We start from the raw sequence: 53,989 nt of genomic DNA on the forward strand, positions 1-53,989 counted from the left end.
GCGTCGTCATCACCGGCCGTCAGCTTCCAGACCTCCTTGAAGACGAGGCCGGCAACCGCACCGGCGCCGATGCCGAGCAGCAACCCGACAGGCTTGTAGGCCAGCTTCGAAACCTTGCCGCTCACCGGCGCCTCCCACGAACGATCAGAATGATGCCCACGACTGCGAGCGCTCCGGCAAAGACGAGGGAAATCGGAACCGGACTGTTCCGTATCTGTTCTCTCGCCTGGACGGTGAGGTCACGGGAACCGTTCTGATTGACCTTCTCGGCGGTCTGATCGGCCACCTCGTGAACCTTTCCGGAGACCACTCCAGCGGCGGCCGCGGCCGCACCGCGTACGCGCTCGGTGGCCTCCGCGGCCTGCGCCTTGACCTTCAGCTTGGTCTGCTCGACCTGCTCCTTGGCCCGGGCCTTGACGTCGGCCTTGGCGGCGAGCGCCTGCACGGTCTCGCCGAGCTCCGCCCGGTCCTGCCGGGTCCGGGCGCGCAGCTCCTCGATCGTCGGCTTGGGGGCCGGCGATCCGTTCTTCTCGCTCATCCGCGACTCCGCTCGCTGCTGACCGCGTGCTTGACCTCGTCGACGTCGGCCTTGACGCTCTCGATCGCGGCCGTGGGCTGAGGGGGAACGGCCTTGGTGACCTGGCTCTTGCCGATCAGGGCGAGGATGCCGGCGACCACAAAGAGCGCAGCCGTGATGATCAGCGCCGCCAGCCACAGCGGCAGGAACAGGTTGAACACGATGATGAGGGTGGCTATGAGTGCGCCCACCCCGTACAAGGCCAGCACACCGCTGGTGCCGAAGAGGCCGATGCCGATGCCGGCATGCTTACCCTTCTCGGCCAGCTCGGCCTTGGCCAATGCAATCTCGTCACGAACGAGCCGGCTGACTTGCTCACTCGCGCGTTGAACCAACTCGGCGGTGGACTGATCGGTGGCGCCCGTACCGGCGCGGCCGTTCAGAACATCGGCCATGGTGACCTCCCTTCCGTACCTCGGTGTATGCCCTGATCACCAGAGAGTCAATCCTCCTGCGGGAAACCCGCCACAACAGGTCACGCTCCCGGGCTCAAGACCGCGGCAAACCCGGCAGATCAGCCACAGGTCACGCTCCCGGGCTCAAGACCGCGGCAAACCCGGCAGATCAGCCACAGGTCACGCTCCCGGGCTCAAGACCGCGGCAAACCCGGCAGATCAGCTGCTAGCTGGGGTCACCGGTTTGCGGGCACCGGCACCGGCTCCTCCGGCCCGCCGAACGTCACGGCGCGCTCGTCGGCGTCCGCACCACCCGAGAACACCCGGGCGTCGTCGTCCGAGTCGCCCCGGGGCGCCGGGCGCAGGGTCTCGGCCACCGGCCTGGTCACGTTGGCCATGTCGGCCCGGTAGCGCGGCAGCGCCGTGCGCTGGTTCTCCCAGATGAACGTCACCAGGCGCTCGCGGACCAGGCAGCGCAGATCCCACAGCGACGGGGCGTCGTTCGCGCTGACCAGCGCTCGCAGCCGCACCATGCCGCCGACCGCCTCGGTCACCTGCAGCACACAGACCCGGCCGTCCCACAACTGCGAGCCCTCGCAGGTGGCGCGCAGCTCCTCGCGCAGCGGCTCGATCGCGGTCGACCAGTCGACGTCCACCTCGGCGGTGCCGAGCACGGCCGAGGACGAGCGGGTCCAGTTCTGGAACGGCTTGGAGGTGAAGTACGAGGTGGGCAGCAGCAGCCGCCGGTCGTCCCAGATCTGCACGGCCACGTACGTGAGGGTCAGCTCCTCGATGCGGCCCCACTCCCCCTCGACGACCACCACGTCGTCGACCCGGACGGCGTCGCTGAAGGCGAGTTGCAGACCGGCGAAGACGTTGCCGAGCGTGCTCTGGGCGGCCAGCGCCGCGATGACGCTGACGATGCCGGCCGAGGCCAGCACGCTGGCGCCGAGCGCCCGGATGCCGGGGAAGGTCATCAGCACGACGCCGAGGGTGAGCACCACGATCGTGGCCACCGTGATCCGGCGGATCATCACGATCTGGGTCTTGAAGCGGCGGCGGCGCAGGTTGTTCTCGACGTCGGTGCGCCAGTGCGCGAGTGCGGCGTCCTCCAGCACGAGGACGAACGCCGCGACCAGCCAGGCGAACGCGGCGATGAAACAGATCACCAGGGCGTGCAGCACGCCCTCACGGCCCGGGAAGTCGCCCGCCACCGCCCGCAGCGCCTGCTGTATCGCGAACAGGACCATCGTGGCGAGGAACGGCTTGTGGGCCGTGCGGGCCAGGTCGGCGGCGAGGTCCGACTTGCGGCCGAGCCGCTTGGTAAGCCAGTGCAGGACGCTGACCAGCAGGATCGCCAGCCCTATCGCGGCGACGACAGCGAGCAGGGCCTTCACAGTGCTGGGCACGTGTCTCTCCTTCGCAGGAAGAAAGTGCGGGTACCAGCGACCTAGCTTGCCCAGGTCACCGGCACCCGCAACTTTCCCGCACGAAGTTCAGAGGTTGCTCACACTTTCCGGTACTTGGCCTGTGCGAAGCAGTAGACGCCGAAGCAGGCGATGCCGAGCGCGATCAACGCGAGCAGCCACACGCCCCAGGAGTATCCAGCCAGCGTCTTGAGTGCCGCGTCGAGGCCGCGCGCCTTCTCCGGGTCGTAGTTCACCGCGGCCAGCACGACCAGCACGCCGGCGATGGCGTACGCGGTGCCCTTGGCCATGTAGCCCGCCTTGCCGAGCCGGATGATCGGCTTGCGCGTGGCCTGCGGCATCTCGCCGGTGTTGAGGTGCTTGGCGAACTTCTCTTTCCAGCCGTAGATGGCCATGCCGACGCCGACGCCGATCACCACGAGGCCGACGAAGCCGATCAGCCAGCGGCCACCGGTGTTGTCCATGATCGACGAGGTCTTGCTCTGCGAGTTGTCACCCATCGAGGCGTTCGAACCCTGCAGCACCTTGATGGCGATCCAGGCCAGGTAGAGGTAGAGGATGGCGCGGGCGCCGTTGAGCACGCGCTCGGCCTTGGCGGTGGTGTTCTGCTCGCCGCTCTCGCCGATGGCGGCCTCGAAGGCCTGCCAGAGGGCCATGGCGATCATGCCGACGGCGATGATGACGAGCAGCGTCTTGCCCAGGCCGTTGCCGGCCAGGGTCTGCAGCGCTCCGGACTGGTCGCTCTCCTGCGACGAGCCCTGGAACGCCACCTGGAGGGCGATCCACGCGAAGATCAGGTGGATGATGCCGTATCCGACGAAGCCGCCCCGGGCCAGATACTCGAGCGGCTTGCTGTTGGCGGCCCGCGAAGCGGTGCCTTTGACTTGGGAGGCGGCTGAGGTCATGCCCGGGAAAATGACCCGTCCCGCGTTTTTTCAAACCCGGGACGGGAACGTCGGCGTGTGCTAACCGCTAGTTGCGCGAGACCTGCAGGCCGATCTGGTCCTGGGTCACGCTGTCGAGGGACACCTGCAGCCCGGCGACCTCGATGGCCTGCTGGCCCTTGGTGAGGCTGATCTGCTCGCCGGCGACGTCGAGGGTCACGGTGTTGGCGTCGGCGCTGACGAACTTCGCCTCCACACCCAGGAAGCTGGCGCTGGCGTTGGTTTCCCGGTCGATCGTCACGGTGCACTGGTCGAGGCCGCAGTTGACGTTGTCACTGCTGCAGCCGGCGAGAAGCGCGCCCGTCAGGGCGGCCGAGGCGAGGGCGATGGCGAGGCGGGTGGGTTTCAACACCCTTCCAGCGTACGGGGGTGATGCGAGCCCTAAGCTGGGACGATGAGCGACGTCGATGTGCGCGACAACCCCTCGCAGAACCGCTTCGAGCTGACCGTCGACGGGGAACTGGGCGGCATGGCCGTCTACCGGATCCGCGACGGCGTCGTCGTCGTGACCCACAGCGAGATCGACCGGCGGTTCCGCGGCCAAGGCCTGGCCAACGTGCTGGCCCAGCGCACGCTCGACGAGCTGCGAGCCCGAGGCGCCAAGGTCTACCCGGCATGCCCGTTCTTCGCCAAATACGTCGCCGAGCACCCGGAGTACGACGACATCATCGAGGACTAGTTCACGCTCGCGCGCAGGGTGGTTCTCACACTCACGCACGGGGTGGTGCCCGTCTTCGCGCGTGACTAGCTCACGGGATATGGCTGGAGGCCGGTTGCCGACGGTCGAGCCCCCGCTGTGACCGCCGGCAACCGGAGTTGGTGAGCCGCGCCCTCTCAGGCCGCGAGCGGCTGCGGGGCCGGCGCCGGCACCCGCGTGCCCGCGATGAGTTCGGCCGCGGCCAGACCACAGGCCCGGGTCGCGCCGAACGTCGCGATGTGCACCGAGCCCAGCACCGTCTCGGGCAGGCCCATCTCGACCACGATCGCGTCGGGCCGCTGAGCCAGCACGGCGGCCAGCGTGTCGGCCAGCCAGGCGTGGCGGTGCACGTCGCGCACCACGAGCACCAGCGGGCGCCCGGCGGCGCCGTCGAGCACGGTCGCGGCCGGGTCGGCGCCCAGCTCGTCCTCGGTCAGGCGCACCGAGGTGGTTCCGGGCAGCAGCTCGTCGAGCGGCGCGCCGACACCCCAGGGCGTCTCGGCGCCGATCGCGATGTTGCGCGGCGGGGCGAACTCGACCACGTGCGGCGCCTCGCTCACCGGCAGCGCCGCGTCGGCCGACGAGGTGACCCGGACGGCGCGGCGGGCGGCCGCGAACCCGACCGTGTTGGTGTGGCTGAGCACGGCCACCTCGGGCGTCGCGTCGGCGATCGCGCGGGAGCCGGTGGCGGTCTGGGTCGCGGTGGCCCACCGGCCCAGGCGGCGGACCCGGGCCGCGGCGGAACGCAGCCGCTCCTCGGGGAGCTCACCCGAGCGGACGGCGGCCACGATGGCGTCGCGCAGCAGCACGGCCGTCTGCTCGTCGGCGTGGTCGCCGCCCACGCAGATCGCGTCGACCCCGGCCGCGAGCGCCTTGACGGTCGCACCGGCCAGCCCGTACCTCCGGCGTACGGCCTGCATCTCGATGCCGTCGGTGACGATCAGCCCGTCGAAGCCGAGCTCCTCGCGCAGCAGACCGGTCATGATCTTGTGGCTGAGGGTGGCCGGGAGTTCGGTGTCGTAGGCCGGGACGAGCAGATGCCCGGTCATGACCACCTGGACACCGGCCTCGATCGCGGCCCGGAACGGCACGAGCTCACACTCGGCCAGCTGGGCCCGGTCGCGGTCGATCAGCGGGACGTCGTGGTGCGAGTCGACGCTGGTGTCACCGTGACCCGGGAAGTGCTTGGCACACGCGGCGACGCCCGCCGCCTGAAGACCACGGATGAACGCGGCCGAGTGACGGGCGACCAGGTGCGGCTCGGCCCCGAACGCCCGTACGCCGATAACGGGGTTGTCCGCATTGCTGTTGACGTCCGCGTCGGGTGCGTAGTCGAGCGTGATGCCGGCGTTGGCCAGGTCGGCCCCCAGATCGCGGGCGACCTCCTCGGTCAGCAGCACGTCGTCGATCGCGCCCAGGGCCAGGTTGCCGGGCCGGGAGCTGCCGTGCCGCGACTCGAACCGGGTGACGTCACCGGCTTCCTCGTCGATCGCCACCAGCACGTCCGGACGCTCGGCCCGCAGTTGCGCGGTCAGCGCCGCGACCTGGGCCGGCGACTCGACGTTGCGGGCGAACAGCGCGACGCCGCCCAGTCCTTCGCCGAGCCACCGCCGGACCCAGTCGGGCGCGGTGGTGCCGACGAATCCCGGCTGAAGCACCGACGCGGCCAGTTCCGGCAATTCGCCTTGGTTCGGCATAGGCCCCCGTACCTCCGGTGACGTTTAGCGCGCTCGAGGGAGCGCACCCCCCGTTGTGCGGACCAATGGTCACACCCCGAGCCTGTTTCAGTCAACAAACCTTTCTATTAGCTTTGAGTGAAAGTCGGTCGATACGATGCGGGGGTGACCCTCTCCACGCTCGCCGCGGAAGGCGCCTCCGGCGTCGACTGGTCCGAGGTCCACGCCGTCCGCCTCTTGGGTGTGGCCCTGGCCTTCCTCATCCTGATCTGGGCCATCCGTCGCATGTTCGGCGGCAAGAAGTAGGGGTATCCGGAGCGGCATGCGCATCGGATACTTCCTCTCCTGCGAGGAATACGGCCCGGCCGAACTGCTCGAACAGGCACGCGGCGCCGAACGGGCCGGCTTCTCCGCCCTCTGGATCTCGGATCACTACCACCCGTGGGTCGACGCCCAGGGCAACAGCCCGTTCGTGTGGTCGATGATCGGGGCCCTGAGCCAGGCGACCTCGCTGCCGATCACCACCGCGGTGACCTGCCCGACGGTCCGGATCCATCCGGCGGTGATCGCCCAGGCCGCGGCCACCAGCGCGGTGCTCACCGGCGGGCGGTTCCGGCTCGGGATCGGCACCGGCGAGGCGCTCAACGAGCACATCTTCGGCGATGCGTGGCCGGAGGAGGACGTACGGCTGGAAATGCTCGAAGAATCGGTCGAGGTGATGCGCGGTCTCTGGGAGGGCGGCACCTTCTCGCACCACGGCAAGCACTACACCGTCGAGAACGCGCGGATCTACACGCTGCCCGAGAACCCGGTCGAGATCTACGTGTCCGGCTTCGGGCCCAAGGCGGTCGACGTGGCGGCCCGGATCGGCGACGGCTACGTCAGCACCATGCCCGACGGCGAGCTGGTGTCGCGCTTCCGCGACAACGGCGGAGGTTCGAAGATCGCGCAGGCCGGGTTCAAGGCCGCCTTCGCCGCATCCGCCGAGGAGGGCGCCAAGATCGCGTACGAGAAATGGCCGAACGCCGGCGTGCCCGGTGAGCTCTCCCAGGTGTTGCCCTCGCCCAAGCACTTCGAGCAGGCGTCGCAGCTGGTCACCGAGGAGATGGTGGGTGAGTCGTTCGTGTGCGGCAACGACCCGGCGGCCCACCTCGAAATGATCGACAAGTATCGGCAGGCGGGCTTCGACGAGGTGTACGTGGCCAACACCGGCCCGCACTATCAGGGCCTGTTCGACCTGTACGCCGATCAGATCCTGCCCAAGATCTCGTAGGCGTTTGCCCGTCATGTCCGCGGGGCACAATGGCCGCTCGATGAAGCTACCCGTCTACGGACCCCGCCTCCGCAAGGTCGCCCGCAAGCATTTCGGCTGGCCGTCGCTGCGTCCCGGCCAGTTCAAGCCGATGCGGGCCGTCCTGCGCCGCCGCGACGCGCTGGTCGTGCTGCCCACCGGCGCCGGCAAGTCGGCGATCTATCAGATCCCGGCCGTGCTGCTGCCCGGCCCGACCGTGGTGATCTCGCCGCTGCTCGCCCTCCAGCAGGACCAAATCGCGGCCCTCAACGAGCGGAACGATCCCCAGATCCGGGCCGTACGGGTGAGCTCGGCCGAGACCCCGGCCCAGCAGCGCGAGGCGATCCGGGAGATCCGCGAGGGCCGCGCCGAGTTCCTGTTCATCACCCCCGAGCAGCTCAGCGATCCCGAGCGGATGGCCGAGGTGCGCGCGCTCAAGCCCGGCCTGGTGGCCGTCGACGAGGCGCACTGCATCTCGGCCTGGGGCCACGACTTCCGCCCCGAGTTCCTCGCCCTGGGCGACCTGATCAAGGGGATCGGCCGTCCGCCCGTCCTGGCCCTGACCGCGACCGCCTCACCCCCGGTGCGCGACGACATCATCGAACGCCTGCAGCTGAACAAACCCGAGATCCACGTGTCGGGCCTGGACCGGCGCAACCTGTTCCTCGAGGTCGCCTACTGCCCCGACGAGAGCTACCGCTGGCGCAAGCTGACCGCCCTGCTCGACGCGGCGACCGGCCCCGGCATCATCTATGTCGCGACCCGCCGCTCGGCCGAGGAACTGGCCGCCCGCCTCAGCGAGTCCGGCTACCCGGCCGAGTTCTACCACGGCGGCATGGCCGCGGGCGCCCGCGAACAGAAGCACGAGGACTTCACCGCCGACAAGATCGGCATCATGGTCGCCACGTCGGCGTTCGGCATGGGCATCGACAAGCCGAACATCCGCTGGGTGGCCCACGTGGCCCTGCCCGACTCCCCCGACAGCTACTTCCAGGAGATCGGCCGCGCCGGCCGCGACGGCGACCCGGCCCAGGCCCTGCTGCTGTGGCGTTCCGAGGACGAGGCCATCCAGCGCTTCTTCACCGGCGGCGCCCCCGACGAGGTCGAGCTGCGCGAACTGGCGGCGGCGTTGCGCGCGGGCCCGGCGACCAAGACGGAGCTGAAGCAGAAGACCGGCCTGGGGCCGCGCAAGCTGGGGGCGTACCTGGGCCTGCTCGAACAGGTGGGCGCGGTGGTGACCGGCCGGGGCAGCAAACTGACGGTCCCGGTCTTCGCTCCCCTGCCCGCCGCGGCCGCCACGGCGGCGGTCAAGGAACACGAACGCCAGCAGACGGTCTCGCGCTCCCGGACCGACATGATGCGCGGCTTCGCCGAGACCAGAGCCTGCCGTACGCAGACCTTGCTGGCCTATTTCGGCGAGGCCCAGCCCAAGCCGTGCGGCCATTGCGACAACTGCGTCGAGGGCACAGCCATCGAGATCGAAACCGCCACCGCCGACGAGCCCTTCCCGGTACACGCCAAGGTCCACCACGGCGAGTGGGGCCCCGGCACGGTGATGGGTTACGAGGAGGACCGGATGACGGTCCTGTTCGACGAGGTCGGCTACAAGACGCTGTCGGTCCCGGTCGTCATCGAGAACGAGTTGCTCGCTGCCGGGTGAATCCACTGCGAACCTCCGCGTCAGCGGTTGGCGTATTCCGGCTGCGGTGCGGCGGCAGGCTCGGGGCGTGGCGGGCGGTCCTGTCCCCGGCGTATCCGGACTATGAGGGTGACAACCAGCAGCAGAGCGACGGCCAGCATGACCGTGCTGCCGGTCAGCGCGGTGCCGACCCGGTCCACCAAGGCGGTCCGGGCGGAGGCGCTGTCCGGGACGGCCGCGGCGGCGACCGAGACGAGCACACCGAGGCCGAGCGAGCTACCGACCTGGTGGAACGTGTTCACCAGACCGGACGCGGCGCCCGCGTCGGGGGCGTCGACCCCGGCCAGGCCGGCCGACGTCAGCGGCGCGAAGGCCAGGCCCTGGCCGATGCCGATGAGCACCATGGGCAGCGCGACCGCGACAAGGTAGCCGCTGCCGGCGCCGGCGCGGCTCAGCCACCCCATTCCGGCCAGGGTGAGCGCGACCCCGGCGATCAGGACCGGGGTGGCCCCGAAGCGGCCTACGAGGCGGTTCACCAGCAATGCGACGCCGAAGTTGACCGCGGACATGGGCAGGAAGGCGACACCGGCCTGCAGCGGGGAGAAGCCGAGCACGCCCTGCAGGTATTGGGTGGTGAAGAAGAAAAAGCCCATCATCGCGCCGAGGTACAGCATGCGGACCAGATAGGCGCCGGTGCGCTCGCGGCTGGCGAACAGTCGCAACGGCATGATCGGCTGCTCGGCGCGGGCCTCGTTGACCACCAGAGCGGCGAGCAGCAGGATGCCGATGATGAAGGCGCCGATGGTGGTCGGGGCGGTCCAGCCTGCTTCGGCGGCGTCGACGATGCCGAACACCAGCGCGGTCATGCCCAGTGTCGCGCACAGCGCACCGATCAGGTCGAAGCGGCCGCGGCGGCGTCCGGTCTCCCCGATGACCCGCAGGGCCAGCACGATCATGGCGGCGGCGATGGGCACGTTCAGGAAGAACCCGGCCCGCCAGGACACCAGGTCGGCCAGTACTCCGCCGACGACCAGACCGGCGCTGGCACCGATCCCGGCGACCGCGCTGTAGGCGGCGACGGCCTTGGCCCGCTGATGCCCTTCGGCGAAGCTAGCGGTCAGCAGCGACAGCGACGAGGGCGCGAGGATCGCGGCGCCGATGCCCTGCAGGGCGCGGGCGGCGATCAGCCACCAGGCGGTGGGGGCGACGCCGACCAGGAACGACGCCAGGCCGAACAACACGAGGCCGACGATGAACATGCGGCGCCGGCCGACGATGTCACCCGAACGGGCGCCGAGCAGCAGCAGACCGCCGAAGACCAGGGTGTACGCGTCCTGCACCCACGTGAGCCCGGTGGGCGAGAAGGACATGGCCGCCTCGATGCGCGGCAGACCGGTGAAGATGATCGAGTTGTCCAGGATCACCATGAAGTAGCTCAGGCAGATGATCGCCAGGATCATGGTCGGATGTGCGGGACGTGCGTTCGGCATGACTCCAGACAACCGCGAAAGCCGCAGGCCAGGGAGTATCGGCCTTGCCCGGTACTGGCATCACCCCCTTCACGCACAAGCACCCGCCGGCCGAGCGGAGAGCCCAGGCAGGTTGCAGGCGGATGGTGACCGCCGGAGATGTCCTTCGCAGTGGTGATGTCGTAATGGTTCGTCCTCCAGGAAACCGGTAGGGCGGTCTTTGTGGGAGTCACTGACGATCCAGGTAACGGCAGAACCTCCCAGTGCCACCCGGCTGCGCCGTACCGTCGAGATATGGACAATCGCAGCGAGACCCGCGACTTCCTCACCACCCGGCGCGCCCGCATCACCCCCGAGCAGGCCGGGCTGCCCGCCTACGGCAGCACCCGGCGCGTGCCCGGGCTGCGCCGCGAGGAAGCCGCCATGCTCGCCGGCGTCAGCGTCGACTACTACACCCGCCTCGAACGGGGCAATCTGAGCGGCGTGTCCGAAAGCGTGCTCGAAGCCCTGGCCCGCGCCCTGCACCTCGACGACGCCGAACGCGAACACCTCTACGACCTGGCCCGGCAGGCGAATCGCAGCCCGGCGCGCACCGCGCAGGCGGCCCGGCGCCGCCCGGCCCAGCGCGTGCGCCCGGGTGTGCAGCAGCTGCTCGACGCCATGACCGGCGCCCCGGCCTATGTGCGCAACGGCCGGCTCGACATCCTCGCCTCCAACGCGCTGGGCCGTGCGGTGTTCTCGCCCGTCTTCACCGACGAGGCGCGGACCCCCAACCTGGCCCGCTTCGTCTTCCTCGACCCCGCCTCTCAGGACTTCTACCGCGACTGGGAGCAGCTCGCCGAGGACGTCGTGGCACTGCTGCGCGGCGAGGCCGGGCGTGACCCGTACGACCGCAAACTCACCGATCTCATCGGCGAGCTCACCACTCGCAGCGAGTTCTTCCGCGGTTGGTGGGCCGCGCACAACGTGCGCCTGCACCGCAGCGGCGTCAAGAAGCTGCACCACCCCGTCGTCGGTGACCTCACCCTGACGTACGAGGCCATGGAGCTCACAGCCGACCAGGGCTTGCGCCTCAACGCCTACAGCGCACCGACAGGTTCAGCGGATCACGATGCCCTCGAGCTGCTGGCGAGCTGGAGTGCTACAGCCGCCGTCGAGCGTGCCTGACACGCGGTGACAGGCCACGGCAGCGGTCCCACCGGAGCCGGCCGACCAGGGCACCTCTCGGGCGATCCGGCCGGCCAGGTGCGGCGGATCAGGCTTCGGGGATTGGCCGGCCGAACGACTCCAGGGTGACGGCGGTGGGCTCCGGACCGCCGCGCTTGCCGGTCTCCAGGCCATCGATCGCGTCGAGCTGCTCGGCGGTGAGCTCGAAGTCGAACACGTCGAAGTTCTCGGCGATGCGCTTCGGGTTGGTCGACTTGGGAATGACCTGGCGGCCCTGCTGGAGGTGCCAGCGCAGCATCACCTGGGCCGGGCTCCTGCCGTACGCCCGGGCGATCTCGCCGATCACCGGGTCTTCCAAAGTGCTGCGATGGCCGCTGTCGCGATAGAACGTGATGCCACCGATCGGCGCCCACGCCTGAGTGAGAATGCCGTGCTTCTCGCCGTACGCCTGCACCTCGCGCTGCTGGAAATACGGGTGCACCTCGATCTGGTTGACCGCGGGCACAACCGTGGCCTTCTCGAGCAACGCGGTCAGGTGCTCGACCATGAAGTTGCTGACCCCGATGGCGCGGACCTTGCCGTCGGCCAGCAGCTTCTCCAGCGCCCGGTAGGCGTCGAGCGTCTTCCCGAACTCCGACGGCAGCGCCTGGTGCAGGATCAGCAGATCGATCACGTCGACGCCGAGCTTGCCGGCGCTCTTGTCGAAGCCGTGCAGGGTCTCGTCGTACCCGTAGTCGCTGATCCAGATCTTGGTCTCCAGGAAGACGTCGGCTTCGGCCTCGGCGATTGCCTCGCCCACCTGCCTTTCATTGCCGTACGCGGCGGCGGTGTCGACGTGCCGGTACCCGGTCGACAAGGCCGCCTCGACGGCGGTGACGGTCTCGTCGGGCGGGGTCTGGAAGACGCCGAAGCCCAGCGCGGGCATCTCGACGCCGTTATTGAGGGTGTAGTGCTCCATGACGGTCCTTTCAGCGGCGGCGCGCGGCCGGCTGCAACGAGGGGCTGACCCAGCCGTTGTCGGCGGGGTTGAGGGTGACGCCGGGCGCGACGATCTCGTCGATGCGGTCCAGTACGTCGTCGGTGAGCACGACGTCGGCCGCCTTCAGCTGCGAGTCGAGGTGCTCCATGGTGCGCGGGCCGATGATCGCGCTGGTGATCCCCGGGTGGCGCAGCACGAACGCGATGGCCATCTCGACGAGGCTGACCCCGGCGTCGTCGGCCACCTTGGCCAGCGCGTCGGCGGCCTCCAGCTTGCGCTGGTTCTCGGGCAGCTTCAGGTCGAAACGGTTGGCCAGACGCCGCCGGGCGGCCGACATGGGTCCGTTCTGGTCCTCGCCGAGGCGGTAACGGCCGGACAGCCACCCGCCCGCGAGCGGGCTGTAGGAGAGCACGCCCATGCCGTACTTCTGCGCGAGCGGCAGGATCTCGTTCTCGATGTTGCGGGTCAGGATCGAGTAGGTGGGCTGCTCGGTGACGAACCGCTCGCGGCCCCGGTCGCGGGCGACGTACTGGGCGTCGACCAGCGCGGACGCGGGGAACGTGGAGTGGCCTATGTAGCGGACCTTGCCCGCCCGTACGAGATCGGTCAGCGCGCCCAGCGTCTCGTCGAGGTCGACCGCCGGGTCGTAGCGATGCATCTGGTAGAGGTCGATGTGGTCGGTGCCGAGCCGGCGCAGCGAGTTCTCGACCGACGTCATGATCCAGCGGCGGGAGCCGCCGCGGTGGTTGGGGTCGTCGTCGAAGGGCATGAAGAACTTGGTGGCCAGCACCACGTCGTCGCGGCGGCCCTTGAGCGCCTTGCCGACGATCTCCTCCGACTCGCCCTGCGAATACACGTCGGCGGTGTCGACGAAGTTGATGCCGGCGTCGAGCGCGCGGTGGATGATGCGGATGCTCTCGTCGTGATCCTTGGTGCCCCACTCGCCGAACATCATCGTGCCGAGGCACAGCTCGCTGACATGGACGCCGGTGCGTCCGAGCGGTCGCAGTTGCATGGGTGTTCCTCTCAGGAGTGCTGCTTGGTGGTCGCGGCCAGATCGCCGCTGATCCTGTCTCCCTCACCAGAAACCGGGGGGCGTGCGAACGGCGTGAGCCGCAATGCGATCAAGGCGGCCACGGTGATGACGGCGGCGGCGGCGAACACGGCGCCGTAACCGAGCCTCGTCGCCGCGCCGAGGCCGATCAGCGGACCGGCCGCGATGGCGCCCAGCCGGCGGGTGTTGGTGTACAGACCGGCGGCCAGCCCGGGGCGCGGAATGATCTGCTGGAACAAGGTCAGGCCGACACCGGCGACGGTGGCGAAGAACCAGGCGTTGAGCAGCTGCAGCCCGAGCAGCAACACCGGTCCACGGACGACGGCCATGGCGGCGTAGTAGACGACGCCGGCCGCGCACCCGGACAACAGCAGCACCGGTCCCGATATGCGGCCGGTCAGCTTGCCGATCAGCAACAGGGCCGGGATCTCCAGCGCGGCGGCGACGCCGAGCGCGATGCCCGCCCACGCCACCGCCAGGCCGAGGCGGTCGGTCACGAAAAGGCTCATGACGGACACGGTGGCGCTGTTGGTCGCCTGCAACGCGATGAACACCACGACCACCGCCACGACGCGTCCTCGTGGCATCCGCTCGTCTTCGACCGCCGGGCCGCGGTCGCGGACGACCACGGCCCGGTGCATGGCCGCGGTCGTGGCCACGTTGAGCACCGCCACCGCCGCGATGGCCGCCAGAATCGCCCGCGGGCCGAACCCGGCGATCACCAACGTGGCCAGCGGTGGCCCGGCCACCCAGGCGAACGAGACGAACGCCCGGGTGCGAACCACGTCACCGGGTGCGGCGCCGGTGTGTTTGAGGTGCGCGAACAACAGCGAGCTCCCGACGCCGGCCGGGCCGCCCAGCAGCACCAGGGCGACCACCGCCACGGGCAGCGCAGTGGTCACGGCGAGCACACCGGCCAGGCCGAGCGTCAGGACTCCGCAGGCCAGCATGGGCCGTACGTAATCACCGGCCCGATCGGCGTACGCCGGCACCAGCAGCGAGGCGACGAAGCCACCGGCGTTGTAGATCGCCAGAGCCCAGCCGATCTCGCCCGCGCTCGCGTCGAAGACCGTGGCCAGCAACAACGCCAGGGCCGGGTTGAGGAACGCGAACTGCAGGCCCCAGAACAGAGCCGACGCCGGTATCAGCACGCGCTGTTCACCCGGCGCGAAATCCGTCGAAGCGGCCAGGTCATGCTGGGCCTCGAAGCCGTGATCCGCTCCTGCCGCACGTCGAATCCTCTCGTGAACGGCGCTGTTCCGCCGATTCGTCCGCCGGGCCGCGTACCCGCCACGAACGAAGGTAGGCACGCCGCCGGCCGCCGAGGGAGGTTCTGGTGTTACCTCCCTCGGCCCGTTTCGTTGCCGGCGAGAAAGGTGATGCCGAGCTCTACCGCGATGGGTGCGAGGTGGTGCTGCGAACGACGAGTTTCGGTCGTACGACGAGATCTTTGGGTTTGTGGGTGGGGCGGTCGAGCCGGTCCACGACGGCTTTGAGAGCTTGCTTCGCCATGCGGGGGATGTCCTGACGGACCGAGGTCAGGTCGATGCCGGGGATGCGGCCGAAGCGGGAGTCGTCATAGCCGACGACCGACAACTGCCCGGGCACTTGCAGGCCGGCCCGCAGAGCGATGTCGATGATGCCGATGGCGCACAGGTCGTTGGCGGCGATGACCGCGGTCGGCGGCTGATTCGCGAGAAGACCATGCGCGGCTCGGGCGCCCTCGTCTTCGGTGTAACCGCCGGGGACGACACGCGTGGCCTCGGCCAGGCCGTGGTCCTGCATCGCGGCGCGGTATCCCGACCGGCGTTCCTGGGCCCCGGGATTCTCCCCTCCGTCGACGTACGCGATATCGCGATGCCCCAGGCTCACCAGGTGGTCGACCGCTTGGCGGGTGCCGACCGCGTCGTCGTTGCGGATGACGTCGACCAGTCCGCGGGTGACGCCGCGGCCCACTTCGACGACGGCGACCTCTTCCGCGAGGGGCTCGAGGTCGCGGGCGTGCAGGTCGGGGCCGACGACGATCAGTCCGGCGCAGCGGTAGCGCAGCAGTTCGTCGACCGCCTCGTCCTGGCGGCGGCCGGCGGTGAACGGACCGAGCAGGAGGTCGTAGCCGAGGTGTCCGGCCAAGGGGTAAAGGTGCTCGACGAACTCCACCTCGAACGGCCGGCGTAGGGCGAAGAGCACTCCGAGCGTGCGGCTACGGCTGCGGCGCAGACCCGCGGCGAGCGAGTCCGGGCGATAGCCGAGCTCGGCCGCCGCCTCGAGCACGCGTTGCTTGGTCGCCTCGGATGTGCCCCCGACGCCACGCAGCACGAGCGAGACGGCGGCCCGGGAGATGCCGACCCGCGCCGCAATGTCGGCCATCGTCGGCCGCCTCTCACGCTGCATGACAGATTTACCCACTTCTCTTGACTCTGCGCTGCACCCATCCTTACCTTCCGTTGTAGCACGTGCAAGTAGCACGATCTACTAGCACGATCCATCAGCGGTCGGAGGAGGCGCGAAGTGGTCAGAAGCATCGGAGTTGCCGTGATCGGAGCCGGCATGGCCGGCCGGGCGCACGCCCACGGCTACCGCACGGCCGGCACGGTCTTCTCCCCCGGGCTTCCGCCGGTCCGGCTGGTCTCGGTGGCCGACATCAACCACGACCTCGCCCGCGAGACGGCCCGTCGATACGGCTTCGAGCGTGGCGACAGCAGTTGGGAGGCCGTGGTCAAGGCCGACGACATCGACGTCGTCAGCGTCGTCGTCGCCAACGACCTGCACCGCGAGATCGTCGCCGCGCTCGCCACCGCCGGCAAGCACGTGCTGTGCGAGAAGCCGCTCGCGCCTACCTCGGACGACGCGCGAGCCATGCTCGAAGCAACCGAGGCGGCCGGCATCGTGGCCCGCGTCGGGTTCACCTTCCGGCGTACGCCGGGCATCGGCGCCGTCCGGGAGGAGGTGCGGTCAGGCCGGCTCGGACGGCCGCTGCACATCGGCGCGCAGTACTGGACCGATTACGGCTGCGACCCGCGGGCGCCGATGAGCTGGCGCTATCGCGGCGGGCCGGGGTCCGGCGCCCTGGCCGACCTCGGCAGCCACCTCACCGACGTCGCCGAGTTCCTGCTCGGCCCGGTCGAGGCGGTGATCGGCGCCCAGCTGACCACGGTGATCGGCGAGCGGCCCAAGCCGCTGGGCCACGTCGTCGGACACGGCCACGCCGAGGTCAGCGACGAGCGCGAACCCGTCGGCAATGACGACTGGGCCAGCCTGTCGGTGCGCTTCACGGGCGGCGCCACCGGCGACCTGAGCGTCTCGCGCATCGCCTACGGCCACCCGAACACCCTGCGCTTCGAGGTCTTCTGCGAGCGCGGCGCCGCGGCCTTCGACGTGAGCCAGGCCGGCGAGTTCCACCTCGCGACATCCGAGGCGCCCGGGTTCCGGCGGGTGATCGTCGGCGTCGACCACCCGTACGTCTCCGGGGGTCTGGCCATGGACGCCACCGGGATCGGCACCGGTCACAACGACAGCTTCGTCTACCAGGCCCGTGCGTTCCTCGACGAGGTTGCGGGCCGTGACGAGTTGCCGCGCAACGCCTCGTTCGCCGACGGCCTGCACAACCTGCTCGTCGAGGAGGCCGCCGTCCGCGCCACCGAGAGCAACACACCCACTCCCGTTCACTCGTAGCCCTGGGAAGGAAGACCCATGCGCTCCCGACGAATACTGTTCACCGCTTCGGCCGCCGCGCTGATCCTCGCCGCCACGGCCTGCAGCGGTGGCGGCCGCCGGCAGTCGACCGGCGGCGACGGCCCCGCCTACACCATCGCCATGATCACCCACGAGCAACCCGGAACCGCGCTCTGGGACCGGGTTCGCACCGGCGCCGAACAGGCCGCCAAGCAGCACAACATCACCCTCAAGTACGCCAACGACCCGGACCAGGCCAAGCAGGCCACCCTGGTGCAGAACGCGATCGACAGCAAGGTCGACGGGATCGCCGCCACCCTCGCCTTCCCTGAGGCCGTCGGACCCGCGCTCGCCAAGGCGAGCCAGGCCGGGATTCCCACGGTCGCCCTCAACGCGGGGCTCGACGTCTATCAGAAGTACGGCGCGCTCATGTACTTCGGCTCCGACGAGAACCTGGCCGGTGAGAGCGCAGGCAAGCGCATCGCCGATGCCGGCAGCGGCAAGGCGCTGTGCGTCGTGCACGCCGAAGGCGTCATCAGCCTCGAGGCCCGCTGCGCCGGTGTGAAAAAGTCCTTCCCCACCACCGAGAACGTGCAGGTGAACGGCGCCGATCTCGCCTCGGTCACCTCGACGCTGCAAGCCAAGCTGGCCGAGGACAAGGACATCACCCACATCGTCACCCTCGACGCGGGCGTCGCCACCGGCGTGATGAAGGCCAAGGAGCAGGCCGGCAGCACCGCGAAGATCGTCACCTTCGACCTGAACAACGAGGTCGTGCAGGCGATCAAGAACAAGACCATCGAGTTCTGCGTCGACCAGCAGCCCTATCTGCAGGGCTACGAAGCGGTCGACACGCTCTGGCTGCAACTGACCAACGGCAACGACCTCGGCGGCGGCCAGGCCGTCCTCACCGGCCCCTCCTTCGTCGACAGCTCCAACATCGACAAGATCGCCATCTTCGCCGAGAAGAACACCCGATGACCGTCCGGACGAATCTGCGCCTGGGCACGGCACCTGACTCCTGGGGCGTCTGGTTCCCCGACGACCCCCACCAGGTGCCCTGGCCGACCTTCCTCGACGAAGCAGCCGCCGCAGGCTACACCGCCGTCGAGCTCGGCCCCTTCGGCTACCTGCCGACCGATCCCGCACGCCTGCGCGACGAACTCGACCGGCGCGGCCTGACGCTCAGCGGCGCCACCGCCGGAACCCACCTGCACCGCGGATCCCTCGACGACGCCCTGGCCGAATGCGGGCCGGTGGCACAACTGTTGCACGCCATGGGCGTACAGCATCTGGTTGTTCTGCCGGCCATGCACACCGACCTGCACAGCGGCGCGTCGCTCGAACCCTCCTCCCTCACGGCCGGAGAGTGGACGACGCTGGGAGAACGACACTCGCGGCTCGGCCGGATCCTGCACGAAGAGTACGGCGTCACGCAGCAGTTCCATCCGCACGCCGACACCCACGTCGACACCGGCGAACGCGTCGAGCGGTTCCTGGAAGTCAGCGGCGACGTATCGCTGTGCCTGGACACCGGCCACATCGCCTACACCGGCGGCGACAACCGCGCCCTGATCGCCGCGCACCCCGACCGCATCGGCTACGTCCACCTCAAGTCGGTCGACCCCACCGTCGCCGCCAAGGGCTTGCCGTTCGCCGCAGCAGTCCGGCAGGGCGCGATGATCGAGCCACCCGGCGGTGAACCGGACATGCCACCCCTGCTCGCCGACCTCGAGGCCCTCGGCCGCCCGCTGTGGGCCATCGTCGAACACGACATGTACCCCGCACCGTCGGACGTCCCGTTGCCCATCGCGACACGCACGTGCCGCTACTACCGAGACCACGGAGTACGGTGACCGCCGCCGCGGAGGCTCTGCGCGGCCGGGTGCCCCGCACAACTCGTCCGGCTCTGGGCCCGGGTGAAGGTCAAGAATCTTGGGGTGACACGATCGGCCCGCCGGGTGCTGGGCATTCTGCTTTCCGCAACACTTCTCGCCGGCGCCGATGTGGCCTGTGACCGGGCCCTGGCGCCGGACGCGTTGATCCGGGTCGACCAGGTGGGCTATGCCCCGGGCGAAACGAAGATCGCGTATCTGCTCTCGCCGCGGGACGCTTCCGAGGTCCGGGTGACGGTGCTCAACGCGTACGGGAAACCGGTCTTGAATGTGCAGGCCGGGACGAACCGGGGACCGTGGAACGCGGGATTCCCGGACGTGCGGCCGATCGATCTGAGCGGGCTGAAGCAGCAGGGCGTCTACCGCGTGCGGGTTGAGGGTTCCGTACGGGCGGAATCGCCACCGTTCCTCGTCGAGCCGGCCGCCGAGCTTTTCGGTCCGGCGGCCCGCGACGCGCTCTCGTATTTCCAGAACCACCGCGACGGCGCCGACCAGGTGCCGAGCCAGTGGCAACGCAAACCGGCCCACCTCGCCGACCGCGCGGCCACGGTGTACGAGCGCCCGTCGTTCGACGCCGCCGGCCGCCTGACCGCCGATCTGTCGCCTGTGGACGGACCGGTCGACGTCGAGGGCGGCTGGTACGACGCCGGTGACTTCCTCAAGTTCACGCACACCACCGCGTACGCACTGAGCGCGATGTTGCTCGCCCGCCGCGACGGCCTGATCTCGGACGGTCTGGCCGCCGAGACCGCGCACGGCCTGACCTGGCTCGACAAGATGTGGGACGCGGACAAGCAGGTGCTCTACACGCAGGTCGGCATCGGCAGCGGAAGCACCGACGGCGGGTTCCTCGGCGACCACGACACCTGGCGGCTGCCCGAGACCGACGACCAGCTCGACGTGCGGCCGGGCGACAAGCGCTACTTCCAGCGGTACCGGCCCGTGTTCCGCGCCGCCGGACCGGGCGAGCCGATCAGCCCGAACCTGGCCGGGCGGGTCGCGGCCGCCTTCGCCCTGGCCGCGCAGGTCGAGGCGCGGGAACAGCCGGACCGGGCCCGGGCCCACCTCGACGCGGCGGCGGGCGTGTTCGACCTGGCCCGTACGGAGAATGTGGGTGAGCTCGTCACCGCCGAGCCGCGCAGTTTCTACCCCGAGGACCGGTGGACCGACGACCTGGCCTTCGGCGCGACCGAACTGGCTCTGGCCGGGCGGGCGCTGGGAGACCCCCGTACGCGGGAATGGACCGCGACCGCCTCCGAATGGGCGCGGAGGAACGCGGGCCGGGGCGGGAACGATGCTCTCAGCGTCTATGACGTCAGCGCGCTGGCCGACGCGGAAGCGATCCGGCTGCTCGGCGGCGGCCGCGAACTCCTGCCGGACATGCGCCGACGGCTCGACGCCGGGATGCGGACGGCGGCCGGCAACCCGATGGGCGCCGCGGCCGGCAACGGCGGTTACGACTACGCGGCCCGTCAGCTCGGCTACGCGGCCACCGCCGAACTGTACGAACACGTTTCCGGCGACGAGCGGTACGCCGCCTTCGCGACCGCCCAGCGCGGCGTCGTGCTGGGCGTCAACGGCTGGGGCACGTCGATGGTCGTGGGCGCCGGAACCACCTATCCCCGCTGCCCGCACGACCAGATCGCCACGTTGACCAGGACCGCCGAGTCCGGGCTGAGCATGACCGGCGCCGTGGTCAACGGCCCCAACCGGGCCGACCGGGTGCACGAACTGCAGGCCACCAGCGGACCGGCGACGTGCCGGAACGACCGGTTCGCCGCCTTCGACCGCGACGACGTGCACTTCGCCGACGACAGCCGGATCTCGGCCAACACGGAGCCGTCGATCGATTTCAGCGCCACCGGGCTGCTGGCCTTCGCGCTCATGGCCCGCCAGCACTGACGGGGCGCCGGGAGGGTGGTGGCGTGGGAGCATCGGGCGATGGTGGACGCGGTCGTGGTGGGGGCGGGGATCGGCGGGCTGGCGGCGGCTCTGGCTCTGCAACGGCGGGGCTGGAAGGTCACCGTGGTCGAGCAGGCGACGGCGCTCGAGAATGTGGGGGCGGGGCTGGCCGTTGCTCCCAACGGGCTCAGGGCGCTCGACGCGCTCGGGGTCGGTGGGCCCGTGCGTGCGCTGTCGGCCCTTCAGGGGACCGCGGGTATTCAGAAACCGGGCGGCGGGTGGATCTCGCGGACCGACGCGGCCGAGGCGGAGCGGCGGTTCGGGGAGCCGACGATCGTGGTGCATCGGGCCGCTCTTGTCAGTGTGCTGGCCGACGCGCTGCGGCCGGGGACGGTGCGGCTCGGGGTGGCGGCCACCGACGTCTCGGCGGGCGGCACGGTGGTCACGGCGGGCGGGACCCTGACGGGTGAGGTGGTGGTCGCGGCGGATGGACTGCGTTCCCCCGTACGGGGAAAGCTCTTCCCGGATGCCCCGGCGCCCGTCTATGCGGGGGTGACCAGCTGGCGTTTTGTGGTTCCGCGGCCGCCGGGTGAGCTGGTGCTGTCCGAGACGTGGGGTGACGCCAAGGTGTTCGGTGTCGTGGCGCTGGGGGACGGGCGTGTCTACTGCTACGCCACCGCGCCCGCGCCGGCCCAGCAGCGCGCCGCCGATGAGAAGGCCGAGCTGATGCGGCTGTTCGGGGAGTGGCACGCGCCGCTGCCGGCGTTGATCGCCTCGGCCGAAGCTGTCATCCGCACCGACATCCGGTGTCTCGATCCGACGCCGACGACGTTCCACAAGGGACGGGTTGCTCTGCTCGGCGACGCCGCCCACGCGATGACACCGAATCTGGGGCAGGGCGCGTGTCAGGCGCTGGAGGACGCCGTGGTGCTGGCCGCGTACGCCGGTGACCTGAATCGTTACTCCGCGGAACGGGTGCCGCGCACGACGGCCGTGGCCGCCGCCTCGCGCCGCATCGGGCGGATGGCGGGGCTGGGCGGGGCGGCCTCGACCGTACGGGATGCCGGCATGTCTCTGGCCGGGAAGCTCGGGCCCAACCTGGTGCTGCGCCAGATGGACCCGATCTTCACTTGGCGGCCGCCGAGCTAGTCGCTCAGTGCCTTGGCCAGGTCGTCGCGGAAGGCGCGCTCGGTCTCGGTGACGGTCTCGCCGCCGAGGCCCAGCACCCCGCCGGTGGAGGCGGCGCCGACGACGCTCTCGGCGATCTCGACGAGCCAGTGCTTGTACGTCTCGGCGTCGGCCTGCTCGGCCTTGACGGTCAGCAGCGCGTTGGCCTCGGTGGCCCGGCCGAGCACGTCCTGGGCGTACGCGATGGGGTCGCTCGGCTCGATGACCGGCGGCTCCTCACCGAGGTCGGGGTCGCCCACCCGCGACACGATGGCCCCGGCCACCGCGGCCACCAGGGGGCTGGCCGAGACCCGCGCGTCCGAGATGACGTCGAGGCCGGCCGCCGTCTCGGCCCGGGTCTTGCGCGCGCTGTCGGGGGTGGCGGCACTGGCCGCGGTGAGGACCGACTGGGGCAGGCCGACGAGCAGCCCCCACTCGGAGTCGGTGAAACCCAGCGCTGAGTACAGCGGTTCGTCGCTCACGGTGAATCCTCACGGTCGGTGAAACTCCTCGGGCCTCCTTATACCCCACCGGTCCGCTGATCGATCGCACTCCGCAGGTCGGGAAGCAGCGCGGCGAGATCCGGGTCGGGCGTTCCGGTCCACGGTCCGTCCAGGTCGGGGCGGTGGCGGGTGACGTGCACCATGTACGCGACCAGCTGATCGCGGGCGTTCTGGGCCTCGGTGACGGGCTCGCCGACGGCCTGCCGCGCCTGCCAGCAGAGAGTGATCCGTTCCCGCAGCCAGAGCGGCGCCGTCCCGGCCCGCCGGCTCGCCGTCGCGGTGTCGGCCCCGGCCAGCACGGCGATGCGGGCGGCCAGCCGGCTCTCGCCGTGCTCGGCGGCCATGCGCTCGAACCGGGTCCACTCCCGGCCCATCGAGCCGAGGCGTTCGCCCCAGCTCTCGAGCAGCATCATGCGCAGCGCGCGGGCCGACTCGCGCAGCTGGAGGGTCGCCGTCACGGGGCTGGTCGCCTCGAAGGCGGCGTTCGCCGCGGCCCGGGCCTGGTCGCGCCACATCCCGATGCGCGCGGCGACCACGGCCGGGTGGAAGCGCACGTCGGCGATCCAGGCGGCGAACGCGACGACCAGTTCGTCACCCGGGTCGGACCCACGACCCCCGTACGCCTTGTCGATGCCGTGGAACCAGCGCGGGTCGGTGCGGATCGTCACGGCGAGGGCTTCGGGACCGGCGGCCATGGCCGTACGGATCTCGCCGGCCGTCCACGACAGCCAGGACAGGTCGAGGCTCTGCGCCCGCCCGGAACCGGTCCACCAGTCGACGAGCTCGAGTTGCCCGCGGCGCACCGCGTCGTCGGCGGCCGGATCGTCGTACACGGGAAGCAGGTCTATGTCGGACATCGGCCAGGGCTCACCCCGCCCCAGGCTGCCACCGACCAGGAAACCGCGCACGCCGGGCACCTGGCCGAGCACGGTGACCGCTTCCTGCAACCGTTCTTCGATCAGCTGCCGCCAATGCGCACTGTGCACCGAAGCAGTCTAAAAGGTCAGATGTTCGGGGGACGTCCCCGCCCATTCCGGACCGGTAAGGTTCCGGCGTTGTCGATCTTCGAAGGGACGTCATGAGGGTCTGGCAAGGGCGGGCCGGTGTGGTCGTGGCGGCGGTGGCGGCCGCTGTCGCCGGGACGGGGATCGTCGGTCTGCTGGACGGGGTGTCGGTGGGGCCGGCCGGTGGGCCGATCGCGGCGCCCGGCACGGCGAATGCGGCCACCCCCGAGCCTGATCCGGTCGTCGTCGAGCCGGGCCCGACGATCACTTCCACCGCTCCGCGGCCCCGGGTCACCTCGGCCCCGGCCACCTTCACGTCGCAGCCGAACATCGCTACCACCTCGGCCGCGCCCACGGCGCCGGCCGCACCGGTCGGCCTGAAGGTCAAGGGCCAGCCCGCCGGCGCCGCACTCGTCGAGTGGTCGGCGCCGGACATCGGCGACGCCGCGGAGGCGACGCCGGCCCGCGAGGTCACCGGATACAAGGTCACGGTCAACCCCGTCGGCATCACCCAGACCGTGCCCGCCGACGCGCGATCGGTGACCCTGACCGGCCTCGACGCCGACAGCAACTACGCGATCGCCGTCCAGGCCGTGGGCCGGACCGGCGAAGGCGCCCCGACCTCCCTGCCCCTGACCCGCACCGGCCTGCCGATCACCGTCACCCCCGCCACGGCCCCCTTCGGCACACCGGTCACGTTGAGCGGCCGGGTGCTGCGCAACACCGCCTGGGCCACCGCGGGTTCGGAGGTGCTGCTGGAGAGCCGCGCCCTGGGCGAGACGACCTGGACCCCGGTCGGCACGGTCAAGACGGATGCGGCCGGCACGTGGCGGCTCGTCACGCGCCCGGCGAGCACCACGGCCTACCGGGTGAGCTACCCCGGTGCGTACGGGATGTGGCCGGCTCTCTCGGCGAAGACCCCCACGGCGACCGTGCGCTATCTGGTGGCGGTCCGCGCGACCACGGTCAAGTCGAAGGTCACGGTCAGCGGCGCCGTGCGACCTGTCCGGGCCGGAACGCGGGTGAGCCTGCAACGCCTCACGGGCGGCAAGTGGGTCACCATCTCGGGGGCGGACACGGCGGCCGACGGCTCGTACGCCATCCCCCGTACGTTCGCCAAGGGTGTGTGGCCGTTGCGGGTCGTCGCGACCGGCGGTACCACCCTGGCCTTCGGAACGAGCGGGCAGGTCACCGTCACCACCAAATAGCCCTCGGCTGCCCCCACCCGAGCGCCGTGTGCCCGCCCAGGGTTCAGTCCGGCTCGAATGAGCTGACCCCGTCGGGATATCCGGCCAGCACCCACCCGTCCACCTCGCGGACGGTGATCTCGTTCAGGAGCGGCCCCGGATCCGGCGTCACCATCATCTCGACCGCTCCGCCCCCGGGCGAACAGATCTCCAGCAGGCTCGGCGACCCTGGCGTGGCCGGCTTTGTTCCACATCGGACGCCACTGCTCTTCCCGGTGGCCCAGACCTCGAGCCCAGCGCCGCCCGGACTCCGGAAGGTCAGGGTGTAGCTGTAACGCCCCGCCCACACCTTGCTGAGCTCATACCCCGGCACGTCCGCCACATAGAGCGGAACCCCCACCGCTTCGAACTTCTGCGCCCGCCACCGCTGCTGCAGTCCCCACGTCAGCAGCCCCGCCGCCACAACGACAAGGGCGATCCCGGCCGCACCGCGCCGCCGCCCCACGAGCAGATGAATCCCGAACGCGACGGCCCCGAACAACAGCGCCGCCTCGAACCGGTTGCGTTCCAGCCCGAGCACGAGCGGCCCGATCACCAGGGGCAGAACCAGAAGCGGAACCAGCACGTGGGTCCGCGCCCATTGCCGCTTGCGCCCCACCACCGCAATGACAAGAGCGGCCCCGATGCCCGCGAACATCGCCCCCGCGAGCCCCTTGACCGGATCGAGGTCGGCATAGTCCCGAACCTGATATTCATCGAGCCCGGCCAGCACAAGCCCCACCGCCACCGCGGTGACGGCCCCGCTGAACAGTCCACCCCGCATCCGCCGATAGTGACACCGCGACGCTCGGAGCGCTCACGGATCAGAGGGATGCGCGGCGACGAGGTGCTGCACCGGCGTGCCGGCAAACTCCCGCATGAGCACGCCGTCGTTCGGCGTGGCTGGTGGAACGGCAGGCCGTGAGCCGGGCGACATCGGAACGGCCGCTTGACCGCCGAAGTAGCTGGTGCCGAAACCGGCGACCCGGAACATAGAGTTGTCCCAGGGGGTGCTGCCCGATGGTCGTTGACGAATATGTCCAGGCGCGGCCCTCGGCCGGGCTCTCGGCCTATGTGGCGGGCTACTCCGGCTACCGTCAGGCCGGCGTGGCGCCCATGCGGCATCTGGGCCTGCCCTCGCCCTGGCTGACGATGATTCTGACCCTGGACGATCCGCTGGTTCTGCTGGCGCACCCGGATCCGCGGCAGCGGCCGGGCCGCTATGACTCTCTGATCGGCGGGCTGCATCTGTCGCCCGCGGTGATCACGCATGACGGGTGGCAGTCGGGGGTTCAGGTTGCCGTGTGGCCGTTGGGGTGCCGGGAACTGCTCGGGATGCCCGCCGGCGAGCTGGCCGGCGTTGATGTCGACGCGGCCGACATTCTGGGGGCGAGGGCCGTCGCCGAGATCCGGGAACGGATGGTGCACGCGCCCGACTGGGCCGGCCGGTTCGCGATTCTCGACGAGGCTTTGCGGCGGCGGATCACGTCGAAGACCGTCCGGCCCGAGATTTCGTACGCATGGAACCACGCCCTGCGCGGCATGCCGATCCGTGACATCGCCGCCGAGGTGGGGTGGAGCGGGACGCACCTGACCGACCGGTTCCGGGCCGAGACGGGGCTGCGGCCCAAGGAGGCGGCCCGTGTCGCCCGGTTCGACCGGGCCCGGCGGGCGCTGCGGCCGGGGGTGTCGATCGCCGCCGTGGCCGCCGCGCACGGGTTCGCCGACCAGTCACACCTGGTGCGGGAGTTCCGGGCGTTGGCCCGCTGCACCCCGTCCGAGTGGCTGGCCGAGCAGTTCGATTTTGTTCAAGCCCTGACGCTGCCGCCCGCGCAGGATGGGTGACATGACTCAAGAGACGTATGTGTGGCCGACGCTGCGGGCCAACGACGCCCGCGCGCTGATCCGGTTCCTGGCCGACGCGTTCGGGTTCGAAGAGGTCGTCTCGTACGGTGATGCCGACCGGGTCGACCACGCGCAGCTGGCGTGGCCGCTCGGCGGGGGCATCATGCTGGGCAGCGCGGGCGAGCGCGGGCCGGACGACGCGTGGGCCCTCAAGCCGGGCACGTTCGGCTGCTACGTGGTCGCCGACGACATCGACGGGCTCCACGACCGCGCGCTCAAGGCGGGCGCCGACATCGTGAAAGCCCCGTACGACACCGACTACGGCTCGCGCGACTTCATCGCCCGCAACCCGGAAGGCAACCTGTGGTCGTTCGGGACCTACCGAGGCGAAGCACGAAGCTAGTTCTGCAACAGCCCCCGCTCGAACGCCACGGCGACGGCGGCCGCGCGGTCGCGGACGCCCAGTTTCGCGTACGCGTGCAGCAAGTGGGTCTTGACCGTGGCCTCGCTGATGAAAAGGCGGCTCGCGGCCTCCTTGTTCGAGTTGCCGCGCGCGATCAGCGAGAGCACCTCGATCTCCCGCTGGCTGAGCGGCTCCTTGGCGGGGGTGCGGAGGCTGCCCATCAGCCGGCCCGCCACCGCCGGGGAGAGCACCGACTCGCCCCGGTGGGCCGCCTCGACCGCCCGGAACAGGTCTTCGCGCGAGGCGTCCTTGAGCAGGTAGCCGGTGGCGCCCGCCTTGATCGCGGGAAGCACGTCGGCGTCGGTGTCGTAGGTGGTGAGCACGAGCACCCGGGCTCGGGCGCCCTGTTCGCGCAGTGCCTTGATGGCCGAGACACCGTCCATGCCGGGCATGCGCAGGTCCATCAGCACGACGTCGGGGTCGACCTGGCGGGCCACGGCCAGGGCCTCGCGACCGTCACCGGCCTCCCCGGCCACGTCGAACCGGTCGTCGCCGGTGAAGATGCCCCGCAACCCGTCGCGGACCACCGGGTGGTCGTCGACGATCACCAGCCGGATCATGCGGCGGCTCCGATCGCGATGGCGGGAACGCAGGCCGACAGCGCGGTTCCGGCGCCCGGTTCGGATTCCACGGTGAGGCTGCCGGCGATGCGGGCGAGCCGTTCGCGCATCGCGGCCAGGCCGTAGCCGCCCGACTCGGAGACCAGCCGCGGCGCGTCGGGGTCGAAGCCGGCGCCGTCGTCGCGGACGTCCAGGGTGACCACATCCTCCATGTAGGACAGGGTGAGGGCGACCCGGCCCGCGCCGGCGTGCCGGGCCACGTTGGCCAGGGCTTCCTGCGCCGTACGGAGGAGGGTCGCCTCGATCTCGGGGAGCAGTACGCGCGGGGTGCCGGTGGTGATCAGCTCGGCCACCACCTGCTGCACCCGCGACCAGTCGGTGACCAGTTCGCCGATCGCCTCGGCCAGCCCGGCCCGGTCGAGGGGCTGCGGGCGCAACGCCTGCACCGACCGCCGGGCCTCGGTCAGGCTCTCGCGGGCCAGGCCCTTGGCGTTGTCGAGGTGCCGGCGCCAGTCGGCCGGGCGGGCGGCGGCGGCGTCGGCCGCTTCGAGCTGGGTGACGATGCCGGTGAGACCCTGGGCGAGCACGTCGTGGATCTCACCGGCCATCCGCTGCCGCTCGTCGAGCACGCCGGCCTCGCGGGCCTGGGCCAGCAGCTGGGCGTGCAGGCCGGCATTTTCCCTCAGGGCGTCGGCGAGTTTGGTGTTGGCCTCGGCCAGTTCGTCGATCATGCGGGCCCGTCTCTCCGTCTGTTCCAGAGTCCACATCGTCAGCCAGATCATCAGGTTCGCGATGCCGATGTTGATCGCCAGCACCACCAGGAAGACCGGGAGGACCTCGGGTTCGCGCAGGCTGGGGAAGCCGCCGATCTGCGAGATCGCCCCGGCCCCGGCGACGAGGGTTCCGGCCGCGAGGCGGCGCCAGCTCTTGAGCCCGTACGTGGTGAGGATGTAACCGCTCCAGGCGAAGAACCCGAACAGCGGGCTGACCCAGATGAGCAGGTAGATGAAGCCGGCCAGGCCCAGGAAGAAGACGATCATCTTGCGTTCGTCCTGCTCCCACTGGGGGTGCAGCGTCGTCCACCAGAGCAGCCAGGCGACGGTGGCCGCGCTGACCAGGGCGACCAGCCACCAGCCCTCGTGCGGCACGCCGACCTGGGCGCCGGCCACCAGCAGGATCAGCGAGGCGCCGAGGGCGATGTAGGGCAGCCGCGCCATGATGCGCCCGATGCGGGACGAGACCGCCCTCTCCACCATCACCACAATTCCACCCCCGCGGTTACGACCAGCGGAACAGCCGGACGGCGGCCAGCCCGAACCCGGCCAGGTACGCCAGGAGAACCGTAGCCGAGAGCAGGTTGGGCCAGCTGCCCGTCATCGCGTCGCTGAGCGCGCGCTCCCCCGCGCCCAGCGGCGTGAAGTCGGCGATCCTCCGGAGGATGTCCGGCATCACCTCGCGCGGCGTCCACAGGCCGGCGAAGAACATCAGCGGGAAGAACAGCACCGTGCCGATGGCGTTGCCGGCCTTGCCGCTGGGCGCCACCGCGGCCACGAACAGGCCGATGGCCAGGGTTCCGGCCAGGGTCAGCAGGAAGGCCAGGACGAAGCCGGCGAACTGTTCGGCCAGGGCGACGTCGAACACGATCCGGCCGACGGCGAGCACCAGCGCGGTGGACAGCACGGCCGCGATCCCGTTCATCGCGAGCTGGGCTCCGAGCATCTTGAGCGGCGACACCGGGGTGGTGGCGAGCCGGCGCAGCACGCCCCGCTCGCGGTAGGTGGCGAGCACGGCCGGCGCGACCTGGATGGCCACCATGGCCAGGGTCAGCACCACCGCGATGCCGACGTAGAGGTCGATCACCCGGCCGCCGCCGAGGTCCTCGGTGGGTTCGCGGAACGACGGGATGCTGCCGAGGATCACCACGAGCAGGGTCGGGAACAGCAGGACGAAGAACGCGGAGACGGGCTCGCGCAGGAACAGGCGGAACTCGGTCAGGGTCAGTTTGGCGAACACTCGCATGCTGGTCACTGCTCCTTCGCGGACCGCGCGGTCAGCCGCACGAACGCGTCGTCGAGACTGGCTTGTTCGACCCGCAGGTCGACGGCGATGATCTGCCGCTGGGCGAGCACGGCGGTGACGGCGTAGAGCAGGTTGCCGGTGCCGGTCACCTCGACCTGGGTGCCGCGCGTGTGCACCTTGCTGACCTCGGGCAGCCCGGTCAGCAGGGCCTCTTCGAGAGGTTCGGCCGTACGGAACCGGATGCGCTGCTCGGTGTCGAGCCCGGCGATCAGGCCGGCCGGGGTGCTGAGCGCGACGACTTCCCCGTGGTCGATCACGGCGAGCCGGTCGCACAGGCGCTCGGCCTCCTCCATGAAGTGCGTGACCAGCACGATGGTGACGCCGCGGTCGCGCACCGACTCGATCAGGTCCCACGTGTCGCGGCGGGCCTGCGGGTCGAGCCCGGTGGTGAGCTCGTCCAGGATCGCGATCTTCGGCCGGCCGATGAGGGCCAGCGCGATCGAGAGGCGCTGTTTCTGACCCCCCGAGAGCTTCGCGTACGGCGTGGAGAGCTTCTCGCCGAGCCCGAGGTCACGGGTCAGCTCGTGCCAGTCGGCCGGCTCGGGATAGAAGGTGGCGTAGAGATCGAGCGCCTCGGCGACGGTGAGCCGGTCGGGCAGCCCGCTCTCCTGCAGCTGGACCCCGACCTCGTACCGCAGGGACCGGTCTTCGGGGTTGCGGCCGAGCACCTTGATGGTGCCCGCGTCGGGACGGCGCAGACCGCAGATGGCCTCGACCGTGGTGGTCTTGCCGGCGCCGTTCGGGCCGAGGATGCCGAAGATCTCGCCGGGTTCCACAGTGAACGAGACGTCCCGCACCGCGACCGTGTCCCCGTACGCCTTGCGCAGGTTCTGGACCTCGATGACTGTCATGCATCGAGCGTCACATCGGCCCCGGGGGTCCCGAATCGATCAGCTCGCTCGACCGCGGATCCACCGGTTGGTGGATGCCGGCCTACGCCATGGCCTCTTCGGCGTTCGCGGTGGCCTTGCGGCCGGTGACCGCCGAATAGACCGAGCCCACCTGGGCCGCGACCCGCTTCCAGGAGTACGCCTGCCGGGCCCGGTCGAGGGCGGCGGTGGCGTACGCGAAGCGGCGCACCTTGTCGTTGACCAGCCGCCGCAGCGCCCCGCCGAGCGCGCGCGGGTCGCGGGCCGGAACCAGGTCGCCGGTCAGGCCGTCGACCACGGTCTCGTCGAGGCCGCCGGACGCGGTGCCGATCACCGGGACGCCGCAGGCCATCGCCTCGAGCGCGGACGGCTCGAACTGGTCCTGCCAGCCGGCCGCGACCAGCATGTCGGCCGAGCGGTACCAGCGCGGCATGTCGCGCGCGGGAACCGCCCCGACCAGCCGGAACCGGTCGGCCACCTGCAGCTTCTCGGCGAGCGCGCGCAGCTTGCGGGCGCCCGGGTCGGCCGGCAGCTGGTCGGCCGGCGGGCCACCGACGACGACCACCTCGGCGTTCGGGACGTAGCGCATGGCGGCCAGGACGTCACCGAAGCCCTTGCGCTCGACCAGCCGGCCCACCGAGAGGATGCGGGGTCGTTCCGGGTCGCGCTCGACGGCCGGGCCCTCGGGGCTGAACCGCACGCTGTCGACGCCCGCGGGCACGACGGTCAGCTGGGCGCGGGGCACGCCGATGCGGACCAGGCCCTGAACCTCGTCCTGGGTCTGGACGACCACGCGGTCGACCGCCCGGCCGAGGGCGCGTTCGTAGCCCGTACGGGAAGGTTTGCCGTTGCCGGCCTCGATCTCGCCGAGCTCGTGGAACGACTGGACGACGGGGATGCCGATCTGGCGGGCGGCCGTGACCGCGGCGAGCCCGCTGGTCCAGAAGTGGGCGTGGGCGACCTCGGGCATCCAGTCGCCGGCGCGCCAGTGCTGCTCGAGCCACTTGGCGAACTCGCCCATGTGCGGCAGCAGCAGGTCGGGCGGCAGGAAGTGGGCCGGACCGGCCGGAACGTGCACGACGCGGGTGCCGGCCGGGGTCGAGACGACCTCGGCCACCGCCGGGTCGTCGCGGCGGGTGTAGACGCGGACGTCGTGCCCGAGCTCGGCCAGGGCGGCGGACAGACCGGCGACGTGGCCCTGCTGGGCGCCGTCGCCCAGGGGGCTGGCGTGCTCGGAAATCATGGCAATGCGCACGTGGTCCCCTCCAGCTGGCTGCGGTTCGCGGTGGACCATGCCCGACGGCCGAATCCGTAAACCTGGGCCTATCCGTTACGCCGCCTTACCGGGCTTATGTCCGGCTCGCGGCCTGCGAGAAGCGTACCGCCCGGGCGCGCACCATCAGCCTCAACGCGTTCCGCGGAGCCCTGTCCCCGTTCCGTACACCGCCCGGTTTCCGGCATTGATCAGCGCCCGGTAGGCGCCGCCGAGAACCGCCCGGTCGCGGGCCAGGGCCGCCCGAGCGGCGTTGCTGCCGGGAGCGCCGTGCACCCCACCGCCCGGGTGGGCCGAGGAACTGGCCAGGAACAGGCGGTCGACGGGCGTGTCGGCGCGCCCCAGACCGGGGACCGGGCGCAGGAACAGCTGCTGGAAGGCGGCCGCCGTGCCACCGCCGAGCGCGCCCCCGACCAGCGACGGGTTCTCGCTCTCGAGGTCGGCCGGCGAAAAGACGTTGCGGCCGATCACCTCGCGCTTGAAGCCGGGGGCCTGCTCCTCGATCGCCGACTCCACGCGCTCGACGTGGGCCGCGATGTCGTCCGGCTTCCACTCGCGGCGGTGCGGCAGGTGGGTGTACGCCCACAGCGACTCGGTGCCCTCGGGTGAGTGCGACGGGTCGGCGGTGGTCATCTGGCCGAGCAGCAGGAACGGGTCGGGCGGGATCTCGCCGGTCGCCAGGTGGGCCGCGTAGCGGGTCAGGCCGTCGAGGTCGGCGCCCAGGTGGACCGTGCCGGCGCCGGCCGCGGCCGGGTTGCGCCACGGCATCCGGGTGCGGACGGCCCAGTCGACCTTGAGGGTGGCGCCGTCCCAGCGGAAGTGGTCCAGGTCTTCGGCCAGTCTCGGCGGGAGCCACCGCTCGCCGACCAGATCGAGGTAGAGGGCCGGCGCGGGCACGTCGGCGACGACCGCCTTCCACGCCCGATAGTTCGTCGTATCGGCGGTGACGCCCATCGCCTTCCCGCGGGCGATCAGGACTCTGTCGGCCGGGGCGTTATAGACAATTCGCCCACCGCGCTGCTCCAGCCGGGTGACGAGGGCGTCGGTGATCTTCTGGGCGCCGCCGACCGGCACGGGCCAGCCGTACTGCTGCCCCAGCATGGCGAGCAGCCAGCCGTACACGCCGCCGCCGGCCTCCTCGGGTGACAGGTCGGTGTGCAACGCGCACCCGGCCAGCAGCATGGTCGCGCCCTCGCCCCGGAACATCTCGGCGCCCATCTCGCGCACCGACAGCAGCAGCCGCCGGGCCAGCCGCAGCGCGCCGGGGGCGCCGAGCGAGCGCGCCACCCCGAGCCCGTGCCGCACCGGCGGGAACGGGGTGAGGATCGTGTCGAGCATCGGCCGGGAGACCGAGCGCCATTCCGCGTACGTCGTCCGCCAGCGCTCGCCGTCCCCGTCGGCGAACCGGTCGAGCGACTCCATGGTGCGCGCGATGTCGCGGCTGAGCGTCGCCGCCCGCCCGTCCGGCATGAGGTGGGTCAGCACCTCGGGCGCGTGCGTCCACCGCAGCCCGTGTTCACCCAGGTCGAGACCCTTGAGCACCGGCGAGGCGTAGCCCAGCGGATAGAACGAGCTGAAAAGATCACTGAGATAGCCGGGCGCGGTCACGTAGCCCGACCGCACCGCACCGCCCGGGTGCGGGGTCGCCTCCAGCACGATGACCGACCAGCCGGCGTCGGCCAGCAGGTTGGCTGCGACCAGCCCGTTGTGCCCGGCACCGATCACGATCGCGTCCGCGCTCTCCATCACGCCCCCTGGGTTTGTCGCTCTGTGTGGTCGGGTAGCTGCGCAGTCAAGAACCTCGAGGAGCCGGCATGACCGAGCACACCGCCGACCCTTCGTCGCCCGATCACACGGCCGACCGCGATGCCGAGGCCGGTACGGACGACGCTACGCCGCGCCCACTTCCCCGCCGCCTCCGCCAACTGCGCTGGCGCTACTGGCGTTCGGTGTTCTGGCGCAGCGTCGCCGGCTACGTCGAGGACGACTGCTCCGACTTCGCCGCCGCGATGACGTATCAAACCTTCACCGCGCTGATTCCTTCGCTCGTCGTCATCGTCGCCCTGATCAACCTGGTCACCGACGGCTCGACCGTGCTGACGGCGACCGTGGGCATCCTGCGTGACCTCGGCATCGGCTCGGTGGTCGACAACGAGAACCTGCTCTCGGTCGTGCAGGCGCTGCTCGTCCAGCAGGGCTCGGCCAAGGTGCTGTTCGGCTTCGGCCTGCTGCTGGCGCTCTGGTCGTCGTCCGGCTACGTCTCGACCTTCAGCCGGGCGTCCAACCGGATCTACGGCGTACGGGAGGGTCGCAGCTGGTGGAAACTGCAGATCCTGGAGATCGTGCTCGCCGCCGTGGTGCTCGTGCTGTTCGCCGCGATCGGCGCCGGGCTGATCATCAGTGGGCCGCTGGTGGACGCGGTCGGCAACGCGCTCGGCGCCGGCGAGACGGCCCGTCAGTTCTGGTCGGTCGGGCGCTGGCCGGTGCTCGTGGCGGCGGCCACGCTCATCCTGTCGCTGCTGTTCTGGATCGCCCCGAACGTCAAACAGCCCCGCTTCCGCTGGCTCACCGTGGGTGGTGCCGTGGCGCTCTTCCTGTGGGCGGTGGCGTCGTTCGGGTTCGGCCTGTACGTGGCGAACTTCGGCTCCTACAACCGCACCTACGGCAGCCTCGGCGCGGTCATGGCGTTCCTGGTCTGGATCTATCTGTCGAACATCGCCGTGCTGCTCGGGGTGCAGGTCAACGCCGAGGTGCAGCGGGCCCGGCTGCGGCAGGCGGGCGAGGCGAATCCCAAGACTCCGCTGGCTCCTCGTTTAGCTCCCACCGACCCGGGCACCCCTTAGAGCATGAAGACTGTGACTGAGTCCGTGGACGTCGACGTTCCTGTTCGTACCGCCTACAACCAGTGGACCCAGTTCGAGGAGTTCCCGCGCTTCATGGAGGGCGTGCAGGAAATCCGCCAGCTGGATCCGACGCACACGCACTGGAAGACCGAGATCGCCGGCGTGAAGCGCGAGTTCGACGCCGAGATCACCGAGCAGCTTCCGGACGAGCGCGTGGCCTGGAAGTCGACCGAGGGTGAGAAGCAGGCCGGAGTGGTCACCTTCCACCGCCTCGACGACACCCACACCCGGGTCACCGTCCAGATGGATTTCGACCCGCAGGGTCTGGTCGAGAACGCCGGCGCCAAGCTGGGCGTGGTCGACCACCGGGTCAAGGGTGACCTCAAGCGGTTCAAGGAGTACATCGAGGCTCGCGGCGGGGTCGAGAGCGGCGCCTGGCGCGGCGAGGTCGACCGCCCCGGTGCGTGACGCACCTGTCGTAGCAACGGCCGTCCGGTCCTCCGGGCGGCCGTTCTCAATTCCGGCGCAGCGCCAGAATGCCGATCGCCGCCCGCGCGCGTAACGCGTACCGGTTCCGCGCGGTCGGCCAGACCGCCGGCCCGAGCGTGGTGGCAGGCGGGATCTGTTCGTCGGCCGTCCACGGCGTCAGGGCCGAGCCGGCGCCCCCGGCCAGTCGCAGGCGCAGAGGCACGCCCGGCGGCGCGGTGACGGCCAGCGTGCCCACGCCGCCGGTGAAGATCAACGGCACGGTCCCGTACGGGTCGGGCAGGCGCAGCTCGACCAGGCCGGAGGCGCCCAGCACGAGCCGCGAGATGCGGCCGCGGGTGAGGTCGAGGCGCTGCTCCCCCGCCCCGGCCGGAAGCCGCAACTCCCAGCGCACGGCCCGGTTGAGCACGATGCGGACCTCGTCCGGGCCACCCGCGCCGGAGGGACGCAACGCCACCCGCAACCGGCCGCCGGAACGGGTCACGAGCGGGGTCAGTCCAGCGTCGGCGGGCGTGCTGATCCGGTAGAGCAACCCCGGGATGTTCGCCAACACGATATGTAACCGGGAGGCCGCGTCCGGAACGGTCAGTACGGCTCCCGTACGCCCGTCCAACGCCCCGGTGCTGATCCGGTCTTGCTCTTGGGGCACCGTTGTGCGTGCCTCACAGGCCGTGAGCAGCAGCGCGCTGACCAGCAGAAAGACGATTGTTGAGCGGCGGTGGCGCAACGCTGGGGGCACTATCGGACAACGGAGAATCGGCCGAACGGGTGACGGCGATCCGCCCGATGCGCGCCAGACTGTCCGAATGCGTTCTTCCGGTTTCCTCTCCGAGAGTCAGCGCCGTCTCGCCTGGGTCGGCTTCCTGCTGGCCGCCTTCCAGGCCCCGCTGGCCGCGACCCTGATCGACGACGCCTCCTGGCTCTTCGCCGTGGTGGTCGCCATGGTCGTCGCCACCGTGATCCTCGCCGACGACGCCCAGCGCCGTCGCCCGGCCCAGGCCGAGGCGGAGTAGTCCCCTTTGCTAGCGGGCCTCGTGGCCCGCTTTTCCGTGGGTGCGCCGGCGCTCCTTGAGCTGCGCCTCGTGCAGATGCCGCCGGCCGCCCGCCAGCTCGTCCCGCGCCGCCCGCTCGATCGTGCGGAACTCGCTCCAGTAGGTGTCGTCGTACTCCTCGACCAGCTGGAACGTCCAGTGCCCGGGCGTCACGTTGCGGCCGATCAGGTCCTGCTGGATCCGGTCGGCGACCGCGTCGTGGCCGGCCTTGCGGAACAGCGCCACCGCCTCGTCCAGCTCGAAGTCGGCCTTGCCGGTGAGCTGGTGGAACGAGTAGAGGTGCCCCCGGGCCCGGTCGGTCGTCTCGAGAGCCGAGCTCAGCTTGCCGAGCGCCTCGACGGTGGTGTCGTCGATCTCCATGCGGTCATCATTTCCCCGCTGCGGAAGCTTCAACCGAGCTGCACCGAACAGGCGAACCGTTGGCTACCCGAGGCTCCTTAACGTTTCTCCACATGAATGGTTTGTTCTCCGGCGCTGCCGCCCGTGCTGCCCTCCGCTCCGCCCACGCCAGCCTCGCTGAGCTGCACGACACCCTCGGTGTCAGCGGTCTCGACGCGGCCGACACCAACCCCGGCCTGATGGCCCTGGTCGACCAGCACGCCGCGGGCATCCGCGACAGCCTGTCGGCCGACATGCGCCCGCTCACGCCGGTGCTGCTCGCCGCGTACGCCGAGGGCGTGCGCGACGCCGCCTTCACCCACGGCTGGCGCCCGCCGGTCGGCGAGATCGACTGGACCGCCGGCGACTGGGTCCTGCGCCGCCTGCTGGCGGTGTGCGCCATCGCCCGCACCCTGCCCCAGCCCTGACCACCCTGATCACCCACCACCACGCGCCGTAGCAGGACCGACCTTTCATTCGAGGGCCGGTGCCGGGGTTCACGCCCCGGCACCGGCCCTCCTTTATGTGGCGCCGAAGGGCGGCACCGGTCGTGTGACACCTGGGCGAGTTGATGGTCAACGGGTGGGTTCGGTCGTTTCGTCCTACGGTCAGCAACGGGCCGGCAGCCCGCCGGTCGACCTCAGGCAGGGAGTTTCGTGATGACCGGGGACGGGCTGGGGCGGGGCCTCAGCGACATGTGGCGGTCGGTGCTTCTGTTCGTTCCGACGGCGCTGGCCTTCGTGGCCGTGCTGCTGATCGGCTGGCTGGTGGCGCGTCTGCTGCGTACGGCGGTGACCAAGGGCCTGCACAAGGCCGGGCTGGACCGGGTCGTCGAACGCGGCGCGGCCGCCCGTGCGTTCACCCGGGTCAGCCCGGGCGTGCTCGCGGGCAAGCTCACCTTCTACGGGGTGCTGCTGTTTGCACTGCAGCTGGCGTTCGGACTGTGGGGCCCCAATCCGGTCAGCGACCTGCTCACCCGCCTGATCGCTTGGCTGCCACGACTGTTCGTGGCGATCGTGCTGGTCGTGGTGGCGGCGGCGATCGCGCGGGCCGTCCAGGACCTGATCGCCGGGGCGCTGGGCGGACTCCCGTACGGACGTCTGGCCGCCCGCATCGCCTCGGTCGTGATCGTGGCGCTCGGCGTGATCGCGGCGCTGGACCAGGTCGGTATCGCCACCGCGATCACCCAGCCGGTGCTGATCGCCGTGCTGGCCACGGTTGCGGGCGTGCTGATCGTCGGCGTGGGCGGTGGCCTGGTGCGACCCATGCAGCGGCGCTGGGAGACGTGGCTCGACCGCGCGGCGGCGGAGTCGTCGGTGATCCGCGACCACGCCCGCGCCTACACGGCCGAACGCTCCCCCGACCCCGTACCGGAGGCAGTCGCTCCACCTACCGCGCCCGCTGAGACCCAGGTCATTCCTCGTACGGAGGAAGGCGGCGACGTCGCGGCCGACGAGACCCAGGTCATTCCGCCCCCGCGCCAGGCCGGCCACAAGAGCGAACCCGCCCTGGAAGCCGGCACGACCGGAACAACCGACACCACCGTCATCGGCAGCACCTCCGAGGACGCCGAGAGCACCCAGGTCATCCCGCCCGCTGACCACCCCGAGAAGCGGAAGTAGCCACGTCAGGGCTTCTCCGGGCCCGTTCAGCCGCTTCCGCTGGGATACCGGAGCGACCGGCCGGGGGCATGGCCGGCGGCGAGACCTCGGCGGTGGCGGCGGGCGGCGCGGGTTCCATGGCCGGGGCGGGGCGGAACGTGGCGTAAGTAACGCCACCGGCGAGGAAGACGGCGATCCCGGCCGCGACCAGCGTCGAGGGCCGGCGCACGACCGCCGTGGCCATCTGCGAGCGTTCCGGGGCCGGCGGCACTGAGAGGTCGATCAGGGGCCCGCCCTCGGGCGACGACCGTGGCGAGGGAACCAGCCGCTGCGGGGTGGGCGCGGAGAGGAATTGTCCGGTGACGGCGGCATGAGGGCGGCGATCATCGGTCACGATCGACACCCTAAGTGACGACAGCCAGGAATTGCCAGCCCACGGGACCGCATGATGGCTACTCAGAGTTAGAGGGCGAACAGAACACCCGAGAGGGATCAGGGGGTCGTACCGTCAAGAATCGGACGGTTGGCCGGTGCGGCATCGTCCGAATGGCGGAGTCGGGATACTCTTTTCGCATGGCCGGGACGGGTGGCGGGGTGAGCCCCTCAGTGATGCCCGCGTTGCCCTCGCAGGCCGCCGCCACACCGGCCGGGCGGCCCGGCTGCACCGAGCTCGTGCACGGGCGCGACTGGAGCGGCACCGAGCTCGGGCCGCGCGACCACTGGGACCCGGCCGTCTCGGCGACCGTCGAGCTCGTGTTGTCCTCCCCGATGCCGATGGCCTACAGCCACGGCGACGGCTTCCTGCTGATCTACAACGACGCGTACGCCGACCTGCTCGGTTCCCTGCACCCGGCCGCGCTGGGCCAGCCCGCGGCCGAGGTCCTGGGCGATCTGTGGCAGTCGCGCGGGCTGGGCGGGGTCGTCGAGGAGGTCTACCGCGGCGGGCGGCCGGTGCTCGAGGCCGAGGCTCCCCTCACCGTCATCCGGGGTCAGCCGGGGCGCCCCGAGCAGGCGTTCTTCACCCGGGGCCACTCCGTGGTGCGTGACCTGCGCGGCAAGGTCAGCGGCGTGCTCACGGTGGCCGCCGAGACCACCCAGGTGACCCGCCGGCTGCAGAACCTGGGCGAGCTGACCTCGAAGCTGGCCGGCGCCCTCACCATCGACGACGTGGCCCGGGTCGTGCTGGGTTACGCGATGGCCTCGTTCGACCTCGACCACTGCACGTTCGCGGTCGACGACGGCGGGGCCTACCGCTATGTCCGGCGGATCCGGGGCGAGATGCTCGACGAGGCCGACGAGCGGCTGCCGCCGGTGTGGAAGCGGGTGCCGAACGATCCGCGTGCGCCGATAGTGACCGCCGCGCAGTCGGGGCAGGCGACGTTCGTACCGGATGGGGAACCTCTGGTGGCGGTGGCGTCCGACCGTCATGAACGGCGGATCCGCGCCCTGGCCGCGCTGCCGCTGCGCACGCCCCTGCTCACCGGCGCGCTGACGATCGGCTACCGCGAGGCCCACACCTGGCTGCCGGCCGAGCGCGCGCTGCTCAACGCGGCCGCCCAACTGGTCGCGCAGGCGGCCGAGCGGGCCCGGCGGTTCGAGGCGCAGCACGGCACGGCCCAGCTTCTGCAGCGCAGCATGCTGCCCGAACACCTGCCCGAGCTTGAAACGTTCCGCATCGCCGCCCGCTACGACGTGGGCGTCGACGGCAACGCGGCCGGCGGCGACTTCTACGACGCGTTCCGGCTGCTCGACGGGCGGCTGGCGATGGTGCTGGGCGACGTGTCCGGCCACGACGTGCGCGCCGCCGCGGTGATGGGCCAGGTGCGGGCCGCGCTGCGGGCGATGGCGCTGACCGATCCGTCGCCGCCGAGCGTGCTCGCGGGCCTCGACCGGCTGGTCGGCTCGCTGGGCGCCGAGTCGCGCAACGAAGAGATCTTCGTGACCGTGGTCTACGGGGTGCTCGACCCGGCCGACGGCACGATCACCATGTCGAGCGCCGGACACCCGCCACCGGTGCTGCGCCGCGCCGGTCAGGGCGGCGGCCGCCCCACGGCCGAGCTGGCCAAGGTGCCGCCGGGCGCGCCGCTCGGGCTGGGCGGGCGCTGGCAGACCGGTCAGGTGCGCCTGGAACCGGGCGACTCGATCCTGATGTTCAGCGACGGCGTGGTCGAGCGCCGGGGCCGGGCCCTCAACGACGGCCTCGACGCGCTGGTGGCGGCGACCGCGGCGGCGTCCAGCGGCGACCCGCGCAACCTGTGCTCGCTGGCGACCTCGGCCGTGGAGGGTTCGACCGACGACGACGTGGCGGTGCTCGCGGTCGAGCACGCGGTGGCGATGAGCCGGTCGGCGACCATGCACGTGCCGGCCGAACCGACGGGCCCGAGCCGCGTACGCCAGTGGATGAGCACGCGCCTGCGCGAATGGTCGGTGCCCGAGCCGATCGTCGGCGCCGCCATCCTCTGCACGAGCGAGCTCACCACCAACGCGCTGCTGCACGCGGGCACGCCGGCCCAGGTGCACATCGACCTGAACGCCGAACGGCTGCTGGTCTCGGTGGCCGACACCGGCACGCGGGGCAACCTGATCCGGGCGCACGCCGACACGATGAGCAGCCGCGGCCGCGGGCTCGGCCTGATCGAGGAACTGAGCGATTCGTGGGGCACCGACCCGACCGTGCGGGGCACCACGGTGTGGTTCGAAATGCTTATTCCACGTACGACAACTGATTGACAAACGTGGCTGGACACGCTCCCACTACTGGCAGGATTCCGGCCCGTTCACGCTCGTGTAACACCTAACCTACAGGCAGTCACTTTAGGTAGCGGAAAGATGCTCTAAAGCGGACATTGAACCCCAGGGTAGTGACGGCGCGTATAGATTGCCGTAGAGTCTTCCTCATTCGGGGACGTCCACGTTGGAGCGGTATATGCGGATAAGAGGCTTTGCGCCGTCGACGCCTTGCTGGGTGGAACTGACAGCTTCCGACCCGGACGATGCGGCTGGTTTCTACGCCGGACTCTTCGGCTGGCAGGTCGAGGGCGATCGATTCCTGCTCGACGGCAACGCGGTGGCCGGCATCGGCCGGACCCGTCCGGAACGGTCCGAGGGCTGGCTGACCTACCTGGCCGCACCCGACCTGCAGACCACGATCACCGACGTCACCAACGCCTACGGGCGGCAGCTGACCTGGCCCGAGGAGCGCCACGGCGCCCGTACGGCGGTCATGGCCGACGCCTCCGGTGCGATGTTCGGCCTGTGGCAGGCCGCCGGGTTCGCCGGCGCCCAGCTGCGCGGCGAGCCGGGCACGATGGAGTGGTCCGATCTGATCACCGACGACGTCACCGCGGCGACCCGGTTCTACGGCTCGGTCTTCGGCTGGACACTGACGCAGGAATTCGGCAGCAGCGAGTGGCTGTCCGAGGCCCACGACTCGGTGGCCGGCCTGATCACCGGCCGCTACGACGTCCGCTGGCAGCCCTCTTTCCAGGTGGCCGACACCACCGAGGCGATCGACCGCTGCGCCGGGCTGGGCGGCCGGGTGATCTCGGGACCGGTCGAGATGGGCCTGGGCAGCTACGTCGAGATGGTCGACCCGCACGGCGCCCCGTTCGCCGTCACCGCGCCGGTGCATCGCCCAGTCGAGTTGAATGTCGCCTACAACGACATCATCGGCATGGAGCTGACCTACGGCGGGTAAGGGAACAGGCGTTCGAAGGAGATGAGCGCCATGACCGATCTGAACGCCGAGAAAGACCCGTCCGACTGGACCACCGGTGACGAACCGGCGACCGGCGCGCAGGAGTCCTACCTGCACACGCTGGCCACCGAGGCGCACGAAGAGGTGCCGGAGGGCCTGACCAAGGCCGACGCGTCCCGCAAGATCGACGAGTTGCAGGAAAAGACTGGCCGCGGCCAGTAGCCGGAAGGCCGACCCATCCCGGGTCGGCCTTCTTTTTTGCCTTGCGTGTCAACCGGGGTTGACGGGGGCGCCGCGTCAACGTAAGTTGACAGGATGACCGAAGCAACCGACCTCGCCGCGGCGGCGAGCAGCGCCGATCCCCGGGTCGGCCTGCGCGCGGTCGTGGCGCTGCGCCGCCTGCTCGAGGGCCTCGAGCATCTGCAGGTGGCCAACGCCCGCCGCAAGGGCTGGTCCTGGCAGGAGATCGCCGACGCGCTCGAGGTGACCCGCCAGGGCGTACACAAAAAGCACGCGCGCCTGATGCCGGCGCCGGACCCACGGGAGGACTGAACAATGTTCGAGCGATTCACCGCGGACGCGCGCGCCGTCGTCGTCACCGCCCAGACCGACGCCCGGTCGATGCACCACGAGCACATCGGCACCGAACACGTGCTTCTCGCGCTGCTGGCCGATCCGGACGGCGCGGTCGCCCGCTCGACCGGGCTCGATGCCGAGACTGTCCGCGCCGACATCCTCGAGCGCATCGGCGGGCACACGCAGGACGGCCCGGTGCTGAGCGAGGCCGACGCCGAGGATGCGGCCGCGCTCAAGGCGATCGGGATCGACCTGGCCGCCGTACGGGAAGCCATTGAAGCCAACTTCGGAGCCGGCGCCCTGAAGTTGCCGCGCCCGGCCAAGAAGAAGGGGTTGTTCGGCAAGTTCTCCGCGTCGAGCGGGCACATCCCCTTCACCAACCGCAACAAGAAGGTGCTCGAGCTGTCGCTGCGCGAGGCGATCCGGCTCAAGCAGAAGTTCATCGCGCCCGAGCACATCATGCTGGGGCTGCTGCGCGAGGGGAAGGGCCTGGCCGCGCTGATCATGGCCGACCGGGGCATCGACTTCGACCGCCTGAAGGCCGACATGGAGCGCTCGGTCTCCTTGGAAGATCAACCCCGGTAGTAGACCCTCAGCTGGTGACCGTCGGCGGTGTGATGCCAGCCGACGTCCCCCAGGGTGGTGATGTCCGGCCGCTTCTCGAGCCAGGCGGCCGCCATCGCGAACGCCTCAGCCGGCGTCTCCCCGATGAAGACGACCCGGCGTTCCCACTCCTCGAAGACGGCCTGACGGGCCCGGGGTCCGCCGACGATCGCGGTCGGACCGATCCGGCGCCCGTTGCGCACCCCGCGCACATACCAGTCGTTGAGCTCCTCGTCGTGGTCGACCGACCAGCCGTCGATGCGGCCCAGGTCGTTGACGATCGCGTTGCGCGCGCAGTCGAGGGCAGCATCCAGCGTGGCGAACTCGATCACTTCGCCCTCGTACTCCACCCGGAACGCCATCGCCTACCCCCACAGGCCGGGCCGAACCCAGGGCCCGACGATAGCCGATGTTGCGAGTAAGTTTCAGATCATGCCTGCTCACGTCCTGGTCACGGGAGCCGCCGGCCTGATCGGCAGCGCCGTTCTCGACCTCCTGGCCGCCCGGAGCATCACCACCACCGCGCTGGTTCCCGAGCCGGGCCCAACCCAGGCTTCCCGTACGGTCGTGGCCGACGCCCGTGACACCGCGCGGGTCGCGGACGCTCTCGAAGGCGCCGACGCGGTCATCCACCTGGCCGCCATCCCCACCCCCGACCGCGATCCCGACGAGGTGGTCTTCGGGCACAACTCGCAGGCCACGTTCACGGTGCTCGACCAGGCGGCCCGGCGCGGGGTGAGCAGCATCGCGTTCGCCAGCAGCTACGCGATCGGCGGGCTGCCGTTCGCGCGGGTCCCGCTGAGCCTGCCCTACCTGCCGATCGACGCCTCGTTGCCCCTGCAGATCACCGACCCGTACGCCCTCTCGAAGCGCGCCGACGAGGCCACCGCCGACATGATCCACCGCCGTTACGGCACAACCGTGACGGCTCTGCGCCTGCCGTTCGTCGGCGGGTTCGATCGCCTCCGTCCGATGGCCGCTCTCTACACGAGTGACCCTGGGCGCGGGGCCGCCGACGTGTGGAGTTACCTCGACGTGCGTGACGCGGCCACCGCCCTGGTCGCGGCCCTCTCCCCCACCGTGCCCGGCAATCATGTGCTCTATGTGGCCGCGCCCGACACGCTCGCGCCCCAGCCGACCGAGTGGCTGCTCGACCAGTTCCATCCCGGCGTACCCAGGCCGCACTTCCCCGGCCGTACGGTGCCGATCGACCTCAGCCCCGCCCGCGATCTGCTGGGCTTCACCGCCACCCACGTGTTCGCATGAACGCGCCCACCATCACCGGCGTCCGGGCCGTCGTGACCGCGCCCGAGGGCGTCAACCTGGTCGTGGTGCGGATCGACACGTCCGAGCCCGGCCTGTACGGGCTGGGCTGCGCGACCTTCCACCAGCGCTACGCGGCCGTGGTCGCCGCGCTGGACACCCACGTCACCCCGCTGCTGCTCGGCCGCGACGTCTCCCGGATCGCCGACATCCACCGCACGCTGCACTTCTCGTCATACTGGCGGGGCGGTCCGGTGCTCAACAGCGCCCTGTCCGGCGTGGACATGGCGCTGTGGGACATCGCCGGCAAACGGGCCGGGCTGCCGGTACACGACCTGGTCGGCGGGCGGCTGCGCGACGCCGTGCCGGTCTATCTGCACGCGTCGGGCGCCACGATCGACGAGACCCTGGACGACGCGCAGGCGCTGGTCGAGGCCGGCTACCGCCACGTCCGCCTGCAGACCGGTCAACCCGGCCTAGGCACGTACGGGGCGCCCGGCACCTCGAACGCCCACCCCGGCGCGCCCTACCCCGACGGCTGGGACGTCGGCTTCTACCTGCGCCAGACCCCGCGCCTGTTCGCCGCCGCCCGGGCCCGCCTCGGCGACGACGTCGAACTGCTTCACGACGTGCACAGCCGGCTCACGCCGAAGCAGGCGGTCACACTGGCGCGGTCCCTGGAACCGTACGGGCTGTTCTTCCTGGAGGATGTGATCGCGCCCGAGCATTACGACGAGCTTCCCGCCGTACGGGCTCAGGCCCCGGTCCCGCTGGCCGTGGGCGAACTGACCGTCTCGGTGGCCGACGCCGCCCGCCTGGTGACCGCCGGCGGCGTCGACCTGCTGCGCTGCCACATCTCCGCGATCGGCGGCTTCACGCCCGGCCTGAAGCTGGCAACGTTGTGCGAGATGCACGGCGTGCGAACGGCCTGGCACGCCCCCGCCGACGTCTCCCCGATCGGCGCCGCCGCGAACTTGGCGCTCGACGTGACAAGTCCCGCGTTCGGCATCCAGGAGGGCCACATCTACCCCGACGTGGTCCACGAGATCCTCCCCGGCACTCCCGTGATCGAGGCCGGTTACGCCCACCCGTCGCTTTCCCCCGGTTGGGGCATCGACTTGAACGAGAAGGCGGCAGCGCGCTACGAACCGGTGGTGGGCGGGCATGAGCGCTGGGCCGCCACGGTCCGCCGCCCCGACGGTTCGATCGAGGCCCCTTAGCCTGTGCAAAACCCGTTGTGGCGGCAACGCCGTCCTGTGGACGAACACCCTTGATCAGCTTGACGGGGCGTACCTTCAACCCCAGCTCTCCCCCGGGTGGGTGGACGGGGTTAGGTGGGGGGCCTTCACGTGAGGACTACCACTTAGTGTTTCAAATCTGAAAAGAGTTACAGTTTCCGGATGGCCGACCCCCTGACGGACACCCAGCAAGTCGCCTGGCGCACCTTCATCGAGAGCTCGTGGGCACTGCACACGCACCTCGAAGACGAGCTCCGCGCCCAGACCGGCCTCAGCATGAACGACTACCACGTGCTGGTCGTGCTCTCCGAGGCCCCCGAACACCGGCTCCGCATGGGTGAACTGGCGGGCCGGCTGGTCTTCTCGCCGAGCCGCATCACCTACCAGATCAGCTCGATGGTCAAGCGTGGCCTGGTTCGCAAGCAGCCCTGCCCGGAGGACGGGCGCGGCCAGGAGGCCGTACTCACCGACGAGGGTATGCGGGCGCTCGAGTCCGCGGCGCCGCTGCACCTCATCACCGTCCGGGACAGCTTCATCGACCTTCTCGACCCGGACGAACTGGCCGTGATCGCCCGGGTGTTCGCCAAGGTGCGGAAGGCCTGAACCGGCTCCCTGGTATTTCAGTTTTGAAAGAGTTATGGTTCAGGGACCACGAGTCAGGAGGCACGCCATGCCCGCCATCACCGTCGACGACGTTCTTGTTCTGCCGCGGCTTCCTCAGCTCGACCCCGCCGCCACGAGCTTCCGTCCGGTTCGCCGCCTCACCACCGCCCCGAGCGGCTTCGAGGGTGAGGGCTTCCCGGTGCGGCGGGCGTTCGCCGGGGTGCCGGTGAACGAACTCGACCCGTTCATCCACCTCGATCAGATGGGTGAGGTCGACTACGCGCCGGGCGAGCCGAAGGGGACCCCTTGGCACCCCCACCGCGGGTTCGAGACGGTCACCTACATGATCGACGGGATCATGGACCACCAGGACTCGCTGGGCAGCGGTGGCACGATCGCCAACGGCGACACCCAGTGGATGACCGCCGGCCAGGGGATCCTGCACATCGAGGCGCCGCCGGAGCACCTGGTGACCAGCGGCGGCCTGTTCCACGGGCTGCAGCTGTGGGTCAACCTGCCTCGGGCGGCCAAGATGATCACGCCGAAGTACCAGGACATCCGCGGGCGGGAGGCGGCCCTGCTGACCACGCCCGACGGCGGCAGCCTGATCCGGGTGATCGCGGGCGAGGTCGGCGGGCACGCCGGTCCGGGTTCCACGTTCACGCCGATCAACCTGGCCCACATCACGCTGCAGCCGGGCGCCCGGATCGACCTGCCCTGGCAGCCCGACTACAACGCGCTGGTCTACGTGCTGGCCGGGCGCGGCACGGTGGGGGTCGAGCAGCGCCCGATCCACATCGGTCAGCTCGCCGCGCACGGCAAGGGTGACGCCATCCGGGTCAGCGCCGACGCCACGCAGGACTCCAACATTCCGGCGATGGAGCTGTTCGTGATGGGCGGCCGCCCGATCCGGGAGCCGGTGGCGCACTACGGCCCGTTCGTCATGAACACGCAGGCCGAGCTCAAGCAGGCCTTCGAGGACTTCCAGAAGGGCCGGCTGGGCGTCATCCCGGCCGAGCGCATGCCGCACACCGATTGATCACGGAGAGTTCCATAAGGGACGTATTGGGGGCGTTCCGGTATGCACACCGGGACGCCCTGATTGATCTACCCTGCTCCGCATGGTGGTGATCGAGCGGTTCGCGGAGCTTGTCGTACGGGGCGGCATCAACGTCCAGCCTGGGCAGGGCGTTGTGCTCTATACGGACACGGCCCACGTCGAGATCGCCCGGGCCGTGACCGAGGCCGCGTACGCCGCGGGCGCCGCCTGGGTGGAGCCGATCTGGAGTGACGGGCCGATGCGCCGGTCGGCGGTGCGGCACGCGACGATCGAAAACCTTTCCCTCGTACGCCCGTGGGCCCTGGCCCGCATCGAGGAGTGGCGCGAGGCCGGCGCCGCCTGGATCCGGCTGCTCGGCGAGGCCGACCCGCACCTGCTCGACGGGCTCGACCCGGCCAAGGTCGCCGCCGGTCCCGCCGAGGAGACGCAGGCGATGCGCCGGGCCGTGTTCAACGGCATGCGCTGGACCGTCGTGGGCGCCCCGAACCCCGGCTGGGCGCGCGAGGTCTTCGGCGAGCCCGACGTCGAACGGTTGTGGAAGGCCGTCGGCACCGCCATGCGCCTCGACGTGGAGGATCCGGTCGCGGCCTGGCAGAAGCGGGCCGGCATGCTCGCCGAGCGGGGCCGCCAGCTGGACGCGCTCGAACTGACCGAGCTGCGCTACTCCGGCGAGGGCACCGACCTGACTGTGGGCCTGCTTCCGGACAGCCGCTGGAAGGGCGGCGGCCTGGTCGACGCCGACGGGATCCCGTACCTGCCGAACATCCCGACCGAAGAGGTGTTCACCAGCCCCGACCGGCGCCGCGCCGAGGGCGTGATCCGGGTGACCCGGCCGGTGGTGATCGCCGGCCAGGTGATCACCGGTCTGCGGGTGACGTTCGCCGGTGGGCGGATCACCGAGGTGGCGGCCGACGAGAACGCCGACGTGGTGCGCGCCCACCTCGACACCGACGAGGGCGCCCGCCACCTGGGTGAGGAGGCGCTGGTCGACCGGGACAGCCGCATTGCCCGTACGGGCGTGGTCTTCCACAACATGCTCTTCGACGAGAACGCCGCCTGTCACGTGGCGTGGGGTCAGAGTTTCCCGTTCGCGGTCGCCGGTGGGGGCGAGATGAGCGAGCAGCAGCGGGCCGACCTGGGCCTGAACATGTCGAGCGTGCACACCGATGTGGTGATCGGCGGCGAGGGGATCACGGTCACCGGGCGCGGCCCGCGCGGTATCGTCGAGATCATCCGCGACGACGAATGGGTACTGTGATGCGGGTTCTCGTGCTGGGCGGCACCGGTTTCGTCGGCCGCGCCATCACCGAACAGCTGGACGAGCCGACCCTGTTCAACCGTGGCACCAGCCCCCTGTTCCCCACGGCCGAGCACCGCCGCGGCGACCGCGAGACCGGCGACTACGCCTCACTGATGACCGGAGAGTGGGACGCGGTCGTCGACGTGACCGCTTACTTTCCGTGGCAGGTACGCCAGACGATGGATGCGCTGGGTGACCGCGTACGGCGCTATCTCTTCATCTCCAGCCACGCCGTCTTCGCCGGGGCGGGTGACGAGCTGCGCCCCGCGATCCCCGACGCCGAGCCGCCGTTGACCAACGCCACCTACGGTCCGTCCAAGGTGGCCTGCGAGCGGGAGGTGGTGGCCCGTTTCGGCGAGCGGGCCACGATCGTACGGCCGGTGAAGGTGGCCGGCCCGCACGACAACCAGACCGGCCTCACCACTTGGACGCGGGCGGCCGCACGCGGCGGCCGTTTCGAGCTCCCCGGCGACCCGTCACAGCCCGTGCAGTTGGTCGATTCGCGCGACCTGGCCCGGCTCGTGGTGAAGCTTCTCGACAAGGACCGGGGTGGCGCCCACACGGCGGCCGGCCCGTCGACCGACCTGGCTGGCTTGATGGCGGTCTGCGCGGCCGCCGCCGGCACCGAGGTCGAGATCGTGCCGGTGCCCGAGCAGTCGTACTTTCCGCTGGTGAAGCCGCGCGAACTGTGGAACACCCAGAACCGCAAGCCGGCCGAGGACCAGACGGTGACGCCGTTGGAAACGACTGTTCAAGACGTGCTGGCCTGGGACCGCACCCGCCCACCGGTCTGATCTCACGCCCGGACCGTGGCTGTGTGCCGTTCCTCAGGCAAGCCGGGTGAGCAGGATCCGACCGCCCTCATAGACGCCGCCGTCGATGTTGAGGACGCGGCCGGCTGCGTATCGCAACGGCTCGCGCACCTCGCCCGGCACCATCCCGAAGTGCTTGGTCAGGGTGCTGTGCCCATGCACCAGCCGGCCGGCGCCATACGTTCTGAGCATGGTGCTGACCGCATCGCCGGGCGCGGCGGTCTCGCTGTCGCGGAAGGAGCCGCGGTCGCTCATCCGCCGGGCGAACAGTGCCCAGCCCCGGACGTCACGGTCGGCGAGAGCTTCGCTGACCGCGGCGTTGACGGCGGTGACGCTGTCACCGAATTCGAGGTAGGAAGTGGTGTCGGAGTGGATCAGCAGGTGATCGTCGAGCACCGTCATGGCGGGCCGAGCGGCGATCCATGAGACGTGGTCACCGGTGAGCCGGCGCAGGTCGTCGTCGCGCCCTCCGAAGCGAGCCCAGCCACCCCGGAAACCGCCCGGCTCGTCCCATCCGGGCACCGGCGTCGTGCCGAAGAGGTGAGCCGCCATCAATTGCACCTCGTGATTGCCCAGGAGTGCGCCGACCTCGCCGCCCGCCTCGGCGGCCTGCCGGGTCCACCGCCGGATGTCGTCGATGACGCCGATGCCGTCCGGTCCCCGGTCGACGTAGTCGCCCAGAAGCCACAACCGGGCATCCCGCCCCGACCACTGGCCGGCGCCATCGACCAGACCGGAGTCGCGCAGGACACCCCGAAACTCCGAGCGGTGTCCGTGCACGTCGGCGGCGACGAACAACGGTCGTGGCAACCGACTCTCGATCATGAAGGAAATCTATCAATCCGGCGGCGGAGCTGTGGCCCGAGCGGCAGTCGCCCAGCGTCGGACGCCCTGCGTCGGACGGGGCAGTGGCGGACGAGCAGTGGCGGACGGACAGCGGCGGAGGGACAGCGGCGGACCGGCCCGCGCCGTGCCCACTTGATCAACCCACACGGCAAGGCCCTCCCTACCGGGGGACCCCCACCCTATTTCTCATCCTGCCAAAGGTGGGCGATCTTGGCGGGGGTGGCTGTGGATAACTCTGCACTGTGGATAACCCGATCGGAGCCTCCGGGCTCGGGCAGGATGGCGGCATGGCACCCACAGCGGCGTATGACGAGATCGCGGACTGGTATGAGAACGACTTCCTGCCGGCGAGCCGGCCCGGTGATCCGATCGGTGTGCAGCGTCAGCTGGACGAACTTCTGGGGCGGGGCAGCGGCACCTGTCTCGAGGTCGGCTGTGGCACCGGGGTGCACGCGGCCCAGCTGAAGAGCCTCGGCTGGTCGCCGGTCGGAGTGGATCTGTCGGCGGGCATGCTGGCGTACGGGAGAAGCAAACTTCCGGTGGCGCGAGCGGATGCGACCCGGCTGCCGGTGCGGAGCGGGTCGGTGCCGGCGGTTGTCGCGATGCTGGTGCACACCGACATGGGGGACTACCCGGCCGTGTTGCGCGAGGTCGGCCGGGTGCTCGACGAAGGTGGCGTGTTTATCCACGTGGGAGTGCATCCGGCCTTCTGCGGCGGGTTCGCCGATCGCAGCGATCCCGCGGCTGTGGTGATCAGGCCGGGCTATCTCGACGGTCACTGGACCAAGGATTCCTGGACTACCGAGGGGGTACGCAACCGGGTCGGCGCTACGCACATCCCCCTGCCTGCGCTGTTCCAGGCGGTGCTCGACGCGGGACTCACCCTGACGGGCTTCGCCGAGGGCGGCAGTCCGGTTCCGACCACCCTGGCGTTCCGGGCGACGAAGGTCAGACCATGAACATCATCGCGCCGACGCCCAGCAGGACCAGCAGCAGCATGGCGATCAGCAGCCCCTTCTCGGCGGAGGCGGCGGCTTCGGTGTCGGTGGCGGCGGCGGTGGTGGCGATGGGTTCGCTGCTCATGGGCTGGTCCCTCCGGGGCGTCTCGGCGTGCGGGCGCCGGGCTGGCGTCTTAGATTCGAGGGCGTGCCAATTCCGGACTGGTTTCTCAGTACAGAGGAGCGTGGCAACCCGGACTCCTCCATACCCACATGGTGCGCGGGAAACGCTGCCGAACCGCTTATTCACGGCAAAACATATTTTGACCGCCTGGTTACGGAGGTGGAAAGTCTCCGCGAGGGTGACCACCTGTTCTTCACCGACTGGCGGGGCGACCCGGACGAGCGGATGCGCGACGACGGCCCGACCATCGCCGAGCTGTTCAGCGACGCGGCCCGGCGCGGTGTGGTGGTCAAGGGGCTGCTCTGGCGTTCCCACCTCGACAAGCTCGCCTACAGCGAGGAGGAGAACCGCAACCTCAGCGAGGCGATCCGCGAGGCGGGCGGGGAGGTCCTGCTCGACCAGCGCGTACGCCGTGGGGGTTCACACCATCAGAAGCTCGTCGTGCTGAGGCACCCGGGCCGGCCCGAGCTCGACGTGGCGTTCGCGGGCGGCATCGACCTGTGTCACAGCCGGCGCGACGACGAACGGCACCTCGGTGATCCGCAGGCGGTGGCGATGGCCAAGGCGTACGGGCCGAATCCGCCCTGGCACGACGTGCAGCTCGCCCTGCGGGGGCCGGTCGTGGGGGTGCTCGACCTCACATTCCGGGAGCGGTGGAACGAGCCCGACGACCTGGACCAGCACGGGCCGATCTCGACGATCACCGACAAGCTGCAGCACGCCGACATGAGCGCCGACAAGCTGCCGGAACAGCCGCCGGACCCGCCCGAGTGCGGGACCCTGAACGTCCAGACCCTGCGGACGTATCCGGCGATGCGCCCGAAGTACGACTTCGCGCCGCACGGGGAGCAGAGCATCGCCCGCGGTTACACGAAGGCGATCAAGCGGGCGCGGCGGCTCATCTATCTCGAGGACCAGTACCTGTGGTCGGCCGAGGTGGCCCGGTTGTTCGCGGACGCGCTGCGGGCCCACCCCGACCTGCATCTGATCGCCGTGGTGCCCCGGCATCCGGACGTGGACGGCGCGTTCGCGTTGCCGCCCAACCAGATCGGCCGCGAGAAGGCGATCGCGCTCTGCACGATGGCCGCGCCCGAGCGGGTGCACATCTTCGACCTGGAGAACGAGGCCGGCACACCGATCTACGTGCACGCCAAGGTCTGCGTGATCGACGACGTGTGGTGCAGCGTGGGCAGCGACAACTTCAACCGTCGTTCGTGGACGCACGACAGCGAGCTGTCCAACGCCATCCTCGACGAGACACGCGACGGGCGGGCGCCGCTCGATCCGGCCGGCCTGGGCGACGAGGCACGGCAGTTCCCGCGGCGGCTCCGGCAGACGCTGATGCGGGAGCACCTGTGCCGCGAGGATGCCAGTCTCGAAGACCCCGCTGACGCCGTACGGGAAATGACCGCGGCGGCCGATGCTCTGAAGAAGTGGCACGACGCGGGACGCACGGGTGAGCGGCCCCCGGGACGGCTCATGCCGCACGAAACCACGCCGCTGCCCTGGTATCAGCGGTGGTGGGCGTCGCCGGCGTATCGGCTGGCGTACGACCCGGACGGACGCCGTTGGCGGGACCGGCTGGCTAACCGATGGTGAGCGTGCGGCGGCAGTCCTCCATCACGGAAGGCGACGCCAACGGGGCCCACGTCGGGAAGACCGACCGGAAGTAGTCACCGGCCTTGGCCGCGATCTCGTCCGAGCGCTCGTAGACGTCGAGCTCGTTGACGATGCTGAGGTCGGCGAAGGCGCGCACCTCGGCCGGGGTCGGTGACTCGGCGTGGCCGGTGAAACGGCTCCAGACGGTCTGGGTCTGCGGCAGCGCCCGCCACGTACGGTCACGGTCGCAGCCGCCGTAACGGTAGACCAGCGCCTCGGCGGCCGGGCCGATCAGGTCGCGCAGTTCCTGCCGGGCGGTCACGTCGAGCAGCACGACGGGGAAGCCGTCGGTCCCGTACGCGGCGTGGGTCAGACCCGCGAGCTGCTCGTCCTCGCCGAGAGCGTGGCCGCGGAGGCGTTCGTGCACCCGGCCCAGGTGCTCGTAGAGCGAGCCCCCGGCGTGCGGGATCGACTCGGCGCCACGGTCACGCAGCCAGGCGCGGACCCGGTCGGCATCAGTCACTTCGTACTCCCCGTCGTGAGGCAGCAGTCACTTCGTACTCCCCGTCGTGAGGCAGCAGTCACTTCAGAACTCCCACGTGTGCGGCATCAGGATCGGTGCGTCGGGGTCGCCGCCGGCCGCGAGGCCGATGCGCCACACGCCCATGGGCGGGCGTCCGAGGTCGAGCCAGCGGTCGAGGATCGTGTGGGCGTCGGCCGCGTAACGGTCGGCCGCGCCGCCACCGGCCAGCACCTGGCCGTCGGGCAGGATCACCGCACCACCCGTACGGTCCTCGTCGAGCAGCACCAGGCAACTCTGCTCGTGACCGGGCACGGCGGCGTGGGTCGCGCGGCGGTTCCACACCCCGGCCGCGTACCAGAGGTCACGATAGGCGAGCGGTTCCAGGGGCGGGTTCCAACGGCTTTCCCCGTACGGGATGAAGCCCTTGATCGTGCCCGGCGGCGCGGGTGTGGGGAACGGGTGGGCGGCGGTCAGCGGCCCGGCGGCGGTCATGAACCCGGCCGGCGTGACGACACGGGCCGTCAAGTCTTCGGCGATCGCCAGGACGGGATGGGTGCCGGCGTGTTCGACCGGGGCCACGATCGGTGCCGGCCAGTGCGGCGAGATCCCGGCCA

Annotated in this window: 61 protein-coding genes (2 of these 61 running past the window's edge); 31 read left to right on the plus strand and 30 right to left on the minus strand. The window is 70.6% G+C overall.

Annotation, left to right across the window (positions count from 1 at the left end):
* The 6 genes from JIG36_RS43275 to JIG36_RS43300 form a co-directional block, all read right to left on the minus strand.
* Window positions 1-125: the 5' portion of a DUF4235 domain-containing protein gene (locus JIG36_RS43275; RefSeq protein WP_184956266.1), read on the minus strand. Its footprint begins 148 nt before the window's first position; only the first 125 of its 273 coding nucleotides appear in the window; the start codon lies at window positions 123-125; its stop codon lies beyond the left edge, outside the window.
* On the minus strand, window positions 122-538 hold the full coding sequence (locus JIG36_RS43280) for a DUF3618 domain-containing protein (RefSeq protein ID WP_203382700.1): 417 nt from the start codon (window positions 536-538) through the stop codon (window positions 122-124). Before JIG36_RS43280 ends, JIG36_RS43275 begins: the two co-directional genes overlap by 4 nt.
* Window positions 535-972 (minus strand): phage holin family protein, encoded by a 438-nt coding sequence (locus tag JIG36_RS43285; RefSeq protein ID WP_203382701.1) that lies wholly within the window; start codon window positions 970-972, stop codon window positions 535-537. Before JIG36_RS43285 ends, JIG36_RS43280 begins: the two co-directional genes overlap by 4 nt.
* A 236-nt stretch (window positions 973-1,208) precedes the next feature.
* Entirely contained in the window at window positions 1,209-2,381 is a 1,173-nt protein-coding gene (locus JIG36_RS43290) for a mechanosensitive ion channel family protein (protein WP_307873146.1), read from the minus strand.
* 98 nt (window positions 2,382-2,479) lie between these two features.
* Entirely contained in the window at window positions 2,480-3,304 is an 825-nt protein-coding gene (locus JIG36_RS43295; RefSeq protein ID WP_203382702.1) for a DUF1206 domain-containing protein, read from the minus strand.
* Between the two features lie 67 nt (window positions 3,305-3,371).
* Window positions 3,372-3,695 carry a hypothetical protein gene (locus JIG36_RS43300; protein WP_203382703.1) on the minus strand — a complete coding sequence of 108 codons (324 nt, stop codon included), beginning with the start codon at window positions 3,693-3,695 and terminating at the stop codon, window positions 3,372-3,374.
* Window positions 3,696-3,737: 42 nt separating this feature from the next.
* Here JIG36_RS43300 and JIG36_RS43305 point away from each other — a divergent pair, with 42 nt between their 5' ends.
* A complete protein-coding gene (locus JIG36_RS43305) occupies window positions 3,738-4,022 on the plus strand; it encodes a GNAT family N-acetyltransferase (protein WP_203382704.1) in 285 nt (94 codons plus the stop codon).
* Between the two features lie 155 nt (window positions 4,023-4,177).
* On the opposite strand, the gene JIG36_RS43310 is transcribed toward JIG36_RS43305, so the two are convergent.
* Window positions 4,178-5,737, minus strand: a complete 1,560-nt coding sequence (locus tag JIG36_RS43310) for a glycoside hydrolase family 3 protein (RefSeq protein ID WP_203382705.1) — start codon at window positions 5,735-5,737, stop codon at window positions 4,178-4,180.
* 144 nt (window positions 5,738-5,881) lie between these two features.
* Here JIG36_RS43310 and JIG36_RS43315 point away from each other — a divergent pair, with 144 nt between their 5' ends.
* The 3 genes from JIG36_RS43315 to JIG36_RS43325 are packed head-to-tail and all read left to right on the plus strand — an operon-like array spanning window position 5,882 to window position 8,667.
* Window positions 5,882-6,022 carry a hypothetical protein gene (locus tag JIG36_RS43315; protein WP_203382706.1) on the plus strand — a complete coding sequence of 47 codons (141 nt, stop codon included), beginning with the start codon at window positions 5,882-5,884 and terminating at the stop codon, window positions 6,020-6,022.
* Between the two features lie 16 nt (window positions 6,023-6,038).
* A complete protein-coding gene (locus tag JIG36_RS43320; protein WP_203382707.1) occupies window positions 6,039-6,989 on the plus strand; it encodes a TIGR03557 family F420-dependent LLM class oxidoreductase in 951 nt (316 codons plus the stop codon).
* A gap of 40 nt (window positions 6,990-7,029) precedes the next feature.
* Entirely contained in the window at window positions 7,030-8,667 is a 1,638-nt protein-coding gene (locus JIG36_RS43325) for a RecQ family ATP-dependent DNA helicase (RefSeq protein ID WP_203382708.1), read from the plus strand.
* Window positions 8,668-8,687: 20 nt separating this feature from the next.
* Here the strand turns inward: JIG36_RS43325 and JIG36_RS43330 are convergent, their stop codons facing one another.
* Entirely contained in the window at window positions 8,688-10,136 is a 1,449-nt protein-coding gene (locus JIG36_RS43330) for an MFS transporter (RefSeq protein ID WP_203382709.1), read from the minus strand.
* A 273-nt stretch (window positions 10,137-10,409) separates the two neighbouring features.
* On the opposite strand from JIG36_RS43330, the gene JIG36_RS43335 reads away from it, so the two are divergent.
* The gene (locus tag JIG36_RS43335) at window positions 10,410-11,282 is read left to right on the plus strand and encodes a helix-turn-helix transcriptional regulator (RefSeq protein WP_203382710.1); all 873 of its coding nucleotides are present in this window, start codon (window positions 10,410-10,412) and stop codon (window positions 11,280-11,282) included.
* Between the two features lie 88 nt (window positions 11,283-11,370).
* On the opposite strand, the gene JIG36_RS43340 is transcribed toward JIG36_RS43335, so the two are convergent.
* The 4 genes from JIG36_RS43340 to JIG36_RS43355 form a co-directional block, all read right to left on the minus strand.
* Complete coding sequence (locus tag JIG36_RS43340; protein WP_203382711.1) at window positions 11,371-12,240, minus strand: aldo/keto reductase; 870 nt, start codon at window positions 12,238-12,240, stop codon at window positions 11,371-11,373.
* Window positions 12,241-12,250: 10 nt separating this feature from the next.
* On the minus strand, window positions 12,251-13,276 hold the full coding sequence (locus JIG36_RS43345) for an aldo/keto reductase (protein ID WP_203382712.1): 1,026 nt from the start codon (window positions 13,274-13,276) through the stop codon (window positions 12,251-12,253).
* Between the two features lie 11 nt (window positions 13,277-13,287).
* The gene (locus tag JIG36_RS43350; RefSeq protein WP_203382713.1) at window positions 13,288-14,466 is read right to left on the minus strand and encodes an MFS transporter; all 1,179 of its coding nucleotides are present in this window, start codon (window positions 14,464-14,466) and stop codon (window positions 13,288-13,290) included.
* A gap of 238 nt (window positions 14,467-14,704) precedes the next feature.
* The gene (locus JIG36_RS43355; protein WP_203382714.1) at window positions 14,705-15,682 is read right to left on the minus strand and encodes a LacI family DNA-binding transcriptional regulator; all 978 of its coding nucleotides are present in this window, start codon (window positions 15,680-15,682) and stop codon (window positions 14,705-14,707) included.
* Between the two features lie 141 nt (window positions 15,683-15,823).
* Here JIG36_RS43355 and JIG36_RS43360 point away from each other — a divergent pair, with 141 nt between their 5' ends.
* The 5 genes from JIG36_RS43360 (at window position 15,824) to JIG36_RS43380 (ending at window position 21,933) form a co-directional block, all read left to right on the plus strand.
* Complete coding sequence (locus JIG36_RS43360; protein ID WP_307873147.1) at window positions 15,824-16,987, plus strand: Gfo/Idh/MocA family protein; 1,164 nt, start codon at window positions 15,824-15,826, stop codon at window positions 16,985-16,987.
* A gap of 18 nt (window positions 16,988-17,005) precedes the next feature.
* Window positions 17,006-17,968, plus strand: a complete 963-nt coding sequence (locus tag JIG36_RS43365) for a substrate-binding domain-containing protein (protein ID WP_203382715.1) — start codon at window positions 17,006-17,008, stop codon at window positions 17,966-17,968.
* Window positions 17,965-18,843 carry a TIM barrel protein gene (locus JIG36_RS43370; protein WP_203382716.1) on the plus strand — a complete coding sequence of 293 codons (879 nt, stop codon included), beginning with the start codon at window positions 17,965-17,967 and terminating at the stop codon, window positions 18,841-18,843. The genes JIG36_RS43365 and JIG36_RS43370 overlap by 4 nt, the downstream gene beginning before the upstream one ends.
* An 84-nt stretch (window positions 18,844-18,927) precedes the next feature.
* Window positions 18,928-20,784 (plus strand): glycoside hydrolase family 9 protein, encoded by a 1,857-nt coding sequence (locus JIG36_RS43375; protein ID WP_203382717.1) that lies wholly within the window; start codon window positions 18,928-18,930, stop codon window positions 20,782-20,784.
* Between the two features lie 39 nt (window positions 20,785-20,823).
* Entirely contained in the window at window positions 20,824-21,933 is a 1,110-nt protein-coding gene (locus tag JIG36_RS43380) for an FAD-dependent oxidoreductase (RefSeq protein WP_203382718.1), read from the plus strand.
* On the opposite strand, the gene JIG36_RS43385 is transcribed toward JIG36_RS43380, so the two are convergent.
* On the minus strand, window positions 21,930-22,433 hold the full coding sequence (locus tag JIG36_RS43385; protein ID WP_203382719.1) for a hypothetical protein: 504 nt from the start codon (window positions 22,431-22,433) through the stop codon (window positions 21,930-21,932). The genes JIG36_RS43380 and JIG36_RS43385 overlap by 4 nt on opposite strands.
* Window positions 22,434-22,471: 38 nt before the next feature.
* Complete coding sequence (locus JIG36_RS43390) at window positions 22,472-23,440, minus strand: nucleotidyltransferase domain-containing protein (protein WP_203382720.1); 969 nt, start codon at window positions 23,438-23,440, stop codon at window positions 22,472-22,474.
* 92 nt (window positions 23,441-23,532) lie between these two features.
* On the opposite strand from JIG36_RS43390, the gene JIG36_RS43395 reads away from it, so the two are divergent.
* Entirely contained in the window at window positions 23,533-24,666 is a 1,134-nt protein-coding gene (locus JIG36_RS43395) for a fibronectin type III domain-containing protein (RefSeq protein WP_203382721.1), read from the plus strand.
* 43 nt (window positions 24,667-24,709) lie between these two features.
* On the opposite strand, the gene JIG36_RS43400 is transcribed toward JIG36_RS43395, so the two are convergent.
* Window positions 24,710-25,468, minus strand: coding sequence for a hypothetical protein (locus JIG36_RS43400; protein ID WP_203382722.1), 759 nt, complete (start codon window positions 25,466-25,468; stop codon window positions 24,710-24,712).
* Window positions 25,469-25,501: 33 nt separating this feature from the next.
* On the minus strand, window positions 25,502-25,678 hold the full coding sequence (locus JIG36_RS43405; protein ID WP_203382723.1) for a hypothetical protein: 177 nt from the start codon (window positions 25,676-25,678) through the stop codon (window positions 25,502-25,504).
* Window positions 25,679-25,704: 26 nt separating this feature from the next.
* On the opposite strand from JIG36_RS43405, the gene JIG36_RS43410 reads away from it, so the two are divergent.
* Together JIG36_RS43410 and JIG36_RS43415 are read left to right on the plus strand one after the other, a co-directional pair.
* Window positions 25,705-26,529: a helix-turn-helix domain-containing protein gene (locus JIG36_RS43410; RefSeq protein WP_203382724.1), complete on the plus strand. Its 825-nt coding sequence runs from the start codon at window positions 25,705-25,707 to the stop codon at window positions 26,527-26,529.
* Window position 26,530: 1 nt separating this feature from the next.
* Entirely contained in the window at window positions 26,531-26,932 is a 402-nt protein-coding gene (locus JIG36_RS43415) for a VOC family protein (RefSeq protein ID WP_203382725.1), read from the plus strand.
* On the opposite strand, the gene JIG36_RS43420 is transcribed toward JIG36_RS43415, so the two are convergent.
* The 6 genes from JIG36_RS43420 to JIG36_RS43445 form a co-directional block, all read right to left on the minus strand.
* Window positions 26,929-27,552, minus strand: coding sequence for a response regulator (locus JIG36_RS43420; protein WP_203382726.1), 624 nt, complete (start codon window positions 27,550-27,552; stop codon window positions 26,929-26,931). The two genes, JIG36_RS43415 and JIG36_RS43420, sit on opposite strands and share 4 nt — an antisense overlap.
* Window positions 27,549-28,808, minus strand: coding sequence for a sensor histidine kinase (locus JIG36_RS43425; protein ID WP_236049382.1), 1,260 nt, complete (start codon window positions 28,806-28,808; stop codon window positions 27,549-27,551). Before JIG36_RS43425 ends, JIG36_RS43420 begins: the two co-directional genes overlap by 4 nt.
* Window positions 28,809-28,830: 22 nt before the next feature.
* Window positions 28,831-29,571: an ABC transporter permease gene (locus JIG36_RS43430; protein ID WP_203382727.1), complete on the minus strand. Its 741-nt coding sequence runs from the start codon at window positions 29,569-29,571 to the stop codon at window positions 28,831-28,833.
* 5 nt (window positions 29,572-29,576) lie between these two features.
* Window positions 29,577-30,482 (minus strand): ABC transporter ATP-binding protein, encoded by a 906-nt coding sequence (locus JIG36_RS43435; RefSeq protein WP_203382728.1) that lies wholly within the window; start codon window positions 30,480-30,482, stop codon window positions 29,577-29,579.
* Between the two features lie 82 nt (window positions 30,483-30,564).
* Window positions 30,565-31,755, minus strand: coding sequence for a glycosyltransferase (locus JIG36_RS43440; protein WP_203382729.1), 1,191 nt, complete (start codon window positions 31,753-31,755; stop codon window positions 30,565-30,567).
* A gap of 150 nt (window positions 31,756-31,905) precedes the next feature.
* A complete protein-coding gene (locus JIG36_RS43445) occupies window positions 31,906-33,519 on the minus strand; it encodes a phytoene desaturase family protein (RefSeq protein ID WP_203382730.1) in 1,614 nt (537 codons plus the stop codon).
* A 68-nt stretch (window positions 33,520-33,587) separates the two neighbouring features.
* Between JIG36_RS43445 and JIG36_RS43450 the strand changes: the two genes are divergently transcribed.
* Window positions 33,588-34,616 (plus strand): YihY/virulence factor BrkB family protein, encoded by a 1,029-nt coding sequence (locus tag JIG36_RS43450; RefSeq protein ID WP_203382731.1) that lies wholly within the window; start codon window positions 33,588-33,590, stop codon window positions 34,614-34,616.
* Window positions 34,617-34,619: 3 nt separating this feature from the next.
* Window positions 34,620-35,084 (plus strand): SRPBCC family protein, encoded by a 465-nt coding sequence (locus JIG36_RS43455; RefSeq protein WP_203382732.1) that lies wholly within the window; start codon window positions 34,620-34,622, stop codon window positions 35,082-35,084.
* A 46-nt stretch (window positions 35,085-35,130) separates the two neighbouring features.
* Here JIG36_RS43455 and JIG36_RS43460 read toward each other — a convergent pair whose 3' ends face one another.
* On the minus strand, window positions 35,131-35,655 hold the full coding sequence (locus JIG36_RS43460) for a hypothetical protein (protein WP_307873148.1): 525 nt from the start codon (window positions 35,653-35,655) through the stop codon (window positions 35,131-35,133).
* Between the two features lie 253 nt (window positions 35,656-35,908).
* Here JIG36_RS43460 and JIG36_RS43465 point away from each other — a divergent pair, with 253 nt between their 5' ends.
* Window positions 35,909-36,115, plus strand: coding sequence for a hypothetical protein (locus JIG36_RS43465; RefSeq protein WP_203382733.1), 207 nt, complete (start codon window positions 35,909-35,911; stop codon window positions 36,113-36,115).
* 9 nt (window positions 36,116-36,124) lie between these two features.
* Here JIG36_RS43465 and JIG36_RS43470 read toward each other — a convergent pair whose 3' ends face one another.
* Window positions 36,125-36,514, minus strand: coding sequence for a hypothetical protein (locus JIG36_RS43470; RefSeq protein WP_203382734.1), 390 nt, complete (start codon window positions 36,512-36,514; stop codon window positions 36,125-36,127).
* A 92-nt stretch (window positions 36,515-36,606) separates the two neighbouring features.
* Between JIG36_RS43470 and JIG36_RS43475 the strand changes: the two genes are divergently transcribed.
* Both JIG36_RS43475 and JIG36_RS43480 read left to right on the plus strand, forming a co-directional pair.
* The gene (locus JIG36_RS43475) at window positions 36,607-36,960 is read left to right on the plus strand and encodes a DUF6401 family natural product biosynthesis protein (protein WP_203382735.1); all 354 of its coding nucleotides are present in this window, start codon (window positions 36,607-36,609) and stop codon (window positions 36,958-36,960) included.
* Window positions 36,961-37,191: 231 nt separating this feature from the next.
* Entirely contained in the window at window positions 37,192-38,154 is a 963-nt protein-coding gene (locus tag JIG36_RS43480) for a mechanosensitive ion channel family protein (RefSeq protein WP_203382736.1), read from the plus strand.
* Here JIG36_RS43480 and JIG36_RS43485 read toward each other — a convergent pair.
* Window positions 38,117-38,527 (minus strand): hypothetical protein, encoded by a 411-nt coding sequence (locus tag JIG36_RS43485; RefSeq protein WP_203382737.1) that lies wholly within the window; start codon window positions 38,525-38,527, stop codon window positions 38,117-38,119. The genes JIG36_RS43480 and JIG36_RS43485 overlap by 38 nt on opposite strands.
* Window positions 38,528-38,706: 179 nt before the next feature.
* On the opposite strand from JIG36_RS43485, the gene JIG36_RS43490 reads away from it, so the two are divergent.
* From JIG36_RS43490 to JIG36_RS43510, 5 genes are all read left to right on the plus strand, one after another.
* Entirely contained in the window at window positions 38,707-40,863 is a 2,157-nt protein-coding gene (locus tag JIG36_RS43490) for a SpoIIE family protein phosphatase (protein WP_203382738.1), read from the plus strand.
* A gap of 235 nt (window positions 40,864-41,098) precedes the next feature.
* Window positions 41,099-41,830, plus strand: coding sequence for a VOC family protein (locus tag JIG36_RS43495; RefSeq protein ID WP_307873149.1), 732 nt, complete (start codon window positions 41,099-41,101; stop codon window positions 41,828-41,830).
* Between the two features lie 30 nt (window positions 41,831-41,860).
* Window positions 41,861-42,052, plus strand: coding sequence for a DUF3072 domain-containing protein (locus tag JIG36_RS43500; RefSeq protein WP_236049384.1), 192 nt, complete (start codon window positions 41,861-41,863; stop codon window positions 42,050-42,052).
* Window positions 42,053-42,145: 93 nt separating this feature from the next.
* Entirely contained in the window at window positions 42,146-42,382 is a 237-nt protein-coding gene (locus tag JIG36_RS43505; RefSeq protein WP_184956233.1) for a helix-turn-helix domain-containing protein, read from the plus strand.
* A gap of 3 nt (window positions 42,383-42,385) precedes the next feature.
* A complete protein-coding gene (locus tag JIG36_RS43510) occupies window positions 42,386-42,991 on the plus strand; it encodes a Clp protease N-terminal domain-containing protein (protein WP_203382741.1) in 606 nt (201 codons plus the stop codon).
* Here JIG36_RS43510 and JIG36_RS43515 read toward each other — a convergent pair.
* Window positions 42,979-43,371, minus strand: coding sequence for a hypothetical protein (locus tag JIG36_RS43515; protein ID WP_203382742.1), 393 nt, complete (start codon window positions 43,369-43,371; stop codon window positions 42,979-42,981). The genes JIG36_RS43510 and JIG36_RS43515 overlap by 13 nt on opposite strands.
* Before the next feature lie 70 nt (window positions 43,372-43,441).
* Between JIG36_RS43515 and JIG36_RS43520 the strand changes: the two genes are divergently transcribed.
* From JIG36_RS43520 to JIG36_RS43545, 6 genes are all read left to right on the plus strand, one after another.
* The gene (locus tag JIG36_RS43520; protein ID WP_203382743.1) at window positions 43,442-44,275 is read left to right on the plus strand and encodes an NAD-dependent epimerase/dehydratase family protein; all 834 of its coding nucleotides are present in this window, start codon (window positions 43,442-43,444) and stop codon (window positions 44,273-44,275) included.
* Window positions 44,272-45,492, plus strand: a complete 1,221-nt coding sequence (locus tag JIG36_RS43525) for an enolase C-terminal domain-like protein (RefSeq protein ID WP_203382744.1) — start codon at window positions 44,272-44,274, stop codon at window positions 45,490-45,492. Before JIG36_RS43520 ends, JIG36_RS43525 begins: the two co-directional genes overlap by 4 nt.
* Before the next feature lie 180 nt (window positions 45,493-45,672).
* Entirely contained in the window at window positions 45,673-46,113 is a 441-nt protein-coding gene (locus JIG36_RS43530) for a MarR family winged helix-turn-helix transcriptional regulator (protein WP_203382745.1), read from the plus strand.
* 67 nt (window positions 46,114-46,180) lie between these two features.
* Window positions 46,181-47,152: a pirin family protein gene (locus tag JIG36_RS43535; protein WP_203382746.1), complete on the plus strand. Its 972-nt coding sequence runs from the start codon at window positions 46,181-46,183 to the stop codon at window positions 47,150-47,152.
* An 82-nt stretch (window positions 47,153-47,234) separates the two neighbouring features.
* Window positions 47,235-48,431: an aminopeptidase gene (locus JIG36_RS43540; RefSeq protein ID WP_203382747.1), complete on the plus strand. Its 1,197-nt coding sequence runs from the start codon at window positions 47,235-47,237 to the stop codon at window positions 48,429-48,431.
* Entirely contained in the window at window positions 48,419-49,267 is an 849-nt protein-coding gene (locus JIG36_RS43545; protein WP_236049385.1) for an NAD-dependent epimerase/dehydratase family protein, read from the plus strand. The genes JIG36_RS43540 and JIG36_RS43545 overlap by 13 nt, the downstream gene beginning before the upstream one ends.
* Window positions 49,268-49,300: 33 nt before the next feature.
* Here the strand turns inward: JIG36_RS43545 and JIG36_RS43550 are convergent, their stop codons facing one another.
* Complete coding sequence (locus JIG36_RS43550) at window positions 49,301-50,110, minus strand: metallophosphoesterase (protein WP_203382749.1); 810 nt, start codon at window positions 50,108-50,110, stop codon at window positions 49,301-49,303.
* A gap of 308 nt (window positions 50,111-50,418) precedes the next feature.
* Here JIG36_RS43550 and JIG36_RS43555 point away from each other — a divergent pair, with 308 nt between their 5' ends.
* Complete coding sequence (locus JIG36_RS43555) at window positions 50,419-51,090, plus strand: class I SAM-dependent DNA methyltransferase (protein ID WP_203382750.1); 672 nt, start codon at window positions 50,419-50,421, stop codon at window positions 51,088-51,090.
* Here the strand turns inward: JIG36_RS43555 and JIG36_RS53695 are convergent.
* A complete protein-coding gene (locus JIG36_RS53695) occupies window positions 51,080-51,214 on the minus strand; it encodes a hypothetical protein (RefSeq protein WP_268919912.1) in 135 nt (44 codons plus the stop codon). The two genes, JIG36_RS43555 and JIG36_RS53695, sit on opposite strands and share 11 nt — an antisense overlap.
* Window positions 51,215-51,277: 63 nt before the next feature.
* On the opposite strand from JIG36_RS53695, the gene JIG36_RS43560 reads away from it, so the two are divergent.
* Window positions 51,278-52,852, plus strand: a complete 1,575-nt coding sequence (locus JIG36_RS43560) for a phospholipase D family protein (RefSeq protein ID WP_203382751.1) — start codon at window positions 51,278-51,280, stop codon at window positions 52,850-52,852.
* Here the strand turns inward: JIG36_RS43560 and JIG36_RS43565 are convergent.
* Together JIG36_RS43565 and JIG36_RS43570 are read right to left on the minus strand one after the other, a co-directional pair.
* On the minus strand, window positions 52,839-53,375 hold the full coding sequence (locus JIG36_RS43565) for a DUF6817 domain-containing protein (RefSeq protein ID WP_203382752.1): 537 nt from the start codon (window positions 53,373-53,375) through the stop codon (window positions 52,839-52,841). The two genes, JIG36_RS43560 and JIG36_RS43565, sit on opposite strands and share 14 nt — an antisense overlap.
* Window positions 53,376-53,438: 63 nt before the next feature.
* Window positions 53,439-53,989, minus strand: the 3' portion of a protein-coding gene (locus tag JIG36_RS43570; RefSeq protein WP_203382753.1) for a protein-L-isoaspartate O-methyltransferase family protein. It continues 505 nt past the right edge of the window; 551 of the gene's 1,056 nt are visible here — the last part of the coding sequence; its start codon lies beyond the right edge, outside the window — the gene reads right to left on this strand; it ends in the stop codon at window positions 53,439-53,441.

This window comes from Paractinoplanes ovalisporus, assembly GCF_016834655.1.
Classification (GTDB): domain Bacteria; phylum Actinomycetota; class Actinomycetes; order Mycobacteriales; family Micromonosporaceae; genus Actinoplanes; species Actinoplanes ovalisporus.

Excerpts from the sequence above, each read along its gene's own strand:
- JIG36_RS43415 (WP_203382725.1), top strand. The coding sequence starts at position 26,531 with ATGACTCAAGAGACGTATGTGTGGCCGACGCTGCGGGCCAACGACGCC.
- JIG36_RS43480 (WP_203382736.1), top strand. The coding sequence starts at position 37,192 with ATGACCGGGGACGGGCTGGGGCGGGGCCTCAGCGACATGTGGCGGTCG.
- JIG36_RS43285 (WP_203382701.1), bottom strand. The coding sequence starts at position 972 with ATGGCCGATGTTCTGAACGGCCGCGCCGGTACGGGCGCCACCGATCAG.
- JIG36_RS43280 (WP_203382700.1), bottom strand. The coding sequence starts at position 538 with ATGAGCGAGAAGAACGGATCGCCGGCCCCCAAGCCGACGATCGAGGAG.
- JIG36_RS43425 (WP_236049382.1), bottom strand. The coding sequence starts at position 28,808 with ATGGTGGAGAGGGCGGTCTCGTCCCGCATCGGGCGCATCATGGCGCGG.
- JIG36_RS53695 (WP_268919912.1), bottom strand. The coding sequence starts at position 51,214 with ATGAGCAGCGAACCCATCGCCACCACCGCCGCCGCCACCGACACCGAA.
- JIG36_RS43370 (WP_203382716.1), top strand. The coding sequence starts at position 17,965 with ATGACCGTCCGGACGAATCTGCGCCTGGGCACGGCACCTGACTCCTGG.
- JIG36_RS43325 (WP_203382708.1), top strand. The coding sequence starts at position 7,030 with ATGAAGCTACCCGTCTACGGACCCCGCCTCCGCAAGGTCGCCCGCAAG.
- JIG36_RS43345 (WP_203382712.1), bottom strand. The coding sequence starts at position 13,276 with ATGCAACTGCGACCGCTCGGACGCACCGGCGTCCATGTCAGCGAGCTG.
- JIG36_RS43365 (WP_203382715.1), top strand. The coding sequence starts at position 17,006 with ATGCGCTCCCGACGAATACTGTTCACCGCTTCGGCCGCCGCGCTGATC.
- JIG36_RS43540 (WP_203382747.1), top strand. The coding sequence starts at position 47,235 with ATGGTGGTGATCGAGCGGTTCGCGGAGCTTGTCGTACGGGGCGGCATC.
- JIG36_RS43335 (WP_203382710.1), top strand. The coding sequence starts at position 10,410 with ATGGACAATCGCAGCGAGACCCGCGACTTCCTCACCACCCGGCGCGCC.
- JIG36_RS43535 (WP_203382746.1), top strand. The coding sequence starts at position 46,181 with ATGCCCGCCATCACCGTCGACGACGTTCTTGTTCTGCCGCGGCTTCCT.
- JIG36_RS43310 (WP_203382705.1), bottom strand. The coding sequence starts at position 5,737 with ATGCCGAACCAAGGCGAATTGCCGGAACTGGCCGCGTCGGTGCTTCAG.
- JIG36_RS43430 (WP_203382727.1), bottom strand. The coding sequence starts at position 29,571 with ATGCGAGTGTTCGCCAAACTGACCCTGACCGAGTTCCGCCTGTTCCTG.
- JIG36_RS43525 (WP_203382744.1), top strand. The coding sequence starts at position 44,272 with ATGAACGCGCCCACCATCACCGGCGTCCGGGCCGTCGTGACCGCGCCC.
- JIG36_RS43455 (WP_203382732.1), top strand. The coding sequence starts at position 34,620 with ATGAAGACTGTGACTGAGTCCGTGGACGTCGACGTTCCTGTTCGTACC.
- JIG36_RS43550 (WP_203382749.1), bottom strand. The coding sequence starts at position 50,110 with ATGATCGAGAGTCGGTTGCCACGACCGTTGTTCGTCGCCGCCGACGTG.
- JIG36_RS43395 (WP_203382721.1), top strand. The coding sequence starts at position 23,533 with ATGAGGGTCTGGCAAGGGCGGGCCGGTGTGGTCGTGGCGGCGGTGGCG.
- JIG36_RS43380 (WP_203382718.1), top strand. The coding sequence starts at position 20,824 with ATGGTGGACGCGGTCGTGGTGGGGGCGGGGATCGGCGGGCTGGCGGCG.
- JIG36_RS43510 (WP_203382741.1), top strand. The coding sequence starts at position 42,386 with ATGTTCGAGCGATTCACCGCGGACGCGCGCGCCGTCGTCGTCACCGCC.
- JIG36_RS43475 (WP_203382735.1), top strand. The coding sequence starts at position 36,607 with ATGAATGGTTTGTTCTCCGGCGCTGCCGCCCGTGCTGCCCTCCGCTCC.
- JIG36_RS43420 (WP_203382726.1), bottom strand. The coding sequence starts at position 27,552 with ATGATCCGGCTGGTGATCGTCGACGACCACCCGGTGGTCCGCGACGGG.
- JIG36_RS43400 (WP_203382722.1), bottom strand. The coding sequence starts at position 25,468 with ATGCGGGGTGGACTGTTCAGCGGGGCCGTCACCGCGGTGGCGGTGGGG.
- JIG36_RS43520 (WP_203382743.1), top strand. The coding sequence starts at position 43,442 with ATGCCTGCTCACGTCCTGGTCACGGGAGCCGCCGGCCTGATCGGCAGC.
- JIG36_RS43500 (WP_236049384.1), top strand. The coding sequence starts at position 41,861 with ATGACCGATCTGAACGCCGAGAAAGACCCGTCCGACTGGACCACCGGT.
- JIG36_RS43435 (WP_203382728.1), bottom strand. The coding sequence starts at position 30,482 with ATGACAGTCATCGAGGTCCAGAACCTGCGCAAGGCGTACGGGGACACG.
- JIG36_RS43490 (WP_203382738.1), top strand. The coding sequence starts at position 38,707 with ATGGCCGGGACGGGTGGCGGGGTGAGCCCCTCAGTGATGCCCGCGTTG.
- JIG36_RS43295 (WP_203382702.1), bottom strand. The coding sequence starts at position 3,304 with ATGACCTCAGCCGCCTCCCAAGTCAAAGGCACCGCTTCGCGGGCCGCC.
- JIG36_RS43355 (WP_203382714.1), bottom strand. The coding sequence starts at position 15,682 with ATGGCCGACATTGCGGCGCGGGTCGGCATCTCCCGGGCCGCCGTCTCG.
- JIG36_RS43505 (WP_184956233.1), top strand. The coding sequence starts at position 42,146 with ATGACCGAAGCAACCGACCTCGCCGCGGCGGCGAGCAGCGCCGATCCC.
- JIG36_RS43465 (WP_203382733.1), top strand. The coding sequence starts at position 35,909 with ATGCGTTCTTCCGGTTTCCTCTCCGAGAGTCAGCGCCGTCTCGCCTGG.
- JIG36_RS43340 (WP_203382711.1), bottom strand. The coding sequence starts at position 12,240 with ATGGAGCACTACACCCTCAATAACGGCGTCGAGATGCCCGCGCTGGGC.
- JIG36_RS43330 (WP_203382709.1), bottom strand. The coding sequence starts at position 10,136 with ATGCCGAACGCACGTCCCGCACATCCGACCATGATCCTGGCGATCATC.
- JIG36_RS43530 (WP_203382745.1), top strand. The coding sequence starts at position 45,673 with ATGGCCGACCCCCTGACGGACACCCAGCAAGTCGCCTGGCGCACCTTC.
- JIG36_RS43410 (WP_203382724.1), top strand. The coding sequence starts at position 25,705 with ATGGTCGTTGACGAATATGTCCAGGCGCGGCCCTCGGCCGGGCTCTCG.
- JIG36_RS43305 (WP_203382704.1), top strand. The coding sequence starts at position 3,738 with ATGAGCGACGTCGATGTGCGCGACAACCCCTCGCAGAACCGCTTCGAG.
- JIG36_RS43320 (WP_203382707.1), top strand. The coding sequence starts at position 6,039 with ATGCGCATCGGATACTTCCTCTCCTGCGAGGAATACGGCCCGGCCGAA.
- JIG36_RS43470 (WP_203382734.1), bottom strand. The coding sequence starts at position 36,514 with ATGGAGATCGACGACACCACCGTCGAGGCGCTCGGCAAGCTGAGCTCG.
- JIG36_RS43405 (WP_203382723.1), bottom strand. The coding sequence starts at position 25,678 with ATGTTCCGGGTCGCCGGTTTCGGCACCAGCTACTTCGGCGGTCAAGCG.
- JIG36_RS43450 (WP_203382731.1), top strand. The coding sequence starts at position 33,588 with ATGACCGAGCACACCGCCGACCCTTCGTCGCCCGATCACACGGCCGAC.
- JIG36_RS43445 (WP_203382730.1), bottom strand. The coding sequence starts at position 33,519 with ATGGAGAGCGCGGACGCGATCGTGATCGGTGCCGGGCACAACGGGCTG.
- JIG36_RS43545 (WP_236049385.1), top strand. The coding sequence starts at position 48,419 with ATGGGTACTGTGATGCGGGTTCTCGTGCTGGGCGGCACCGGTTTCGTC.
- JIG36_RS43515 (WP_203382742.1), bottom strand. The coding sequence starts at position 43,371 with ATGGCGTTCCGGGTGGAGTACGAGGGCGAAGTGATCGAGTTCGCCACG.
- JIG36_RS43555 (WP_203382750.1), top strand. The coding sequence starts at position 50,419 with ATGGCACCCACAGCGGCGTATGACGAGATCGCGGACTGGTATGAGAAC.